This window comes from uncultured Sanguibacteroides sp. (assembly GCF_900543425.1).
GTDB lineage: Bacteria > Bacteroidota > Bacteroidia > Bacteroidales > Marinifilaceae > Gabonibacter.
Genome location: NZ_UQRQ01000020.1, coordinates 1 through 57,671 on the forward strand (window position 1 = coordinate 1; position 57,671 = coordinate 57,671).

Annotated in this window: 43 protein-coding genes (1 of these 43 running past the window's edge); 18 read left to right on the forward strand and 25 right to left on the reverse strand. The window is 42.6% G+C overall.

The window, feature by feature from the left end; translation table 11 throughout:
* Nucleotides 1–166: 166 nt before the first annotated feature.
* Nucleotides 167–1,627, reverse strand: coding sequence for an NADPH-dependent glutamate synthase (gltA, locus tag QZR76_RS10795; protein ID WP_294142826.1), 1,461 nt, complete (start codon nt 1,625–1,627; stop codon nt 167–169).
* A gap of 4 nt (nt 1,628–1,631) precedes the next feature.
* Complete coding sequence (locus QZR76_RS10800) at nt 1,632–2,450, reverse strand: sulfide/dihydroorotate dehydrogenase-like FAD/NAD-binding protein (RefSeq protein WP_294142827.1); 819 nt, start codon at nt 2,448–2,450, stop codon at nt 1,632–1,634.
* Between the two features lie 154 nt (nt 2,451–2,604).
* Between QZR76_RS10800 and QZR76_RS10805 the strand changes: the two genes are divergently transcribed.
* Entirely contained in the window at nt 2,605–2,934 is a 330-nt protein-coding gene (locus QZR76_RS10805; RefSeq protein WP_294142828.1) for a translation initiation factor, read from the forward strand.
* Between the two features lie 36 nt (nt 2,935–2,970).
* Here QZR76_RS10805 and glgP read toward each other — a convergent pair whose 3' ends face one another.
* The 5 genes from glgP to QZR76_RS10830 form a co-directional block, all read right to left on the reverse strand.
* The gene (glgP, locus tag QZR76_RS10810; RefSeq protein ID WP_294142829.1) at nt 2,971–7,215 is read right to left on the reverse strand and encodes an alpha-glucan family phosphorylase; all 4,245 of its coding nucleotides are present in this window, start codon (nt 7,213–7,215) and stop codon (nt 2,971–2,973) included.
* A gap of 79 nt (nt 7,216–7,294) precedes the next feature.
* The gene (locus tag QZR76_RS10815) at nt 7,295–8,698 is read right to left on the reverse strand and encodes a glycoside hydrolase family 57 protein (protein WP_294142830.1); all 1,404 of its coding nucleotides are present in this window, start codon (nt 8,696–8,698) and stop codon (nt 7,295–7,297) included.
* 58 nt (nt 8,699–8,756) lie between these two features.
* Nucleotides 8,757–10,061 (reverse strand): glycosyltransferase family 4 protein, encoded by a 1,305-nt coding sequence (locus QZR76_RS10820; protein ID WP_363664976.1) that lies wholly within the window; start codon nt 10,059–10,061, stop codon nt 8,757–8,759.
* 50 nt (nt 10,062–10,111) lie between these two features.
* Nucleotides 10,112–12,067: an amylo-alpha-1,6-glucosidase gene (locus QZR76_RS10825; protein ID WP_294142831.1), complete on the reverse strand. Its 1,956-nt coding sequence runs from the start codon at nt 12,065–12,067 to the stop codon at nt 10,112–10,114.
* A 47-nt stretch (nt 12,068–12,114) separates the two neighbouring features.
* On the reverse strand, nt 12,115–14,097 hold the full coding sequence (locus tag QZR76_RS10830) for an alpha amylase C-terminal domain-containing protein (protein WP_294142832.1): 1,983 nt from the start codon (nt 14,095–14,097) through the stop codon (nt 12,115–12,117).
* A gap of 393 nt (nt 14,098–14,490) precedes the next feature.
* Between QZR76_RS10830 and QZR76_RS10835 the strand changes: the two genes are divergently transcribed.
* Entirely contained in the window at nt 14,491–15,108 is a 618-nt protein-coding gene (locus QZR76_RS10835) for a WbqC family protein (protein WP_294142833.1), read from the forward strand.
* Between the two features lie 63 nt (nt 15,109–15,171).
* Here the strand turns inward: QZR76_RS10835 and rlmD are convergent, their stop codons facing one another.
* Nucleotides 15,172–16,575, reverse strand: a complete 1,404-nt coding sequence (gene rlmD / locus QZR76_RS10840) for a 23S rRNA (uracil(1939)-C(5))-methyltransferase RlmD (protein WP_294142834.1) — start codon at nt 16,573–16,575, stop codon at nt 15,172–15,174.
* Between the two features lie 117 nt (nt 16,576–16,692).
* Nucleotides 16,693–17,370, reverse strand: coding sequence for an NAD-dependent deacylase (locus QZR76_RS10845; protein WP_294142835.1), 678 nt, complete (start codon nt 17,368–17,370; stop codon nt 16,693–16,695).
* Between the two features lie 143 nt (nt 17,371–17,513).
* On the opposite strand from QZR76_RS10845, the gene QZR76_RS10850 reads away from it, so the two are divergent.
* Nucleotides 17,514–18,302, forward strand: a complete 789-nt coding sequence (locus tag QZR76_RS10850) for a C40 family peptidase (RefSeq protein ID WP_294142836.1) — start codon at nt 17,514–17,516, stop codon at nt 18,300–18,302.
* Nucleotides 18,303–18,416: 114 nt separating this feature from the next.
* Here the strand turns inward: QZR76_RS10850 and QZR76_RS10855 are convergent, their stop codons facing one another.
* The 4 genes from QZR76_RS10855 to QZR76_RS10870 all read right to left on the reverse strand — a co-directional run bounded on the left by QZR76_RS10855 (nt 18,417) and on the right by QZR76_RS10870 (nt 22,441).
* Nucleotides 18,417–19,982: a lytic transglycosylase domain-containing protein gene (locus QZR76_RS10855; protein WP_294142837.1), complete on the reverse strand. Its 1,566-nt coding sequence runs from the start codon at nt 19,980–19,982 to the stop codon at nt 18,417–18,419.
* Nucleotides 19,983–19,986: 4 nt separating this feature from the next.
* On the reverse strand, nt 19,987–20,700 hold the full coding sequence (locus QZR76_RS10860) for a DUF5683 domain-containing protein (RefSeq protein ID WP_294142838.1): 714 nt from the start codon (nt 20,698–20,700) through the stop codon (nt 19,987–19,989).
* Nucleotides 20,701–20,709: 9 nt separating this feature from the next.
* Nucleotides 20,710–21,606, reverse strand: a complete 897-nt coding sequence (locus QZR76_RS10865; protein WP_294142839.1) for a ParB/RepB/Spo0J family partition protein — start codon at nt 21,604–21,606, stop codon at nt 20,710–20,712.
* Between the two features lie 64 nt (nt 21,607–21,670).
* Nucleotides 21,671–22,441, reverse strand: coding sequence for an AAA family ATPase (locus tag QZR76_RS10870; protein ID WP_294142840.1), 771 nt, complete (start codon nt 22,439–22,441; stop codon nt 21,671–21,673).
* Between the two features lie 142 nt (nt 22,442–22,583).
* Here QZR76_RS10870 and QZR76_RS10875 point away from each other — a divergent pair, with 142 nt between their 5' ends.
* The 4 genes from QZR76_RS10875 (at nt 22,584) to QZR76_RS10890 (ending at nt 27,293) form a co-directional block, all read left to right on the forward strand.
* A complete protein-coding gene (locus tag QZR76_RS10875; protein WP_294142841.1) occupies nt 22,584–23,297 on the forward strand; it encodes a DNA alkylation repair protein in 714 nt (237 codons plus the stop codon).
* A gap of 52 nt (nt 23,298–23,349) precedes the next feature.
* Nucleotides 23,350–25,221, forward strand: a complete 1,872-nt coding sequence (locus QZR76_RS10880) for an ABC-F family ATP-binding cassette domain-containing protein (RefSeq protein ID WP_294142842.1) — start codon at nt 23,350–23,352, stop codon at nt 25,219–25,221.
* A 232-nt stretch (nt 25,222–25,453) separates the two neighbouring features.
* Nucleotides 25,454–26,581 carry a mechanosensitive ion channel domain-containing protein gene (locus QZR76_RS10885; RefSeq protein ID WP_294142843.1) on the forward strand — a complete coding sequence of 376 codons (1,128 nt, stop codon included), beginning with the start codon at nt 25,454–25,456 and terminating at the stop codon, nt 26,579–26,581.
* 247 nt (nt 26,582–26,828) lie between these two features.
* Nucleotides 26,829–27,293, forward strand: coding sequence for a hypothetical protein (locus QZR76_RS10890; protein WP_294142844.1), 465 nt, complete (start codon nt 26,829–26,831; stop codon nt 27,291–27,293).
* 221 nt (nt 27,294–27,514) lie between these two features.
* Here QZR76_RS10890 and QZR76_RS10895 read toward each other — a convergent pair whose 3' ends face one another.
* From QZR76_RS10895 to QZR76_RS10905, 3 genes are read right to left on the reverse strand one after another with little or no spacing between them, the layout of a single operon-like run.
* Entirely contained in the window at nt 27,515–28,843 is a 1,329-nt protein-coding gene (locus tag QZR76_RS10895; protein ID WP_294142845.1) for an ATP-binding protein, read from the reverse strand.
* Nucleotides 28,844–28,847: 4 nt separating this feature from the next.
* Nucleotides 28,848–30,212 (reverse strand): sigma-54 dependent transcriptional regulator, encoded by a 1,365-nt coding sequence (locus tag QZR76_RS10900; protein WP_294142846.1) that lies wholly within the window; start codon nt 30,210–30,212, stop codon nt 28,848–28,850.
* Between the two features lie 21 nt (nt 30,213–30,233).
* A complete protein-coding gene (locus tag QZR76_RS10905; RefSeq protein ID WP_294142847.1) occupies nt 30,234–30,929 on the reverse strand; it encodes an ABC transporter ATP-binding protein in 696 nt (231 codons plus the stop codon).
* A gap of 244 nt (nt 30,930–31,173) precedes the next feature.
* Between QZR76_RS10905 and QZR76_RS10910 the strand changes: the two genes are divergently transcribed.
* From QZR76_RS10910 to QZR76_RS10930, 5 genes are read left to right on the forward strand one after another with little or no spacing between them, the layout of a single operon-like run.
* A complete protein-coding gene (locus tag QZR76_RS10910) occupies nt 31,174–32,556 on the forward strand; it encodes a TolC family protein (RefSeq protein ID WP_294142848.1) in 1,383 nt (460 codons plus the stop codon).
* A 17-nt stretch (nt 32,557–32,573) separates the two neighbouring features.
* The gene (locus QZR76_RS10915; RefSeq protein ID WP_294142849.1) at nt 32,574–33,824 is read left to right on the forward strand and encodes an efflux RND transporter periplasmic adaptor subunit; all 1,251 of its coding nucleotides are present in this window, start codon (nt 32,574–32,576) and stop codon (nt 33,822–33,824) included.
* 51 nt (nt 33,825–33,875) lie between these two features.
* Nucleotides 33,876–36,251, forward strand: coding sequence for an ABC transporter permease (locus QZR76_RS10920; protein ID WP_294142850.1), 2,376 nt, complete (start codon nt 33,876–33,878; stop codon nt 36,249–36,251).
* 4 nt (nt 36,252–36,255) lie between these two features.
* Nucleotides 36,256–38,637: an ABC transporter permease gene (locus tag QZR76_RS10925; protein ID WP_294142851.1), complete on the forward strand. Its 2,382-nt coding sequence runs from the start codon at nt 36,256–36,258 to the stop codon at nt 38,635–38,637.
* A 16-nt stretch (nt 38,638–38,653) separates the two neighbouring features.
* Nucleotides 38,654–40,996 (forward strand): ABC transporter permease, encoded by a 2,343-nt coding sequence (locus QZR76_RS10930; RefSeq protein WP_294142852.1) that lies wholly within the window; start codon nt 38,654–38,656, stop codon nt 40,994–40,996.
* 100 nt (nt 40,997–41,096) lie between these two features.
* On the opposite strand, the gene QZR76_RS10935 is transcribed toward QZR76_RS10930, so the two are convergent.
* Complete coding sequence (locus QZR76_RS10935; protein WP_294142853.1) at nt 41,097–43,229, reverse strand: Tex family protein; 2,133 nt, start codon at nt 43,227–43,229, stop codon at nt 41,097–41,099.
* 81 nt (nt 43,230–43,310) lie between these two features.
* On the opposite strand from QZR76_RS10935, the gene QZR76_RS10940 reads away from it, so the two are divergent.
* The 4 genes from QZR76_RS10940 (at nt 43,311) to QZR76_RS10955 (ending at nt 45,859) form a co-directional block, all read left to right on the forward strand.
* On the forward strand, nt 43,311–43,967 hold the full coding sequence (locus QZR76_RS10940; RefSeq protein WP_294142854.1) for an ABC transporter ATP-binding protein: 657 nt from the start codon (nt 43,311–43,313) through the stop codon (nt 43,965–43,967).
* Nucleotides 43,968–44,086: 119 nt separating this feature from the next.
* Nucleotides 44,087–44,689: an FKBP-type peptidyl-prolyl cis-trans isomerase gene (locus QZR76_RS10945; protein WP_294142855.1), complete on the forward strand. Its 603-nt coding sequence runs from the start codon at nt 44,087–44,089 to the stop codon at nt 44,687–44,689.
* Between the two features lie 17 nt (nt 44,690–44,706).
* Nucleotides 44,707–45,411, forward strand: coding sequence for an FKBP-type peptidyl-prolyl cis-trans isomerase (locus QZR76_RS10950; protein ID WP_294142856.1), 705 nt, complete (start codon nt 44,707–44,709; stop codon nt 45,409–45,411).
* 70 nt (nt 45,412–45,481) lie between these two features.
* On the forward strand, nt 45,482–45,859 hold the full coding sequence (locus QZR76_RS10955; RefSeq protein WP_294142857.1) for a DUF3127 domain-containing protein: 378 nt from the start codon (nt 45,482–45,484) through the stop codon (nt 45,857–45,859).
* A gap of 484 nt (nt 45,860–46,343) precedes the next feature.
* On the opposite strand, the gene menA is transcribed toward QZR76_RS10955, so the two are convergent.
* From menA to mazG, 5 genes are all read right to left on the reverse strand, one after another.
* On the reverse strand, nt 46,344–47,243 hold the full coding sequence (gene menA, locus QZR76_RS10960) for a 1,4-dihydroxy-2-naphthoate octaprenyltransferase (protein WP_294142858.1): 900 nt from the start codon (nt 47,241–47,243) through the stop codon (nt 46,344–46,346).
* A 27-nt stretch (nt 47,244–47,270) separates the two neighbouring features.
* The gene (locus QZR76_RS10965) at nt 47,271–48,116 is read right to left on the reverse strand and encodes a S1-like domain-containing RNA-binding protein (RefSeq protein ID WP_294142859.1); all 846 of its coding nucleotides are present in this window, start codon (nt 48,114–48,116) and stop codon (nt 47,271–47,273) included.
* 276 nt (nt 48,117–48,392) lie between these two features.
* Nucleotides 48,393–51,623: an FAD-dependent oxidoreductase gene (locus tag QZR76_RS10970; protein WP_294142860.1), complete on the reverse strand. Its 3,231-nt coding sequence runs from the start codon at nt 51,621–51,623 to the stop codon at nt 48,393–48,395.
* A gap of 162 nt (nt 51,624–51,785) precedes the next feature.
* Nucleotides 51,786–52,136: a hypothetical protein gene (locus tag QZR76_RS10975; protein ID WP_294142861.1), complete on the reverse strand. Its 351-nt coding sequence runs from the start codon at nt 52,134–52,136 to the stop codon at nt 51,786–51,788.
* A gap of 22 nt (nt 52,137–52,158) precedes the next feature.
* Nucleotides 52,159–52,956, reverse strand: coding sequence for a nucleoside triphosphate pyrophosphohydrolase (gene mazG / locus QZR76_RS10980; RefSeq protein WP_294142862.1), 798 nt, complete (start codon nt 52,954–52,956; stop codon nt 52,159–52,161).
* A 161-nt stretch (nt 52,957–53,117) separates the two neighbouring features.
* On the opposite strand from mazG, the gene QZR76_RS10985 reads away from it, so the two are divergent.
* A complete protein-coding gene (locus QZR76_RS10985; RefSeq protein ID WP_294142863.1) occupies nt 53,118–54,062 on the forward strand; it encodes a PhoH family protein in 945 nt (314 codons plus the stop codon).
* A gap of 21 nt (nt 54,063–54,083) precedes the next feature.
* On the forward strand, nt 54,084–55,034 hold the full coding sequence (locus QZR76_RS10990) for a phosphoribosylaminoimidazolesuccinocarboxamide synthase (protein ID WP_294142864.1): 951 nt from the start codon (nt 54,084–54,086) through the stop codon (nt 55,032–55,034).
* Nucleotides 55,035–55,188: 154 nt separating this feature from the next.
* Here QZR76_RS10990 and QZR76_RS10995 read toward each other — a convergent pair whose 3' ends face one another.
* The 3 genes from QZR76_RS10995 to QZR76_RS11005 form a co-directional block, all read right to left on the reverse strand.
* Complete coding sequence (locus QZR76_RS10995; protein WP_294142865.1) at nt 55,189–55,659, reverse strand: low molecular weight protein-tyrosine-phosphatase; 471 nt, start codon at nt 55,657–55,659, stop codon at nt 55,189–55,191.
* 128 nt (nt 55,660–55,787) lie between these two features.
* Entirely contained in the window at nt 55,788–56,738 is a 951-nt protein-coding gene (ftsY, locus tag QZR76_RS11000; RefSeq protein ID WP_294142866.1) for a signal recognition particle-docking protein FtsY, read from the reverse strand.
* Nucleotides 56,739–56,801: 63 nt separating this feature from the next.
* Nucleotides 56,802–57,671: the 3' portion of a glycosyltransferase family 2 protein gene (locus tag QZR76_RS11005; RefSeq protein ID WP_294142867.1), read on the reverse strand. The gene runs 42 nt beyond the window's last position; only the last 870 of its 912 coding nucleotides appear in the window; its start codon lies beyond the right edge, outside the window; its stop codon occupies nt 56,802–56,804.

Here is a 57,671-nt window from a genome sequence, read left to right on the forward strand (position 1 = left end):
AGCGTCTGCACGACCGACGGGAACGTCAAAGCCCCGGAGGGTTAGCCCGTAACGACTGACAATTGACGATTAAAAGATTAGGTGATTCCAGATTTCTGATTGACGATTTTAAGAGAGCGGAATCGGAACCCCAATCATAAATCATAAATCGTCAATCAAAAATTATTCAGACCTTAAGACTATTTATCATATGCTCTGCAGCCCTGCGACCGTCACCCATGGCCAAAATAACCGTAGCTCCTCCGCGTACGATATCACCGCCCGCAAAGAGTCCGGGTATATTGGACTCCATGGTCTTTTCATCCACGACAATCGTACCCTTGGAAGAGACATTTAGACCTTCCACGGAACGAGGAATTATCGGATTAGGAGAAACTCCCACGGCCACCACGACCACGTCGGCATCTATCAAATATTCGGAACCGGGAACAGGCACAGGACTACGACGTCCGCTGGCATCCGGCTCTCCCAAAACCATTTTCTGTACTTTCCCCTGTTTTCCCCGCCGATTCTCATCGGCAATATATTCAATCGGATTCGTCAAAGTTATAAACTCACATCCCTCCTCTTTGGCATGCTTCACCTCTTCGATCCGGGCAGGCATCTCTTCTTCGCTCCTCCGATAAACAATCATAGCCCATTCGGCCCCCAGACGTTTTGCCGTACGCACAGAATCCATCGCGGTATTTCCTCCACCGACTACGACTACTCGTTTCCCGTGATACACAGGGGTATCCGACTCTTCACTATCAGCACCCATTAAATTCACCCGGGTCAAGTATTCGTTGGAAGAGAGTATACCGTTATAGTTTTCTCCCGGTATATTCATAAAACGGGGCAACCCCGCTCCCGAAGCAATATAAAATCCTTTAAAACCTTCAGCCTTTAAATCTTCAATCGAATCCGTCATACCCACGATAAAATTGGTAACAAATTTTACCCCCATCTTTTTCAGACTGTCAATTTCCACATCCACCACCCGGTTAGGCAAACGGAATTCGGGGATTCCATATTTCAATACTCCCCCGATCTCGTGCAATGCCTCAAAAACGGTCACATCATACCCTTTTTTGGCCAAATCTCCGGCACAAGAGAGTCCGGAAGGCCCGGAACCAATCACCGCCATTTTTATACCGTTAGCCGCAGCTACCTCCGGAACGGATACATGACCGGATTCTCGTTCGTAATCCGCCGCAAAACGCTCCAGATAACCGATAGCAACCGGTTTCCTATTTAATTTCTGTATATAAAAACATTTGGATTCACATTGTTTCTCCTGAGGACACACCCGGCCGCAAACAGCCGGTAAAGCACTCGTATTCTTCAAAATCACGGCCGCTTGCAAAAATTCTCCCCTTTCGATGTTCTTCACAAAACCGGGAATATCAATCTCCACCGGGCAACCTTCCATACAAGTGGGATTTACACAATCCATACAACGTTTCGCCTCTTGAATAGCCATTTCCGGTGTTAATCCCTTGTTCACCTCTATCCTCTGGCTCTTAATCCTCTCCGCTGGATCTACTTCCGGCATGTTAACCCGTTCTATAGAGGTCCGTTCCTTACCCGGCACGTTTTGGCGTAACTGTTGCCTCCAGGCTACATTTCGATCACTTATCCCACTCATATTTTTATTTTTCAAATTCATGTAATTTTTCACTCTCGGTATCTTTATATCCGTTTAAACGGGATAACATCTCATCAAAGTCAATCTGATGAGCATCAAACTCCGGCCCGTCGACACAGGTGAAACGAGTTTTCCCTCCTACCGTAACCCGGCAAGCCCCGCACATTCCAGTACCGTCCACCATGATAGCATTTAAACTGGCTATCGTGGGAATATCGTATTTTCGAGTCAATTTCTCACAAAACTTCATCATAATTGCCGGACCGATGGTCACGGCCAAATCGATCTTTTCCCGTTTTATGATCTCTTCCATCCCCTCCGTAATCAACCCCTTCTTCCCGTAGGAACCGTCATCCGTCATAATAATCACTTCGTCCGACGAAGCCCGTATCTCATCTTCCAAAATAACCAAATCCTTCGTCCTTCCGGCAATTACCGATACGACCCGATTACCGGCCTCCTTAAAACCTTTGACAATAGGCAACAAGGGAGCAACACCGACACCACCCCCACAAGCCAACACCGTTCCGACCTTTTCTATATGAGTCGGTTTTCCCAACGGCCCCACCAGATCCGTAATATAATCCCCCTCGTCTAACGCACATAATTTCCGGGAAGAAACACCCATAACTTGTACCACTAACGTGATACTTCCCCGCTTTAAATCAGCATCCGCTATCGTTAAAGGCATCCGTTCTCCCTTCTCTCCCACTCTCACAATGACGAAATTACCAGGTTTTCTTGCCTTGGCTATCAAAGGAGCCTCAACCTCTAATTTCACTACCCGTTCCGAAAAATAGGTTTTATTCAATATCTTATTCATATTCGTTACTCTCCTATATCACACGTTTAAAGGGTGTGAAGATAATAAAAAATATCAACAAAAAAATACCTGCAATCCCCTTCTCTCCATTTCACATATGACATTTTTACATCAAAATGTTATATTTGCAATAAATATAAATCGATTATCCGTTATGAGCAACAAGAAGGAAAAAATAAACGTGGTATATTCTACCAATCCCGATTTTCAATACGAGTATAACGAAAATACAGAAGCAGAAACGCTTGCTCCGGAGAAACAGAATCTCAGGGTATCCCTCGACTCCAAACAACGCAAAGGTAAAGTCGTTACGCTCGTTCAAGGTTTCATCGGTACGGAAGACGATCTAAAAGAATTAGCTAAATTACTCAAAAACAAATGCGGAGTCGGTGGTTCCGCAAAAGACGGCGAAATCATCATTCAGGGTGAACTCAAAGAAAAAATCCTGACCATACTAAAAGACAACGGGTACCGGGCCAAATAAAAAAGCAGCTTATCAAAGCTGCTTTTTTATTCTGCGTCATAACCATTTTACCAAAGCAAAATCCTGCCTGTGCGGCAATAACGGATTCTTCGGATAAATACGTAATCCTAACGTAAACAGACCCGGATCATCCGGAGTAATCTCTACCGAATAGAGAGCTTTGCCGTTATCAAAAGAAACCGGAGCGAAATCATAAGTAGAACGAACCACCATTTTCCCGTTTACCTGTTCCGTAACAATCAGCTCGACTCCCACATCGTCTATCGTGAGGTCTCCTATATCCAAGAGGACTTTTCCCACATACGACTTACCCAAAGAGATAATCTGTTTCGATTTATCCGGAAGGATCAACGAATCAACCGTTACATTCTCCCATTCGCGTCCGACTTTCTTCTTCCATTCCGCAATTTCTATGGCTAAAGCATCGTGGTCGGCTATCAATTTATGATACCGACGGGACATCGGCAAATAAAATTTCTCCTCGTAATCCGTCAACATGCGATTCGAAGTGAAGTTGGAAGCGACCTTCGCTATCGTATTTTTAATATACTCTACCCAGGCGGACGATATGCCGTTTTCCTCTTTCGCGTAGAAAGCAGGGGCTATCTCGGACTCAATGATATTATAGATTAACTCGGCATCCAATTGGTTCTGGAATTCTTGATTCTCATAGGTACGTTCCATGGGTAAAGCCCATCCCGCTCCTTTCTGATAACCTTCCACCCACCAACCGTCCAAGACACTAAAATGCATAACACCGTTCATAGCCGCCTTTTCGCCACTCGTACCGGAAGCTTCCTGCGGACGGGTAGGAGTGTTCATCCAGACATCTACCCCCTGAACCATTCGGCGAGCCAAATCCATATCATAATTCGGCAAGAAAATAATCTTCCCTAAAAATTGCGGATATTTGGAAACCTCCACGATTCGCTTGATCAAATCCTGCCCCGCCTGATCCGCCGGATGGGCTTTCCCGGCAAATATAAATTGCACCGGACGTTCCGGATTATTGACAATCTCATTCAAACGATCCAGATTACTAAATAAAAGATGGGCCCGTTTGTAAGTAGCAAAACGCCGGGCAAAACCGATCGTCAAAATATCATCCCGCAACTTATCTTTAATCTCTACCAACTCTTTCGGAGTAAAATAGGCCGTATCTCCTCCATCGGCTAAACGACGTTTGATATGACGTATCAATCGGCTTCTCAATACTCCCCGTACCCCCATGATTCGCTCGTTACTTACCTGATAAATTCCTTCAAAACAAGAACGATCGTAATGATGGGTTTTAAACTTCTCCCCGAAAACCTCCTGATGAATCGCTTTCCATTCGGGAGCCGTCCAGGTAGGGTAATGCACCCCGTTGGTCACGTAACTGATATGCAACTCTTCAGGCATATATCCCGGCCACAAGCCTTTAAATATTTCCCGGGTTACCTTCCCGTGCAACCAACTAACCCCATTCACTTCCTGTGACAAATTGGCCGCCAAGAAGCTCATGGAAAATTTTTCATTCGGATCTCCCGCGTTGATTCTACCCAAAGCCAACAACTGTTCCCAGGTAATCTTCAACCGATCGGGAAAATAAGAGAGATACCCCCTCAACAAATTCTCCGTGAATGCATCATGTCCCGCGGGCACGGGCGTATGTGTCGTAAACAGAGACGAAGCGCGAACAACCTCCATCGCCTCGGAAAAAGCAAGATTCTCGTTCTCCACGTATTCCCTTAACCGCTCCAGACCCGTAAAAGCAGCATGTCCCTCGTTGCAATGGTATACATCCGCTGAAATATTCAGTTTACGTAAAGCCTGAATACCTCCTAAGCCCAGCAACAACTCCTGTTTCAAACGGTTCTCCCAATCTCCGCCGTACAAGTAATGTGTAATACAACGATCTCCTTCCTGGTTATCCTCGAAGTCGGTATCCAACAAATAAAGCTCCACTCTCCCCACGTCGACCCGCCAAATCCGGGCAGAAACATTACGTCCGGGAAAAGCCAGGCTAACCGTCAACCAATTACCCTCCTTATCCCGTACCGGATTGACCGGAATCTTCATAAAATCTTGTGCCTCATATTCCGCTTCCTGATTCCCTGCTGCCGAGAATTTTTGTGTAAAATAACCGTACCGGTATAACAAACCGACACCGGTAATCCGGGTTTGTTTATCACTTGCCTCCTTTAAATAGTCTCCTGCCAATACCCCGAGTCCACCGGAATAGATCTTCAAAGAAGCATGCAAACCGTATTCCATGCTAAAATAAGCGATAGAGGGATCGTTCATCTTCTTTTTCCCCTCCATATAATCCTTAAATTTAGCATAAACACTCTCCAAACGCTGCACGAACTCTCCGTCCTTTTCCAGCTCTTTGTAACGATTCAAAGAGATCTTATCCAAAAGGGCGATCGGGTTATGGCGTGTCAGCATCCACTGTAACGGATCTACACTCTTAAACAGATCCACGGCCTCCTCATTCCAACACCACCATAAGTTATTGGCCAACTGTTCCAAAGCACACAAGCGCTCCGGAATAGACCTATGAATAATCACGCTCACCCAAGTCGGCGTAGTATTGATCATCTGTTTGTCGATAAACGCTACCTCTTCCGCCTCGTTCACCGGCATATCTTCGATTCTCAAAGCTACCTTCTGTAAAGCAATTTCGTAGGCTTTATGGTAATAAGTAATCAGATGCTCCCATAAAGCAATCCGGGATACTTCTTTTGCATTCTCTTGGTACTTAAGGTATTTATCCGGAGCCAACGCGGCTATATATTTTATTTTATCTGCAATCTCATGCACCACGGCCTCGTTGTTTCGATCATCCCGAGAAATAACATCTATTCCGGGATGCTCTTTGGAATAATGAGTTTCCACCCATAACCCGAAGCCGGCTAAAGTGGTAGTAATCGAAGGAACCTTAAACGCCAGACTCTCTAAAGGAGTATACCCCCAAGGCTCGTAATAGGATGGAAACACCGTCAAATCCATACCCACCAACAAATCATAATAAGGCACGTCAAAGACCCCATCGCTCCCGTTCAAATAACTGGGACTGAAAAACACCTTTACCCGATTCTCTTCCCGGTTCAACAGTTGTTCCTCGGCAAACTTCAACAATATCGGATCATGCTCCGGGTCCGTCAATATATGGGTTACATAAGGATGTACAACCTCTACAGCCTGATAAGGCTTCTCCAGATTATTTATTAACTCCGTATTCACCCCTTGATGTCCGGCCGGTACTAAAATAAAAGCTATAATCTCTTTCGTATTCTCCCGATCCCGATTCAATTGTCCCAGAGCCTCGATAAATACATCGATACCTTTATTTTTAAATTCGTAACGCCCGCTAATTCCAACGATAAAAGCATCCTCAGAAATGGCCCTTCCGGCTAATGCCTGTGCTACCTTCAATAACTTCTTTCTTCCGGCTTCTCTCTTCTCTAAGTAAATGTCATCCGGAGGAGTAAAACTATTCTCAAATCCGTTCGGGGTAATCATATCCACCTTTTTCCCGAGGAAATGGGCACACTCGACAGCCGTGATCTCACTCACCGTTGTAAAACAATCCGCAAATTCGGCAGCCTTACTCTCCATAGACTGTTTTGCTTCTACCTGAAAACGATGAGCAACCTCAGCCGGATTATACTGTTGTATGTGATCGTATAGAGGCAAACCGTTTCCTGCAATACTCCGTCCTAACACGGTAGCATGAGTAGTAAAAACGCATCCTACCTGCGGGAGAACATCTTTCAGATAAAGAAGACCGCTACCCGTCATCCACTCGTGAAATTGAGCAATGACATGTTGACGGGAGGAGGCATTGTATCGAACAAAACTTTCAATGACTTTTCCTGCCGTGTAACCGAACAAAACAGGTTCGATGTAATCCCATTGCCCGGTTAACGAATCCAATCGGAACTTCTCCCAAAAAGAGGTCAATATCTGATCTTTCTGGGCTATGAACGTGGTAAAATCGACTAATATCACCACCGGGTTTCCCGCGATATTCCAATGTCCGACTTTTATTCGTAATCCCTCGCGGGATACTTTAGCCCTCCACGATTTAAATAGATGCGGGTCTTCCGTAAACTCCGGATTCGGTTCATTGTACCTCCATACATCCGGCCCTATCAGAATATGATTATTTTTGAACTCTCGGGCCATACTCAAGGCTTTCGTGGAAATAACTGTGTGTATACCACCGACTTTATTACACACTTCCCAACTTACCTCAAACAAATAGGCGGGATTTTTCAATTTTATATTACTCATGTTTTAATTTTAAATTATAAATATAGGTTTGCATTACTACACCTCGAACCCATACATCGTAGCTTTTGGTTATTTAAGATTATTTTTTCTTTTTAGTTACCGTATTCTTCGTTTTCTTCTCTACTTTTTTCCCCTTATCTTCTATCTCCTTTTCCGCTTTTACCTCCTTTCCAACTTTTTCCGCAGAAACGATATACGTTTTTTCTTTAGGCTTGGTAGATCTTGCAACTTTCTTCTCAGGAGGTATTTTACCCTCCTGCATTACCTCTCTCTTCGATACAATATTACTCTTTTTTTCCAAATCATCAACCCTTATGATAAAATCACTCAATACATTCATATAATTGACAAAGGCCTCATAAGGTGATTCGTAAGGCGAAACATGACGCCGGAAATCTCCATCGGAAAAAAGTTTGGTTCCCATGTAATAAAAATGATCGCTTGCCTGCAAGCGTTTATAATCCTCATTTAATACAGGATCATTGATACGCTTCACTTTCTTTTGAATCTTATATAACTCTTCAAAAGCCTCCGCCTGTAACTCGTTTCCCAACCATCCGGTAATATCCCGTTCTTCATCTGCCCAGGATATCGGGTAAGGCACATGTAAAGGAGCTATCGGCTGATGTTTCTTAACAACCTCTTTAGGAGTCAAAAATTCAAAATCAGTTAAGGTAAAGACCGCTTCCGGCAAGTGACGCATAAAATCAAAAATACCGCTCTCCCGAGACTGATACTCTCCAAAAGTTTCATAATTCATAAACAAATTGACGACCTCACTCTCCCGGACACTCTCTTTCAACCAACCGGCATACTTTTCTGCGGTCAAAGGCCATTCGCTCCAGCTCCGGTCCGAGAATCGCATTGTAATATCATCACTCAACCTGGAATTTTTCAATAACAACCTTAATTTGGGATTGATCGAATTGGTATATACAAAATTCGGACTCTTCCATCCCAATACGTGCTTTGCCCCATCCGTCAACATGGCTTCATAGCCCATTGCCGCCACACGTTCGCCAATCTGATCCGAATAGATCAGAGAGGAATTACGCAAGGTAACCGGACGTTGTCCGAACAACTCTTTTATCTTACGGGCATGATGCTTTACCTGGGCCTCAAACTCGTCAGTAGAGGACAAAGAGGCCAAGGAATGAGCATACGTTTCCGCCAGAAACTCAACGCATCCGGTTGCTGCTAATTGCTTAAAACTTTCGATCACCTCCGGAGCATGTAATTCAAATTGCTCAATAGCAGAACCGGAAATAGAAAAGCTTATTTTAAAATTACCCCCGTAACGTTGAATTAACTCTAACATCAACGCATTCATCGGTAAATAACAATTCTCCGAAACCCGGCGTATTGTGGAACGATTGATATAATTATCAAAATAATCACTCCGTTTCCCTATATCAAAGAAACGGTATTTTCTTAGCCGAACCGGCTGATGTATCTGGAAATAGAAACATAATGTCTTTCTCATATCCTTATATTTTATTCATTTTTATTTACTTACAAGCTCTTTTACTCCATTTCCGCTCTTAGCGTCTTGCATTAAATTCATTGACAAGTTCTTCATAAATGAATTTAATTTTTAAAGCCGCATTTCTCCATTTCAATTGATTTACTTCATCCAACCCCTCACGGCCTGCCACCACGGACAAAGCCGGATAAACCAACAACCCGTATATAGCGTCCGCCATAGCATCCACGTCCCAATAATCCACCTTTATCGAGTGTTTCAACACCTCAGCCACACCCGATTGTTTGGATATAATGGTCGGCACTCCGGAACGCATCGCCTCCAATGGCGTAATACCAAAAGGTTCCGAAACAGAAGGCATCACGTACACATCACTATAAGCAAACATTTTCGGAACCTCCTCTCCATACAGGAAGCCGGTAAAATGGAAATGGGTAGCGATCTTCAATTGCGCCACCCGGCGAATAGAACGATTCAACATATCCCCGCTCCCGGCCATAACGAAACGTACGTCCGGGTAACGCTGCAAAACTTTATAGGCCGCCTCGATAAAATATTCCGGACCTTTCTGGTAGGTTATCCGGCCTAAAAAAGTTACAATCTTCTCTTTCAAACTACGTTCTACCTCGACCTCTTCGCGAGACTGAAAATCTACCGCATTATGAACGGTTACCACCTTCTCCGGATTTATTCCGTATCGATTAATAACGATATTGCGGGTTAAATTACTCACGGTAATCACCCGGTCGGCCTCCTCCATTCCCTTACGTTCAATATCGAACACCTGTTGATTCACGTGTTCACCGCTACGGTCAAATTCCGTGGCATGTACATGAATGACCAAAGGCTTGCCGGATATTTTCTTAGCCACGATACCGGCGGTATAGGTCAACCAATCATGAGCATGGATTACATCAAACTGCTCTTTGGCAGCGACGGTCCCGGCAACCATAGCGTAACGGGCCACCTCTTCCATCAAATTAGCTCCATACTTACCGGAAAACTGAAATTTATTTCGAAAAGAGATCTTCTCCTCTTTTTCCCCGACCTTTAACGTTTGGTGGACACTTCTTTCGAATGTTTCCGGATCAAGATAAGGAACCAGGTTAGAATCAATCTCCATAAAATGAATATTCTTCCAATATTCTTCCAGATCGGAACATGTATTTACCACCTCTACATCGCTCGCATTAATAATTCTCACGGCACTTTGATCCTCATCACCACCGGCTTTCGGCATCACAAACATTATTTCGACCCCGTATTCGGCCAATCCTTTCGTCAAACCGAAAGAAGCAGTCCCCAATCCCCCTGAAATATGAGGAGGGAACTCCCAACCAAACATCAATACTCTTGTACTCATATCATAATTCGATTTCAAAATTTGAGAACTTAAACATAAAACGTCCGTTTTTATTTCCGTTTTTTCTCAAATTTTTTAATTAACGCTAAACTTCTTAATACCTCACCGACACTCCATGCTTGAGATATACATCCTCCGGGTCTGTGAATAGGATCCCCGTCATACACTTCCGCGATAGAGCAAACCCCGTAAGTAGTCATATCCTCCTCAAATCCGGCCAATAACTCTTTCACCGTAGGCAAAACCTGCTTTCCCCGCAGTTTCAAACTGGCCTCGATATAAGAACCGATTAACCAGGGCCAAACCGTTCCCTGGTGGTAAGCCGAATCCCGTTCATTCTGATCCCCCTCGTAACGCCCCTTGTATTGAGCGCTTTTAGGTGACAGCGTACGTAATCCTTTCGGGGTTAACAGTTCGCGACGTACCACATGTAATACCCTCTCTTTCATATCATCTGTAATCGGAGAGTACTCTAAGGAACAGGCTATAACCTGATTCGGACGCACCAAGGTATTCTGACCGGTATGATCTACATAATCGGCAAGGTATTTTCCTTCCTCATACCAGAATAACTTCTTAAAACTCTCCCGAATCTTTTCCGGCATCTCCCTCCATTCCTTTACAAAACGGCTGTCGCCAGCTTCCTCTGCCAATTGTAAGCAATAACACACGGCATTATACCATAAGGCATTGATCTCTACGGCATAGCCGGCCCGGGGAGTGACCGGAATTCCTTTCACGATAGCATCCATCCAAGTCAGAGCCTTACCGGGTTGTTCCGCCCAGATTAAGCCGTTCTCCTCCATTTTCACCCAAGGATTTATACCATCACGGAAAGCTTTCAATACGGCTTTCATTTTACTCCCGTAATTTTTCCAGATAAATCCCTTCGTTTTCACCGCCTCGCCTAATTGCTGAAGAGCCCAGAAAAACCACATCGGGGCATCTACCGAATTGTAGGCTGCATCTTGTCGTTTTCCGATATTCGGAAACAATCCGTTATGCAATTGACGTACCATCGTATCGATTACATCCTTACAACTTTTTACATCCTGTTCGGCAGCCAACGTTATTCCGGGTAAAGCGATAAAAGTATCTCGTCCCCAACGTCCGAACCACGGATAACCCGCTACAACCTCCGTATCCTTTCCGTCATGAACAATAAATTGAGAAGCTGAATACTTCAGGCAATTCTCAAAATTATCCCTCGGCATACGCGAATCCACCAACTGTTGAAATTTACGCCTTAATCCGTTCGGATTCACCTCCTCCACAGAGGCCGAAAACACGATACTTTCCCCTTTTTTGATCGGGACCTCAAAATACCCCGGGACAAACAGATCCTCCCGATAGTCATATCCCCTTGCCTTCTCTTCCAGATACTCGATATTATAATACCAATCCGGTACGGCCACAAACTCATTCGATTTACTCAATTGCATATTCAGAGAGGGAAAGCCTACATATAACCTTGATCTTATTCCGTTAGGAACCGACTCATATTTTGTATTGGCCATCATATTGGCTTTACTCAAATCGTGCACATTCCGATAAGCTAAAAAAGGTTTTAAACGTAATATGGTATCCGAATGAGCATCCACCAATGTATAACGAATCATTACTTGAGCCTCGTTATGTACCATTATCACCTCCTTCTTCAGTACGACCCCTCCTACCCGGTAGACCAACGTCCAAACAGGCTCATACTCACAATCGACAATATATTTATGTCCCCGGGGTTCATACACTCCGGGATATTTATGAATACCTAAATTAAACGATTGACCATGCTGTACGATAGTCTCATCCAGCGAAGAGAGCAACACATGGTTTATCCCTCCGAATTCCTCGATCGGAAGTATCAATAAACCATGATACTTTCTCGTGTTACAACAAACAATAGTTGTTGACGCGTAACCACCAGCCCGATTGGTCGCCAGAACCTCCCGGTGCAGAGCATACTCTAAGTTGACTAACTCCTCTTTATTGAATTTTAAATATCCCATAAATATATGCCATTTAATTTATCAAAATCAATTACTACTTTTTCCTATCACGAACGGTGCATAACAAACGCACTACGGGCAGGAAGATACAAACTCAGCTGGCTTCGACCGGGAGCAATATAAGATGTAAAATGCTCCACGGTCTCGTCAACCCTTCCGAAACCGTCAAACAACTCGCTATCCGTGTTCAGAGCCGTCACATACTTTCCCGGAGGTGCATCAAACCGATAGTCCATAAAAGAAACTTCAGGATTGAAATTAAACACGAACAAAAAATCTCCCCGAATAAAAATCAAAATCTGTCTCTCGTTATCTCTCACCAAAGGAGAAGGATATCCCGCAAAAATTTGATTATCTTCAACGAAATGAATCATAGCCCGATCAAAAGCATTCAAAAAACGAAAGCGCAACTGCTCATCATCGACCAAACTCCATAACCTCCGGGCATGATCGTAACTCCAACTATTACCCTCTCTCGGAAAATCAATCCACTCCGGATGTCCCCATTCATTCCCCATAAAAGAAAGATAACCGTCTCCCGCCGTTCCAATCGTCACCAAACGAATCATCTTATGCAAAGCAATACCCCGGTCTATGAGGATGTTTTTATCAAAAACACTCATCGAAGAGTATATAGCCTTATCTACCAACCGAAAAAAAATCGTTTTATCTCCGACCAAAGCCTGATCGTGACTTTCGGCATAGCTAATCGTATGTTCCTCTTTCCGTTTATTGGTCAGTTCATAAAAAAGATCCCCCACATGCCACTCTTCATCTTTTCTATCCTTCAACAACTTTATCCAGTAATCCGGCACACCCATACTCATACGAAAATCAAATCCCATACCTCCTTCCTCTATCGGGAAAGCGACGCCCGGCATTCCACTCATATCCTCCGCTATCGTTATAGCCTCGGGATTTACCTGATGAATCACCCGGTTTGCCAAACTCAAATAAACTATAGCATTTTCATCCTGATCACCGTCATAATACATCCGGTAATCCGTAAAATCCCGATTGATTCCATGATCCCAATAGATCATACTCGTAATCCCGTCGAAACGAAAACCGTCAAAATGGAATTCATCCAACCAATATTTACAATTGGATAACAAGAAATTAATCACCTGGTGTTTACCGTAATTAAAACAACGGGAGTTCCATAAAGGATGATACCCTCGTTCTCCAGAGTAAAAAAATTGATCGTACGAACCGTCAAAACAACTCAATCCTTCTGCTTCATTGTTAACGGCATGAGAATGGACAATATCCATAATAACCCGTACACCCATTCCATGAGCGGCATCAATCAAAGCTTTTAACTCTTCCGGAGTCCCGAACCTGGAACTGACGGCAAAAAAATTAGATACCTGATACCCGAAAGAACCATAGTAAGGGTGTTCCTGAATCCCCATCAATTGTATGGTATTATACCCCAAATCCACGATACGGGGAAGCACAAACAAACGAAACTCCGTAAACGTCGAAACCCTTTTATGTTCGGTAGACATTCCCACATGCGCCTCGTATATCAAAGGATGAATGGTACGATGAGGAGATTTATACTTCATGCGATAGGGATTCTTCGGGTCCCACACCTGAGCACTAAATATCTTGGTATACTCGTCCTGAACCGCCCTTCTGACATGGGTAGGGATACGCTCGCCCGCTCCGCCGTCCCACTCGACCAATAAACGATACAGCATTTCATGAGACAAAACGCTCTCCGGCAATACAATCTCCCAATCCTCATTATTTATTTTTTTCAAGGCGTAATCCGGATGCTTCCGCCAATCGTTAAATACTCCTATTAAATAAATAGCCGTAGCATGAGGCGCCCATTCCCTGAACACCCATCCCCGAGCCGTTTTGTGAAGGCCGTAATATAAATAAGAATTACACAAATCAGCCAACCGGGTTGCCCTACTCGTGAATTCCTTCTCCAAAGCGAGCATCCGTTCATGCCTTTCTTGAATTACCTTCGCGAAAGGCTCTAATAATTTATCTTGATTCACGAGTTCCGGTTTCATATAATTGATCTAATTTAATTTTTTTGAATAATCACTTCCCTGTTTCAAATATACCATTCTTGTATTACATTGGGATGTACCTTCCGTTACATTTTTATTACTAAATTACGAAGAATTGAGTCATTTAGTTATAATATAAACCTTTTTTATTTTGCGGGAATTTTAATTTTACTCCTTTCTTTATTCCCATAAGGACTTTTTTTTCCGAAATCATTTAAATTGCTTACAAGGTAACAATATTTAAGCCAATATGAGTAGATTTCACCACTTTTAACATATTATATTTTAAGAAAAGATTAATATATCCATTCACATATATTTACAATCATTTTTTTTCATCAAATTCCAACCTAAAATCTTTATTTTCCTATTTTTGTCTCAAAATAGCACGGAATGAAAAGAATCTTATTAAATACGGCCTATTTCCCTCCAATACAATATTTTTCTAAAGTAAAAGATTACGAAGAAATTGTTATCGAACAATACGAACATTACGGAAAACAAAGTTATAGAAATCGTTGTGATATTATGACGGCCAATGGCACAATGACATTATCTGTTCCGGTAATAAAAGCAACGAATAAAAAGATATTGACCAAAGAAACCTGCATAGATTACTCCACTCCGTGGCAAAAACTTCATTTTAAAGGTATCGAGTCCGCTTATAAAAATTCGCCTTATTATGATTATTACATGGATTATTTCACCTCTTTTTTTATAAAAAAAGAGAAATACCTGCTTGATCTGAACATGAAGATAATACGCGAAATTTTTGATATCCTATCCTTAAAAAACACCGTAACTTTATCGGAAGACTACGTCAACGAACCCTATCAATGTGACGATTTCAGGGACGTCATTCACCCCAAACCGTCCCGGCGTAGATTCAACGATCCCTTTGTTGCCAAACCCTACCACCAAACTTTTGCCGAGCGTTTTCCTTTTGTCCCGAATCTTAGCATCCTGGATCTTCTTTTCAACGAAGGCCCCGATACCGCCCTCTATTTATAACGGAAAGATTATGCTAAAACAATCTGTACGCCCGAAAAGGAAGAAAGCGAATCAAAAATTCTTCTACCGGCGCTGCAATAAAACGATATTTTCCACATGATGTGTATGTGGAAACATGTCTACCGGTTGGACTGCCATCACTTTATAATCGGAATCCATTAAATGAAGATCACGCGCCTGAGTTGCCGAGTTACAGCTAACATAGACGATACGTTCCGGTGAGGCATTTAAAATAGTATTTACAACATCAGGATGCATACCCGCACGCGGAGGATCGGTAATAATTACGTCCGGTTTGCCGTGACGGATAATAAAGGCCTCGTTTAAGACATCTTTCATGTCGCCTGCATAAAAAAGCGTGTTCGTGATACCATTGATGGAAGAATTTATCCTGGCATCCTCAATGGCTTCCGGGACATATTCGATTCCGATCACTTTACGGGCATGACGAGCAATAAAATTAGCTATCGTTCCCGTTCCCGTGTAGAGATCGTAAACGGTTTCATTACCTGTTAATCCGGCCAACTGCCGGGTTTGGGCGTATAAACTATAGGCCTGTTCCGAATTAGTTTGGTAGAACGATTTAGGGCCGATCTTGAACTTCAGCTCTTCCATTTGTTCGTATATATGATCTTTGCCATAAAAGCAGATCACTTCTTGATCCGTGATTGTATCATTTAGTTTTTCGTTAATCACGTACATAAGAGAAGTGATTTCCGGAAAAGCCTCTGACAGGCGTTGAAGTAAACACTCTCTTGCCTTTTGTTCTTCACGACCGAAGGTGACGATAACCATGATCTCGCCCGTGGAAGAAGTGCGAATAATTAAGGTTCGTAAAAAACCCTCTTGTTCCCGTATATTATAAAAGTTTAATCCTTGCGCAACGGCATAATCCCGTATAAAGTTTCGAATGGCATTGGATGGCTCCTGCTGCAAATGACAGGTTTCAATGTCTACCACCTTATCAAAAAGTCCCGGAACATGGAAACCCACCGCAGGAGAGCGTTCGATATCCCGATCGCTACCGATCTCTTCGCGAGTCAGGAAACGTTTGTCCGAGAAGGTGAATTCCAACTTATTCCGATAATTCCGGGTTCTGCGGGAACCCATAATCGGGCGTATGTTTTGAAGCTCGACCTTTCCGATACGTTGCAGATTGTCGATAATCTCCTGTTGTTTGAAACTCAATTGCTGTTCGTAAGGCAGATTCTGCCACTTGCAACCGCCGCATATTCCGAAATGGGAACAGAAAGGCTGAGTCCGGATATCGGCATATTTCTTAACATTCACCACGAAACCTTCCAAAAAACTTTTCCGCTTTCTGGTTACCTGAACATCGACAATATCACCGGGAACAGTATTAGGAACAAATAAAACTTTTTCATCCACGTAAGCGATGGATTTACCCTCTGCTGCAATTTTTTGGATCTCGATATCTTCCAGTAACGGTTTCTTTCCTCTACCCATAAATTTTAAACACTCCAAACTTCAGATTAATACATTCAAAATTTCGAAGGGCAAATATACGAAATTTAAAATGGAATAGAAGACCGGATGGAGTAAAATAGCCCGGTCTTATTATGGTTACAGTTTTTCTTTTAGTATTCGAACCCCTTCGGATGCTCCTTTCTCGATAAATTCGATCCTGCTGTTCTTCACGCTTTCCGGAATCTTAGGATCGATTAGCAAAATACGACATCCGGCCGGAGCGTAATGCAACAAGCTTGCCGCAGGATAAACGGCAAGAGAAGTCCCGATAATAACCAAGATATCAGCCCGGGAAACCAATTCTATGGCCGGCTCGATGTTCGGCACGGCCTCTCCGAACCAAACGATGTGCGGACGCAGTACGGAACCGTCCTCCCCTTTTGTCCCTAACTTCAACTCCCAACCTTCCAGATCATAAATAAGATCCGGATTCTTGCTGCTTCTGACTTTTTTTAATTCACCGTGAAGATGTAATACTTTCGAACTTCCGGCCCGCTCGTGCAGATCGTCTATATTCTGGGTAATAATTTGAACATCATATTCCTTTTCCAAATCCGCTAACCCGTAATGCCCGGCATTGGGTTTAGCCTCATAAAGTTGTTTCCTGCGTTCGTTATAAAAACGGTTGACTAATTCGGGATCACGTTCCCAGGCTTCCGGGGTACACACATCCATAACATTATACTCCTCCCACAAACCGTCGCTATCCCTGAAGGTACGAATACCGCTCTCCGCACTCATTCCAGCTCCTGTTAAAACTACTAACTTCTTCATGGTCAAATCAATTTTACTATTTACAATGCCATGCAAGTTAACTAAAAAAATCATTTCATTATCTCGAAACTTTCTCTATTTTTGTGATAATTAAAAACGAACAGGAATAAAAGTTCATTTTTCAGATTCTCAATTTTATTGCAATGGAGTTTGGTATAGCTGATTTGAGTATAGTGCCCATGAGGCGGGAGAAATCGGAACGAAGCGAAATGATTTCTCAGGTTTTGTTTGGAGAGATCTACGAAGTACTGGAAGAAGAGGATAACTGGCTGTATATACGTTTATTACATGACGATTGGCAAGGTTGGATAGACCGGAAAATGCACAAGGAGGTAAGTGTATCCTATGTTGAATCTTATCGTTCGTCCGATCAGTTGATCATGGGAGAAGTATTCAATCTGGTATTGAAAGAAGGAGATTGGGGCAATAAATTAATCGTGGCGGGTAGCGTATTGCCTTTTTACGACGCTTACTCTAAGAAAATGAAATTGGAAGAAGACGAATACGCGTTGATCGGCACGCTGAAAGAGATAGGCATTGACAATTTACGGGATTTACTCATCCAATACGCGTTAATGTACTACAATACACCCTATCTCTGGGGAGGACGTACTCCGTATGGAATCGATTGTGCCGGACTTTCACAGATCGTATACCGTATGGTAGGTATGAACTTGCCCCGAAAGGCGGAGCAACAAGTACTGAAAGGACAAACCCTTTCTTTCATTGAAGAGTCCCTACCGGGAGATCTGGCCTTTTTCGGAGACGAAGCAGGGGCTATTACCCACGTGGGAATCCTATGGGAACCGGGTCGTATCATCCACGCTTCCGGTCGGGTTCGGGTCGACAAAATCGATCATCACGGCATCTTCAATGAAGAAACCAAACGCTATACCCACGCGTTAAAACTAATCAAACGCTATATTAATTGACAATTGCAGATTAAAAGAACTAAAGGATTCCGAGATTTTGTGATTGAGTGATTGAGTGATTGGGTGATTGGGTAAATTTACAATCGTCAATCTAAAATCAAAAATCTAAAATTATCAAATCTTTATCTTTAGTTTATGGCCGGGTTTTAAATTCTTCACGGTTTTATCGGTAAGACCATTCCACCTCATGATATCCTTATTCGAAATTCCCGGATATTTCTTGGCTATATTCCACAGGTTATCGCCTTTCTTCATCACGTAGATTTCGTATTCGCCTTCAATCAACGGTTCTGTCTCCACCTCTGCATTGGAAGCCATACCCGCGTATTTTGCATCCACCTTGTTCTGGTATGTCTTTACCTTATCCTTAGGTACATAAATGACCAATTTCTGACCTACCCGGATCAAGTTCCGGCTCATATTGTTCCAATACTTCAAATCCGCCAAACGTACATGAAATGTATTGGCAATTCCTCCCAACACATCTCCGCTCTTCACGACATAAATCAATTTTGCTTTATTGCTGGGAGGTGCATAAGCATAGTGCTTAATCCGATCTCTCGGGTTGGCCGTCCGGTCACTATCATCGAAATAATAAGAACGGTTATAAGCAAATATCGTATCCTGTTTATCGATGAACTCCCCGACATAGTTATAAGGCATTCTCAAAGCATAAGACTTTCCGAATCCGGCCGGGATAACATCCCGGCGATACTGGGGATTCAAATCCCGCAATTGCTCGATCGAAATATCCAAGAGTTTGGAAATCTGTTCAAAATGCAATCCCTCGTTTATCATGATACTGTCGCACATCACAGGTAACTCGTTGGCAACAGGATAAATCTGATGCTCTTTATGATAGTTAAACACGTACATCGCCGCAATGAATGCCGGCACGTATCCCCTGGTTTCCCGAGGTAAGCGATAGTAAATATCCCAATAATTTTTCTTGGCACCGGAACGACGAATAGCCTTATTTACGTTTCCGGGACCACAATTATAGGCCGCAATAACTAAAACCCAATCTTTATAAACACTATACAAATCTTTCAGGAAACTGACTGCCGCTTCCGTCGATTTTACCGGATCCCTCCGTTCGTCCACGAAAGAGTTTATCTCCAGTCGATACATCTTTCCCGTCCCATGCATGAACTGCCATAATCCACAAGCTCCGGCACGAGAGAACGCCCTGGGGTTCAGAGCACTTTCAATGACCGGAAGGTATTTCAGTTCGAGCGGTAAACCTTCCCTGTCCAGAATCTCTTCAAAAATCGGAAAATAATATTCACTTAATCCTAACATCGCACCTACCTGAGCCCGACGTTTTAGCGTGTATAACTCGATATAGTTCTTTACAATTTCATTAAACGAAACTCGTATAGCCGAATTCATAGAATCTAATCGGCCGAGGTAAATGGAGTCGGGCAAAGAAGAAAAAGCCTCTTTTTGCTCCAACATGTTCAAAGTATCTCCCAATTCCGGTTTACTCACATACCACTTCTGGTATAATTCATCCAATCTCCGAACAAAAGTACCCGGGATGGAATCCGTAAGTAAAACCAAAGGAGGATTCACTATTTCAGGAGCCTCCGCCTGAATTTTCACGGAATCCCTATCGTGTCCCTTCACGGTAAGAACACTGCACAATATAATACATAACCACAAAAACATCCACCGCATGCTTTTAAAAATTAAATGTTAATGATATTCCGACGTTTCCTCCCGTCACAGGAGAGAATCCAGTAGTAGGACGAATCGACATAGACAAATCGTCATTGATTTCATAATCATAGAAATGAGCAAAAACCGTCGCATCGATAATCTGAATGATATAGATAGCTCCCGAAACGATGTACAGCAAATCTCTATTTCGTTTATAGTAATCTTTTTTATTTTTCAACTGATCTTTTAATCGTTGTTGTTGAGAAGGGGTAAAATCCGCCGCCGAATTCCCGGCAATCATCAATTTATCCCAGGTATTATCCGTCGGGTAAGGCATTTCGGGGTCCTCGCTTTTTTTATCTAAATAATTCGTGTAATCCAAAAAAGCCGTCTTATACTTTCGAAAATATTTTGAATTCCATGAGAGTCCGTAAACCGTCGCCCCGATACCTCCGTACAAAATAGGTACCTTCCACCATTGTCCGTTGTAAATTTGAGCCGATCCCGGCAGAACCATCGCCATAATCGTCGCCTTGTGCGGGGAATGAGGTTTTAAATTTTTCACTTTCTTATTATAGACAAATGCCTCCTCACCTCCTATCCGCACGGAATCCTCGCTTATAATAGTATCGGTTACCTGCGTCGACAGATACACCCTCTCTCCCCGGGCGTTCATACCCGAGAGAAATAAGATTCCACATGCGATTAAAAATATTTTTTGTAAAACAGTCTTCACGATATAAACTTATTTCACACTCAGTTTATCCAATAAACCGACAATGCGTTCCAACTCACCATCCGACTTAAAAGATATGACAATCTTTCCTTTTCCTTTCTCGTTTCTTTTCAAATCAACCTTTGTCTCGAAATAACGAGAAAGATGATTTTGTAGTTCGTTATAATCATCGATTGTTTTTATCCCCGACTCTTTTTTAGCGACCTCCTCTTCTTTCTTGGGATTCATCAACTCGCGAACAATTTCTTCGACCTTTCTAACAGAAAAATCATATTTTATAATCTGTTCGAAAACCATATATTGGGTATCGGGGTCCTCTATATTCACAATAGCCCGGGCATGTCCCATACTGATTTTTCTCTCTTTGATCGCCAATTGTATAGGAGCAGGCAATTTCAACAGACGCAAATAATTGGATATGGTCGTTCTCTTCTTACCGACCCGCTCACTTAAAGCATCTTGTGTTAAACTACACTCCTCCAGCAAACGTTGATAACTGATTGCTATTTCGATGGCATTCAAATCTTCCCGTTGAATATTCTCAATTAAAGCCAGCTCCAATACCGTATCCTCCTCCGCTTTCCGGATATAGGCCGGTATTGTTTCTAAACCGGCAATTTTAGAGGCCCGGTAACGACGTTCTCCGGCAATGATCTCGTATTTTCCGTCGCCGATTTCTCGCACGGTAATCGGTTGAACTATCCCGATAGATTTTATCGAAGCCGCTAATTCATTTAATGCTTCCTCATCAAAAGAGGTCCTCGGTTGATGCGGATTAGGACGGATATCACTTAACTTTAACTCCTCTTGCATAGACGACCCGCTTCCACCTCTCGGCTTGATCTCTTCTGCCGCATCCTGAAGCAAGGCCCCTAATCCTTTTCCTAATGCATTTTTTTTTGCCATCAGCTTATTATTTATGATTACACGTCCGAATAATTCTAATACTTCACATAAAACTCCTTCCCGTCTAAGCCCCCTTATTCTTCTCCAGCAACTCGTTTGCCAAACTCAAGTAATTCACCGTTCCCCGGCATTCGGCATCGTATAAAACGACCGGCTGTCCGTAACTGGGAGCCTCCGCTAACTTTGTGTTTCGCTGGATCATCGTATCGAAAACCATATCTTCGAAATGCTTTTTTACCTCGGCAGCCACCTGATTAGACAGCCTCAAACGGGCATCGTACATCGTTAATACAAATCCCTCTATTTCCAGGGCCGTATTCAGACGTTTCTGAATAATCTTTATCGTGTTCAACAACTTACCCAATCCTTCCAAGGCCAAATACTCACATTGCACGGGAATAATCACCGAATCTGCAGCTGCCAACGAGTTTACGGTCAGTAATCCCAGCGAAGGCGAACAATCGATCAATACATAATCGTATTTTTCCCGAACGCCAGCCAATACTCTTCCCATAACACTCTCTTTATCCTGAAAATTCAACATTTCCAGTTCGGCTCCGACCAGATCTATATTAGAAGGTAATATATATAAATTCTCAATTTCCGTATTCAGAATCGCTTTTTCCGGTTCAATTCCCTCTACCAAACACTCGTAAATAGTGGCTTTCAACTCCTTTAAATCATACCCCACGGCCGTTGTTGCATTCCCCTGCGGATCAGCGTCTACTAATAAAACCTTTTGCTCCAGAACAGCTAAACTTGCCGCTAAATTCACAGAAGTCGTTGTCTTTCCTACCCCCCCTTTTTGATTCGCTATAGCTATTATTTTTGACATAAGACTATAATTTTCGATTGTGTGGTAAAAATACAATTAAAATAAATACACTACCGATTTTTAACGGATTTTTTAATAACAACCCGAACTTTTTTATTAACAATCATTACCTTTACAACCCGTTAAAAAAATTCGCTCTATCATGAAGGATTCCCTAAAAGAGATAACAGAAGCACTTAACAGACAAAAAAATACACAAAAATCCCGGGACCTTGCCCGTTTTTTCAAAACCGGCCAAGGAGAATACGGGGAAGGAGACCTGTTTATAGGCATTCCTATCCCGCAAATCAGAGATATCGTAAAAATACACCAGGGCGCACCATTGTCCGTATTACACGAATTGTTGCTCTCCCCCTTTCACGAATACAGAATGACAGCCGTTTTAATACTGGTCCATCGTTTTGAAAAAGAGAAAGAACAACAAAAAAGAAAAGAGTATATCGATTTTTACATTCAACATGTCGATCGCCTGAACAACTGGGATTTGGTAGATTTAAGCTGCTACAAATTATTGGGACGTTGGCTCGAAGATAAAGAAAAAACATTGCTCTACGAATGGGCCCGAACCGATCACCTGTGGAAACAGCGGATCGCGATCGTCTCTTGTATGTATTTCGTAAAAAGAGGAGAATTTAAAGAGTGTCTGGAAATTGCGGACATTCTGCAGTCTCATCCCCATGACCTGATTCACAAGGCAGTAGGCTGGCTTTTACGGGAGGTAGGGAAAAAGGACCGGCAAATTCTTACCGATTACCTTATGCCCAGGTACCGGCAAATGCCGAGAACCATGCTGCGTTACGCGATCGAACACTATCCGGAAGAGAGGCGGAAAGCTTTTTTAAAACGGGAAAATTAAAACTCATTCGAATCTTATATAACTCGTTAATCATTTTAATCCGAATTTACCCATGATTAGTTTTTTACAAGTTGACAATTTAAGTAAACGTTTTGGTGAACAACTTCTATTTGAAAATCTTTCTTTTGGTATAGGCAAAAATCAAAAGGTCGCTTTAATCGCTAAAAACGGCATGGGTAAATCCACGATGCTAAAAATCATCGCCGGAAAAGAGACTGCAGACACCGGCACGGTCATCTTCCGCAACGATATTTCCGTCGGTTACCTGAAACAAGATCCTCAACTGGAACCCGAAAACAACGTATTTGAAGAGGTTTTCAATTCGGATTCGCCTTTATTGACGGTAATAAAAAATTACGAGGAAGCTGTAACGAACAACGATGCCGAAGCCCTGGAGGAACTTATCCCGCAAATGGATGCGTTGGCGGCGTGGGATTACGAAACCCAGGTAAAACAAATACTTTCCGAACTTAAAGTAGACAAATACGACCAACGCATCAAAGAACTTTCCGGCGGACAGAAAAAACGGGTCGGGTTAGCGAAGGTACTGATAAGTAACCCCGATTTCCTAATCCTGGACGAGCCGACCAACCACCTGGACGTGGAGATGACGGAATGGTTGGAGACTTACCTGGAAAAATCAAAAGTAACCCTGTTAATGGTCACCCACGATCGTTATTTTCTGGATCGAATATGCGACCTGATCATAGAAATCGACGATTTCGGTCTTTACTCGTATAACGGAAACTACTCTTATTACCTTGAAAAAAGAGAAGAACGTATCGATGCCCGAAATGCCTCCATCGATAAAGCTAAAAACTTACTCCGAACGGAACAGGAGTGGATGCGCAGGATGCCACAAGCCCGAAGCCATAAAGCACAATATCGGATAGATAATTTCTACAAATTAAAAGAGGTAGCCGATCAACATACCGAACAACAGCAACTGGAACTCGACATCCAGGGAAAACGGCTGGGTAAAAAAATCCTGGAACTGGAACACGTCGACAAAAGCTACGGAGACCTCCGTATCCTGAAAGATTTCTCTTACAAATTCGTACGAGGAGAAAAAATTGGAATTATCGGAAAAAACGGTATCGGCAAATCGACATTTTTAAATATCATCACACAAGCGACAGAACCGGACTCCGGACAGATAGAAATCGGAGAAACCGTCGTGTATGGCTATTACAAACAATCCGGGATTACTTTCAAAGAAAATGATCGTCCGATTGATATCGTCAAAAACATCTCTGAAAAAATAGATCTGGGCAATGGTCGAATTATGTCGGCTTCCCAGTTTTTGGAATATTTTCTATTCTCCGACAAACTACAATACTCTCCGGTCTACAAATTAAGCGGAGGAGAAAAACGTCGTCTCTACCTGCTAACCGTATTGATGGGAAATCCGAATTTCCTCATTCTCGACGAACCGACAAACGATTTGGATATCGTAACTTTAAACGTACTGGAGGAGTACCTAAAAGCTTTTCAAGGATGCCTGATCATCGTTTCGCACGATCGTTTCTTCACCGACAAGGTTGTCGACCGGGTATTCGCATTCGAGGGCAACGGTGTGGTAAAAGATTTTCCCGGTAATTACACCCAATACAAAAATAAAAAAGAGGAAGAAGAGCTACTCCGGAAACAGGAAGTAAAAAAGACCGCTCCTACCGTAAAACCAGCGGAACGGGAAAAAGAAAAGAAACGCAAACTCACGTTTGGCGAGAGAAAAGAGATGGAGCAATTGGAAACCACAATAGCCCAACTGAATGATGAAAAATCAGAACTGGAGACAGCACTGAATTCCGGCAAGTTAACCACGGACGAACTAATCAAGTCTTCTCAACGCATTTCGGAGATCATAAATCTACTGGACGAAAAAGAGATGCGCTGGTTAGAACTTAGCGAAATACCCGATTAGTACGGCTCCTCTCCTCAAAAGGATTCCGACATGGCTTATAGCTCAAAAGAGTAGTTTTACAAAAATTTCATTTTAATATTTTTAGAAAAAAAATATTATATTTGTCCGTTGTGCAAAAAACTCACATAAATTGAAACAAGCCATGGAATACATCCCAATAATCTTACAACATTTCGGCATCTACTCGGAAAGCGTCACGAAGTTAATACAATTTCTTATCCAAGCCTTTATTATGGGAATAATTGGATGGATCGTCTACATTATTTCAAAAAAATGGTTGGCTAAAATCATCCTGAAAATTGTACACCGTACGGCAACTCAATGGGATGACCTGCTACTGGATCAACATTTTTTCAATCGCCTGGCTTTATTAATCGTTCCGGTCGTCATTCAGTTAATTTCCACTCAAATCGGATGGGAATACGTCGATATTGTAAACCGCCTGATAAACGTGTGGATTGTCATCTCCATTCTATTGGTATTATCCTCTATCATGGACGGGATCAATCGTATATACGAAAGCTATCCCATGGCTCGAAATCGTCCGATTAAAGTCTTTATTCAGGTCATCAAAATATTTTTCTATTGTATGGCCATCATCATTATTATCAGCATCTTATTAAACAAATCGCCGCAAGCTCTACTCGTGGGATTAAGTGCCTTTGCAGCCGTGTTGATGTTGATTTTCAAAGATTCCATCCTCGGATTCGTGGCCGGCGTTCAATTAATTGCCAACCGGATGGTTCGCATCGGAGACTGGATTGTCATGCCCAGCCACAATACGGACGGCGAGGTACTGGAAATCAACCTAACCACGGTAAAAGTGCAAAACTGGGACAAAACCATATCCACCATTCCGACCTATAAATTAGTTTCAGAATCTTTTACGAATTGGAGAGGCATGGAAGAATCCAAAGGAAGAAGGATCAAACGTTCCGTGAACATCGATATTTACTCCATTCATTATTTGAGCAAAGAAGAGTTGGACTCCCTGAAACAATCCCTGTTACTGAAAGCCTACATAGAGAAAAAGGAGGCCGAACTCGCCGTTCATAACGCTAACCGACATAATCTTCTGGACGAAAGACGCCTGACCAATATCGGTACATTCCGGGAATACATGGAGTCATGGATCAATGCCAATCCGGACATCAACATAGAGATGACGCATATGGTACGCCAACTTCAACCGGGTCCGACGGGAGTCCCCCTCGAAATCTACTGCTTCTCCGCCAAACAGAGTTGGGTGGAATACGAACGGGTACAATCGGATCTTTTCGACCATCTGTTTGCCATACTTCCACTATTCAACCTGAAAGTATTCCAATATCCGGGCAAAATAGATTATCCGACAAATTGATCAAACTCCGGAATATCCCTTGCCAAAAGGATTACAAGAGCTTATTTATCAAAAACACTCACTTCAAAGATGTCAATATGTTTTATTGATATCTTTATTTTTTTAACTATAATCTTGTCACACTATTTCACGATTTTAGTGTTATATATAAAATTATTATCTATTAATTGTGAATAATAATTACAAAAATACAGTCCCTGAAACGAGATAAAACAACATATACTACTAACTATTTAAAATTATATCTATGAAAAAGAACAACATCATCAGAAAATGCTTCTTTACGGCATTAGTTATGTGCTTTAGCATGACATTATGGGCATTTCAGGAAACGACACATCGATTTGATTTCTGGATTGTCGACGAAGAAGAAAACAGTATCCAAGATGCTGAAATTATAGCAATATCGGACAACGATGACATTGCCGAAATCCTGATCGGCCATGTCTACACCAACCACGGAGGCAATGCCAGTATCATGTTGAAAACCAAACAACCGGGAATTGTTTCCATAACAGTTATCATTAACAAGAACGGATACTACGTGATCGTACCCATAACCATTACGGTATATGAAAACGGAGGGTGTCGTGTCGACCCGTCTTATGCCATAAAAGTCACACTCCCACAGGGGGTTGTCGATTACAAATACCCTATTTACAACAATTTTTACTCCCGTTGTTTTTTAAATCAACTCTTTACGAAAGAGTAAACTATTTTATAAGAGAGAATTAGCCCTTAATTAAAGTGTTTGTTTTATCTCGTTTCTAACAAAAGAGGTTCATTTTCAATACAGACTTCCCCAAGGCATATAGAACTGATTTTACATGGCAACGTCTTGTGACCGATGCCATCAAACGGATAAAGAAAGATAAAAACGGATTCTCTTTTATCGCATCCGGACAATCCCGATCAAGAAAGACAAAAGGGGGTCTAAAGCGTAAGGGTAAAGGTCGTTTCTCGACCGTATATGGAATTTACCTTTATATTTCCACCGTGAACCCTCATGATCTGCCGGGCAACACTCAAGCCGATACCGGAACCCTCTGCTTTAGTCGTGAAAAAGGGAACAAAAATTTCATTCATGACTTCCGGTTCTATTCCCGGTCCGTTATCCTTTACCTTAATCCACGTACTCCCGTCTTCTCCCCGTTCTGCCGACACGAGAATATATCCGTCAGGATGTTCCCTCAAAGCATAAAAGGCATTCTTCATTAAGTTTAACATCACCTGTCCCAACAGGTTCGGGTCCGCGTATACTTTCAAGTCTTCAGGTTGAATAGTAACCTCCAACCTTACTGCTGAAAAATTAATTTCCATACTACACAAAATGACCATGCGATGAATAAATTCATTCAGATCGATCAACTCCTTTTCCGGTTTGGGAATCCGCGTAAATTTACGATAGGACTCCACGAAAGAGATTAATCCTTTCCCCGTCTCACCGATCACTTGCAGACCATTCATGGTATTACGCTTTAACTCTTCGTCCGGCATCTCCCCTTCCCGATACAAAGACAACAAGGTATCGCTCAAGGAGGTCACCGGGGCTATGGAGTTCATGATTTCATGAGAAAGTACCCGGATCAACCGAATCCAGGAATCGATTTCCTTCTCATCCAGCTCATTCTCTATATCATTTATTACCAAGAGTACGATCGGTTTATCACGCAATAATATCCGACTTGCACGAACCAATAACTGCACCCTTCCCCGTTCCGTGGTATACGTTACCCGCCGACTCTCTCCCGGTTGGATATTCCGAAAGAGTTCCTGCAAGTCCGGAGAGACTTTATTTAATTGTCCCACATGGGTAAATACCTCCAAACCAATTAATTTTAACGCCACATGATTGCAATCGGTAATAAATCCCTCCTTATCCATCACCACGATTCCTGAACTTACGCTATTAATAATCAACTCATAAAACTTTTCACGTTGTTGTACCTCCAACCGGGTATTTTGCAAAATATCCTTCATCCGGTTCAACATGACATTCAAAACTCGTTCCGAAGGCAAGCCCTCCTTCTCCGGGAAATGAATGGTAAAATCATCATTCTCCAAAGAGCTGAAAAAATAAGTCAGCTTACGGTTAACATGGTTTATAGAATTAAATATCGAAACGACACATAATGCCACCAATCCGACCAGAAATCCTCCCCCGACATAACTCTTTTCCGATATCAAAATATAAGCCCCTACACTGGAAATCAATGCAATCAGCAAATAAAAGAGCAAACGAAAAGAGTAATACCGGGACATACTGTTATAAATTAAATTTCTTTATTTTATTATACAATGTTTGCCGGGTAATCCCCAATTGAACAGCCACGGTCGATAAATTACCGTCGTTACGTTCGATTGCCCGACGGATCATTTCTCTCTCCATCTCCTCCAGGGTAGAAACCGTATTCTCAAGCTGATCCGTCGTAGGTTTAAATAAAAAATCTCCCGGATGCAACCCCTCCTCGTCACTCATAATTACCGCTTTTTCGATAGCGTGCTGTAACTCTCTCACGTTTCCGGGCCAACTATAATTTAACAAACATTTTTTGGTCTCTTCCATCAAATACAATCCCCGCTTACCGTATTTGGCTCCATACTTCCGTAAAAAGAAATCAGACAATAAAAGGATATCCTCTCCCCGCTCTCGCAAAGGAGGGATCTCGATATGAATCGTGTTGATCCGGTATAGAAGATCTTCCCGAAACAACCCTTTTTCCACCATCTCCTGCAAATTACTGTTCGTGGCGCAAATCAACCGGATATCTACCTCTATCGGTTTATTGGAACCTACCCGGGTAATCTTTCTTCCCTGAATAGCTGCCAATAATTTCGATTGCAAGGCATAGGACAGATTACCGATTTCATCTAAAAACAAGGTTCCGTGATGAGCTGCCTCGAACTTTCCGGAACGATCCTCACGGGCATCCGTGAAAGCACCCTTTACGTGACCGAACAATTCGCTTTCAAACAAGGTCTCCGTAATGGCTCCCATATCCACGGATATCATTACCTCCTCTTTTCGATTGGATAAAGCATGTAGCTCCTTGGCTACCATCTCCTTTCCCGTTCCGTTTTCTCCGGTAATCAACACATTGGCATCCGTGACCGCAACTTTCAGGATCAAATCATGCACCCGCCGCATTGCCGGAGAGTCTCCCCATATTCTCTCTTGATCTCCGTCCAACTGACGCTTCAATACCCCTTCCTTCTCCCGGAGCTGTTTCACCTCCTGCCGGGTTTGGTTCAATCGATAGGCTGCCAACAATGTAGCTACCAACTTGGCGTTATCCCAAGGCTTAACGACAAAATCAGTAGCACCCTCTTTTACCGCTTTCACCGCCAATTCTATATCCGCATACGCGGTAAACAAAACCACCGGCAAATCCGGAAGACGCTTTTTGATCTCCGTCAACCAATACAACCCCTCGTTTCCGCTATTTATACCGGCAGCAAAATTCATATCCAATAAAACGACATCCACATTTTCACTCTCTAATATGGAAGGAATCCGGTTGGGGTTACCGATAGGAATTACTTTTCGAAATACTCCCGCCAACAACATCTCTATTGCCGTCAAAACTCCTTTATTATCATCTACAACTAATATCGTTCCTTGTTTGGCCATATTTCATCATTTTACATCACACTACACTTCCGTATTCTCCATTCTGTTTGTCGTTTCGGTAACGACCTGACCATCGAAAAGATTTACGACCCGATGAGCGTAAGAAGCATCATGCTGGGAGTGAGTCACCATTATAATAGTCGTTCCCTCCCGGTTCAGTTCGGTTAACAGATTCATCACCTCCGCCCCGTTCTTGGAGTCCAGATTACCGGTAGGTTCATCGGCCAGAATCAACTTCGGACCGGCAACTACCGCACGGGCAATAGCCACCCGCTGTTGTTGTCCTCCCGATAACTGCTGGGGAAAATGCTTCGACCGATGACTGATATTCATTCGTTTCAAAATAGTCGTTACCAACTCTTTTTTCTCCGAACTTTTCTTTTTCAGGTAGATTAAAGGCAACTCTACATTTTCATAAACATTCAATTCATCGATCAGGTTAAAACTTTGAAACACAAAACCGATATTTCCTTTACGTACCTTGGTTCTATCCTTCTCTTTAAAATGTCCCACCTCCTGGCCGTTAAAATAATAATTTCCCTCCGTGGGATTATCCAACAAACCGATAATATTCAATAACGTAGATTTGCCACATCCGGATGGCCCCATAATAGCAACAAATTCTCCCTCCTTTACATGGAGAGAAACCTTATTTAAAGCCGTCGTCTCTACCTCTTCGGTACGAAAAACCTTACTTAAATTTTCAATCTTTATCATAAACATCTACTTACGAGTAAAACATACCCGAGAGATTACCATAAGTATGCCAAAATAAACATACATCTTATTATCAACACATTAACTTATATATACCCATCCTGCATGTAAAAAAAATAGACAATACTGTCCTATTTTTTTACAAGAAGAAGTTTCCCTTATAAATATATTTCTCTGATTATAAACACGTTATATCTATGGCATAAGTTTGGCATCAGGGAGGACAAAATAAAACAAAAAAAAGATGATTTTGAAATTATACCTCTTATTATTCCTTTGTTTCCTGCTAAAAACTTACAGGATCGAAGCCCAAACTTCAGGATGGACGCTTCAAGAATGTATCGATTACGGCGTTGAACACAGCCTGAGCATGCAACAAAAAAGATTACAAAACGACAACAATCGTCTGGAAGTAAGGGATGCGGTTTTAAACCTTCTCCCCTCCGTAAGTGGCATATCTCCGGGATTAAGTTATAGCTTCGGAAGGGGTATAGATCCCGAAACCAATACCTACGTGAATACCCGTTACATGTCGTTCGGTGGTTTCGGATTCGGAACCGGAATAACGGTTTTTGCAGGATTCAGCGGCATAAACCGGATCAAAATGGCTAAAATAGGTCGTTTGATGGGATTAAAAGAGACGGAGAACCAAGCCAATCAAATTGCGATACAAATCATGCACTCCTTTTTCAACTACCTCTATATGCAGGAAGAAGTACATATCACGGAAGAACAAGTTGAAAACTACCGAATGCGATTGAAAAAAATAGAACGGGAATGCGATTTGGGTAAAAAACCGAGAAGCGATCTGTTCGAAATGCAGGCACAACAAGCTTCCATGGAGTTCTTACTGGAATCTTCCCTGAATAATCTTCAAAATGCTCTGGTTAACCTGAAATACCTGATGAATTATGAAGAAGAGGAGGAGTTTATGGTAGATACCCTTTCATTTGAAAATTTTTCCCTTAAACAACACCATTTCGAAATCGATGACATTTATCGCAAAGCCATGGAAGAACTTCCGGAAATCTCTATGGCCAAATACTCTGTCCGTACGGCTCAATTAAATCTGATGACGGCACGGGCCAGTCTTTATCCCTCCATAAGCATGGGAGGAAGTATCTCTTTCGGAAGTTATTCGGATCATGTTAGTGAATCTTTCTGGAATCAGATCTTCGACCGAAACAGAATCGGAAAAGGTTTTAGCATCAGTATGAGCATTCCGTTCTATTCCGGCTTAAGCAAACGTTCCGGACTAAGAAGAGCGAAGAATTCATTAACGGCCACAGAACTTCAGTTTCTCCAAACCCAAAAAGAACTATACAATGAAATCCAAAAAGCATTACAGGAATTAAGTTCTTGTGCCAGTCGTTATCAGATATCCCTCCAACGGGAAAAGTTCTCAACCCTTTCACAAAGTGCCGCCCAAAAACGATACGAACAAGGTCTGATCACGATCATAGACCTCAATAACACCTCCAATAACCAATTAGAAGCCAGATCGGAAGTACAGAAAAGCAAATTCAATTATATCATGCAAAAAAAGATGATCGATTTCTACCGGGGAATTCCATTACAAACAAAAGTGACTTCTCCCGATAATTTTAATTTTCGCAATTACAAATAATATTAAACAAATACGTCATGGACAAACCCATTGAACAAAAAAAAGGTTTAAAGAAAAAACATATTCCCTACTTAGCCGGAACCGTTTTTATCCTGTTATTTATCGGCTGGGCCATATTCGGCAATCACCAATCCAGCCTGAGAGTGGATAAAGACAAAGTCACCGTCGAGGAGGTTACGCGAGGTGTTTTCAACGACTATATCCGCATCATGGGAAACGTGGAACCCCTTAACTTTTCACAACTCACGGCTATTGAAGGAGGAAGAGTGAAAGAGCAGTTTAAAGAAGCCGGAGAGATGGTAAAAGCCGGAGAGATCATTCTCCGTTTAGAGAATCAAAGTCTCGAAACCGAAATAATAAATAATGAGGCCGGATTCGTGGAAGAGCAAAACAATACCCAAAACGCCCTTCTGGATTTGGAAAAAGAGACCCTCAACCTACAACAGGAACGACTGAACACGGAATTGGATACCGAACGGAAGAAGAGAAAATATTTACAAAACGAACAACTTTACAAAGAAGACCTGATTGCCAAAGAAGAATACCTCATCGCCAAAGAGGATTATGAATTTGCTATCAAAAGTCAGCGGTTGATTTCGGAAAAACAAGCCAAAGACTCCATCCGACGGCATAGACAAGCCATTATCATGAAAGATAAACTGGAAAACAAAAAACGTAATCTGATATTAACCCGGGAACGATATGCCCAGTTGGAAGTTTGTGCTCCTATCGACGGGCAACTCGGAGAACTGAACATCGAGATCGGACAATACATCAGTTCCGGTACGCAAATCGGAAAAATCAACGTTTTAGGTAAATATAAAGTAAGTACTCTGATCGATGAACACTATATCGATCGGGTACGCAAAGATTTGGAAGCCACCCTGGAACGACAGGGAAAAGATTTCAACATGAAAGTAATAAAAGTATACCCCGATGTAAAAGAAGGTCAATTTAAAACCGATCTGGAATTCACGGAAGAAGTCCCGGATAATATCCGGACGGGACAGACGTATCATATCAACTTGCAACTGGGAGCTTCCGACGAATCGATATTAATTCCCCGGGGAAGCTTTTACCAAAGCACGGGCGGACAATGGATATACGTACTCACACCCGACGGTAAAGAGGCTTATCGACGGAAAATCAAAATCGGAAAACAAAATCCCAGGTATTATCAGGTGCTGGAAGGTATTCAACCCGGAGAGAAAGTCATTACGTCCGGTTACGAGATGTACGGGGATAACGAAAGACTGATTCTTAAATAAAAAAAGACAGACTTTTTATACATTGCATTAAAATAAACCGTAAAGAGAAACATGTATCAACTCAAATTCATATTCAGAAATTTATCCCGTCACCGCCTCTATACCGTTATCAATATAACCGGATTATTCATTGCCTTTACCGCAGCCTTACTCATGTACGGATACGTGGTAAAAGAGTGGAAAACTGACCGCTTTCATGAGAACAAAGAGGATATCTATCGCGTTACCTTCCAGAAGGCGGGAAATGAATTCTGGGAGAGTGAATTTTGCAGCCCCATGGCAGAACAGGCCCGGCAAGAGATTCCCGGCGTCAAAAACTTTGTCCGGGTAACAGCTCCTCAAACTCTTTTGGTAAAACCGGAAAACAGTCGGGAATATACTCCGGAGAATCAGTGTAGATATGCTGATTTTCAACTATTCCAAGTCTTCTCGTTTCCCCTCGTTCAGGGAGACACCCAAATACCCCGGAAATATTGGATCGTTATTTCGGAAAAAATGGCCCGAAAATATTTCGGCAAAGAAAATCCGTTGGGAAAAGAGATCACGATAAAAAAAACAAATGACGATTTGGGTATTCCTTACCACATTGCCGGTATCATGAAAAATATTCCGGACAGATCGTCTATTCAGGCGGACTTTATACTTGACTTCTCTGTTATCGAATGGACCTATCGGTATGCTCAGGGTAATTCATGCAATACTTTTTTACAAATCGATAAAAACGTATCCGTCTCTGACATAGAAAAAGCCATTCCGGATCTGGAACTCAGACTCTCCGGCGATCCGGAATATTACTCGAATCGGATCACCAGGCTCCAACCCTTGAAAAAACTGCATCTGCATTCCGGCCATATCCGGGAATTCGAACCGGCTTTCATACTCGGATCACCCCAATTCAACCTGACCCTGAGTGGGGTCACCTTACTCATCCTCTTCTTGGCGGCATGTAATTATCTGATGATTAAATTAGCCCAAATTCACAGGCAGGCCAACACCTTTACACTACAAAAATGCCTGGGAGCCGAAAATCGCCATATTTTACTGAGAATCATGCAGGAAACCGGAATACATCTCTGTATTGCATCACTCTTTACCCTGATCGGAGTCTATCTCCTTCATCCCCATTTTGTCCGGATCATCTCCCCAATTCACGTGTATACCTTTCATTTATCGATAGTCGAATCTGTCGGGTTCCTAATCATACTCTTTTTGTTTACCATCTGTGTCGGAGGTATTCTTTACCTCCATTATGCCAGAGAGATCCGGGAACAAAAAATAAAGAAAGAAAACTCTTCTTCCATCGATTTGAAAAAAATGCTCATGTTTATTCAAATCTGTATATTCGGGGCTCTCCTGTTTTGTTCCGTCGTACTCTTTCGGCAAATGGCTTTTATACGGAACAAACCGATGGGATTCGATTCTCAAAATGTATTGTGTATCGAATGGGAAGGTTATAAAGAGACAAGCAGTATCAAAGAAGAGCTTTTACGTCATCCGGACATACTGTCGGTAAGCAACGGCCGGCCGCTTCCGATCGGAAATTGGTCTTCATTTAAAACATTTGCCGCAGAACGTCCCGAAACGATTATCGACGCGTATGTACTATTAGGAGACCTCGATTATATCGATACATACCGGATCGAGTTGGTCGAAGGACGGAAGTTCCTTTCCAACTTAAAGACGGAAGAAAGATTCCGGAACAGTCCGGTTCAGGAGGCAGAAGTAGTTGTCAACCAAAAGCTCGTTAAACAGCTCGACCTGAAACAACCGATCGGGTCCATCCTGGATTACGGTTTTTCCACGTTAAAAATTGTCGGGATCGTAAATGACTTTCATTACGAATCCCTCTATCAACCGATCAAACCGGTCATTATCGGATGCGATCTTTTAGGCTTCGACTGGAATCTAAGCATACGTTACCGGGAAGGGAAACGTAACGAAGTCGTTGATTACATCCATAAACTTTACCGGGAACGTTTTCCGATTGCTCTGTTTCACTACTCGGAATACCCTTACTCCCAATTATACGAAAAGGATATCGCTTTCGTCCGGTTGATCTATATTTTTACCGGCCTCGCCTTATTTATCGGAGGAATGGGTATCTTCGCCTTCTCCGTGTTTATGGCGGAAAATAAAAGAAAGGAGATTGCCTTACGAAAAGTAAACGGAGCCTCGGAAAGAGAGGTCGTAAGATTATTAAATTCCATTTTCCTGCGACAAATTATCGGGGCTTGCCTTATTAGTCTCCCTATTGCCTATTTCGGTTGTAAAAAATGGCTGGAAGGATTTGCCTATAAAACCGACATGACGATCGGGCTATACATAGGAGTAGTCGTTACGACCATTCTCATTGTCATGCTGACGACTAATTGGCAAATCGTTAGGGCAGCCCGTGCCAACCCCGTAGAAACGCTTAAAAAAGAATAAAACTATGTTCCGGCAAGAGATCAAATTTATATTTCGGAAACTACTTCGTAACAAAAGCTACACCTTGATCAATCTCACGGGACTGACCATAGCTCTTACAGCCTCTCTGCTGATATTTAAACATATCAACAGAGAATGGGAAAGCGACCGTTTCCATCCCAACACGAAAAAGATTTATCGTGTAACCCATAGTGATCAAAATTCTCCCCGATGGTCGGGCCTGACCTACGGTATCATCGGTCCGTATGCTCAAAAGGAGATTCCGGGGATAGAAAACTATGCGCGATGTTTTCTACCCCAATCCCTCGGTATTCAACTGGAAGAGAATACGGAGCTTTTCCTCGAATCAGCTTGCATGTATGCCGATCTCTCGTTTTTCGATCTATTTCATTTTCCGATTCTAACAGGAAATATCCATACCTCCGATATCTCAAACTGGGTTATACTCTCCTCCCGGAAAGCGGAGCAACTTTTCGGAACACAAAATCCCATCGGAAAAGCCATTCGAGCAAAATACATCTCCCGGGAAGATTCGGGTAAAGAGTTTCAGGTCATTGCCGTAATGGACAATTTCCCTCCCACCTCCTCTGTTCAGGCTGACATTATCCTCTCTCCGGTATACGAGAAAGACATATTTGAAAGGTGGGGAGTCATCGGGACCTATCTCTTTTTGCAACTAAACGATCAGGCGAATCCCGCGGAGATCGAAAAAGCAATTCCCCTCTTGACAACCAAATACTTTCCCATAGGGACTATTGTCAACGAAACGTTCAGACTTCAACCGTTCCGGGATATCTATTTCCATTCCGACCACATCACTCCCGACAATATGCTCCGGGGTTCCTGGCTTTTCACACTCCTGCTTTGTAGCATCACCCTACTGATTTTATTTTTAGCTGCCTCTAACTATATCATGATCAAAACAGCACAATTCCAACAAAAAGAGATCACCGGATTTGCTTTACAGAAATGCTTCGGGGCCGACTCCGGCTCTTTTAAGCTTCAACTGTTTGCGGAAATCGGACTACAAATCCTTGTTGCTCTCGGAATCGCCATCGTAGCCGGCTATCTGCTTCATCCTGTTATTAACCGTATATTATCGCCCCATCATCCCTATGCATTTACTTTCGGTGGAAAAGAAATGCTCCTGTTTCTTCTCATAATCACGATTACTGCCGGGATGATCGGGTCATTTTTATACTTTTACATCAGGAAAAGACTGGGAAGGAACGGACTTTACCGTTCCCTCCGGTCCGCTCCACCCCGTTCGAATTTAAAACAAGTACTGACCATAAGCCAAATAGCCATCTTTTGCGCCCTGTTGTTCTCCTCTATCATTATTTACCGGCAAATGAACTACATTAAAAATAAAAATTTAGGGTATAACACTCAAAATACACTCCATTTTGTGATACCCGATCGCTCCGGACTATGCAAGGAAGAACTTTTGCGGAATCCAGACATCGTAGCCGTCAGCAACGGTAGCTCTCTACCTGTAGCTCCTTCGTTTTACATAGATCTTTACTCGGAGGATAAACCCGATCATCAAATAAAGATACAAACCCTTATCGGTGACAACGACTATCTTTCTACTTACCGGATCACATTAAGCGAAGGACGAATGCCCCGGAAACTCTCCGCCGAATACGATCCCGATAACCAAAATTCTTATTACGGGGAAGTCATCGTGAATAAAGCGCTGGTAGAGGCATTAAACCTGAAATCCCCGCTGGATGCCATTATAAACCTGTACGATACGCGGGTCAAGATAGTCGGGGTAACGGAGAACTTTCACTTTAATCCCTTATACCAACCTATCCAACCCGTTGTTATATATGACGGTTTGTATATGCAAAGTACAAACCTGATTGTCCGTTATCAACCCGGGAAACACAAGGAAGTCATCAACTACATTCAACAAGTATACGCCCGAATCTATCCCGGCAGTTTTTTCGATTACCATGAATACGCGGATTCCGATTTTTACGACAAAGACATAGCAACCGTGAAAATCATAACCATTTTCACGATTATCGCTATCTTAATCGGAGGCATGGGTATTTTTTCCTTCTCGACATTTATCGCCCAAACGAAAAGAAAAGAGATCGCCCTAAGAAAGATAAACGGGGCTTCGGAGTTCCGCATCATCAGACAATTAAACCGGAATTTTATAGGAAAAACATTGATAGCCTGCACTCTAAGCATACCGACGGCCTATATCCTATCCTACAAGTGGTTGGAGGGATTTGCCTACAAAACGGAAATGGCCGGCTGGATCTTTATCTTTGTCCCGGGAATGGCCGCCCTGATCGTGCTCGGAGTAACCACCTGGCAAATCAGGAAAGCCGCCCGAACCAATCCGGTTGAGGTATTGAAAAACGAATAACCTTAAATTTACTGCCATGCAAAAAACGAGCATCAAAATTATATTCAGAGGGTGGAAACAAAACAAGATATACACGTTCATATCTATTGTCAGCCTTATCGTCGGATTGACGGCAAGCATGCTACTGGTAGGATTCGTCATGCATGAATACCGGACTGCTCAGGCGATTCCGGCAAGTGAAAAATGTTTCCTCATCCAGACAAAGGAACAAATATCTCACAACATTCTTTTTTCGGGAGAAATCGCTCGTTACTTGCAAAAGAGTTACCCGGAGATCAAATCCCATGCTGTTTTTCGAAATGAATCTGTCAACCTTTTTCCGGGAAAAACAGAAATTCCCTACGAGCAGGCTTACTCCGTGATACCGGAGACGGCTGATTTTTTCCATTTTAAGATATTGTCCGGAGATCTGAAATCCACCCTCGCCCATGAAAATGAGATAGCCGTGACCCGCTCTTTCGCCCGAAAATACATCGGAAAAGAAAACCCCATCGGGGAAACGTTACGCCTTACCCGCTATGTGATTAAAAACATAGAGGGCAGAGCGACCTATGCTCCGGTAGAGGAGGAGTTCCGTATTACTACGGTCATCGACGACCGCCAAAAAACATTCCTCTCTTTCGGGATATTATGGGGTACTGCCGAAAACAAAATCAACGAAGCCCAGGGGATAAGCCAATTCTATGCTTTCGTCAAATTAAACGAGTCTACCAATCCGCAAACTTTTCAACAAAAAATAGATCGGGATACCCTGATTCAAAATTTAAATGCCAGGAATAAAATCGTATTAAAACCGAGTCACCAACTCTACTTCTCGGAAAAACCTTACCTTTACTACAAGGAACTGATCGATAAACGAGACCCGGCATTTATCTACACGAGCCTGAGTGTCGCCCTTCTTATCCTGATCATCTCCTGTTTCAACTACATCAACATCTACATGACCCGCACGTTCAAACAACTGCAAAACACCAGTATTCAACTGATACTCGGAGAATCGAAAGGCGGTATTTACAAACAATTGATCGGAGAATCGGCCGTACTTATCCTTCTCTCTTCCGGCATCGCCCTGATGCTCATTTACAGGTTACTTCCCGTCTTCAACAGTTTTGTCCAAAGCGATATGCAAATGCCGGATTTCGTATCCGGGCAAACCCCGCTGGTATTGCTCTCTCTATTAATGGTAATCCTATTCATTCCGGTTATTTATATCGGAGCGAAACTAAAAAACACGTTGTTAAGTCCCATTTTAAAACGAGAATTTTCACAACGAAATCAACTGACACGAAACATCGTTATCGTGCAGTTCTCCCTCTCGATTATCCTGTTTATCCTCATGTTTAATATCCGGAATCAAATGAATTATATCGTTCATAGCCGTCCCCATTCGGAAGAGATTATAACGATACACGGAGGAATTTTCTTGCTGGAAAAAAGGGAATTCCGGGTCTTCAAAGAGCAACTCCATACGATTCCCGAAATTCTGAATAGTACAAGTTCATCCATGCTACAGAATTTCACCTATTCACGAAAAGATACCGTCATCAATATTACTGATGCAGACAATTCATTTTTTGAATTTTACGATATTCCACTTGCGGAAGGAAAAGGTTTCTCTCCGGAACCTAAGGCCTACCACGAGGCCATCGTGAACGAATCTTTCGTTCGGAAAATGGGATGGCTGACTCCCATAGGAAAAACATTCGTCTATGACTACAATGAAAGATACACGATTATCGGGGTTATTGCCGACTATGCCACGGATAAATTCACCAAGGGCATCGAACCCATGCTGATCCGCTATTCACCCGACGGCTCCGGTCGTCTTACCATCCGGATAAGAAAAGATCTTCGGGAAGAAACCGAAGCCAAACTTCGGGAGTTATGGCAAAGAAGCTACCCGACACTCCCTCCCCTTCTCACCCAAAGCATGAAAGAGATGTATTTGGAATTTCATCAAGAAGAAGTACGGATTATGGAAACCCTCACGGTTTTCTCATGGTTGAGTATCCTGTTAAGTGCCCTCGGACTTTTCGGACTGGCTTGGTACTCCGTGGAAAGTCGGCAAAAAGAGATCGGATTAAGAAAGATCAACGGAGCCACCGAAAACCAGATCGTCATACTACTCTGCCGGAAATTCATAAAATGGATTTCGATTGCCTACGGAATCGCCATCCCCATCGGATACTATTTCTCCGAACAATGGCTGGCTCAGTTTATCTATAAATCCTCTATCTCGACAGGAGCCTTTATCATCGCCGGAATCTTCGCCCTGACAATCGGCCTGTTAACGGTAATCTGGCAAACCGTCAACGCCGCCCGGGAAAACCCGGTAAACATATTAAAAGGAAAAGAATAAAAGTAATCCGCCATGAAAACTTCTTACTCCAACGGCCGGATATGCAATCAGATAACACACCCCCGATTCGGAATTGTTTTTTTATCAGAGTATAAATAACTTACGCTTGTTTTATAGAAAGCCCGATCCGTTTTCTGGCTTTATCTACCTGAATTACTTTAACGGTCACATGTTGATGCAAAGAGAGTATTTCGGTCGGGTTCGTGATAAATCGATCGGCAATTTCCGAAATATGAACTAAACCGTCCTGCTTCACGCCGATATCCACGAAAGCCCCGAAATTGGTCAAGTTGGTCACGATCCCCGGAACCACCATTCCCTCCTGCAAATCGTCGATGGAGTGAATACGCTCGTCAAAACTAAACACCTTGGCCACCGAGCGGGGATCCCGTCCCGGTTTTTTCAACTCCTCGACTATATCTTTTAGAGTCGGCAAACCGATCCGTTCGTCTACATAACGATTCAAATCGATCTTACCGCATACCTCTTCATTTCCGATCAAAGACTTCAAGGGAAGTCCCAAATCTTTTGCCATACGTTCCACCACGGCATAAGATTCCGGATGAACGGAGGAATTATCCAACGGATATTCCGCATCGGCAATACGCAGGAATCCGGCACATTGTTCAAATGCCTTCTCTCCCATCCGTTTCACCTTCTTCAACTCTTTCCGGCTCTTAAAAGGCCCGTTCTCCCTGATATACTCTACCACGTTTTCGGCTAAGGCAGGTCCTAAACCGGAGACATGAGTTAAAAGATACTTGCTGGCCGTATTCACGTTTACCCCGACCCGATTCACACAAGACTCCACTACCCGGTCCAGACTCTCTTTTAACTTCGTCTGATCGACATCGTGTTGGTATTGTCCCACCCCTATCGACTTCGGATCGATCTTTACCAATTCAGCCAACGGGTCCATCAATCTCCGCCCGATCGAAACGGCACCGCGTACGGTTACGTCATATTGCGGGAACTCGTCCCGGGCAATCTTGGAAGCCGAATAAACGGATGCCCCGCTTTCGCTCACCACAAACACCTGAATTTTGCGATCGTAACGCAAATTCTGTATAAAACGCTCCGTCTCCCTCCCTGCAGTCCCGTTCCCGATAGCGACAGCCTCTATTTTATAGGCACTCACCAATTGAGTAATCTTATTAGCCGCCTGTCGCACCTCGTTTTGAGGCGGATGCGGGTATATGGTTTCATTATGCACGAGGTTTCCTGTCTCATCCAGACAAACCACCTTACAACCGGTACGAAATCCCGGATCGATGCCCAATACCCGCTTGTTACCCAACGGGGAAGCCAACAACAATTGGCGCAAATTCTCGGCAAAAACTTTGATGGCCTCTTCATCGGCCTTTTGTTTTCCCGCCATCAAATATTCCGATTCGATGGAAGAAACGAGTAATCGTTTATAACCGTCCCGTACGGCCTCTCCCACCTGCTCCGCACTCTCGTTATTGGCTCTCACGAATTGCCTCTCCAATGCCTCCACGGCTTCGTCGTCGGGAATACCTATACTTACCTTCAAAATACCTTCGTTCTCTCCCCTCCGGATAGCTAACATCCGATGAGACGGACAACGCCGCAAACTCTCCGTATAATCGAAATAATCCTTATATTTTTCTCCCTCCTCCTCTTTTCCTTTTACGACCTTGGAAGTGATCACCGCTTCCCGGTCAAAAAAGTGCCGGGTCGTATTCCGTGCCCGCTCGTTTTCACTCACCCACTCGGCTATAATATCCCTTGCTCCCTGCAATGCCTCTTCCTCATTCTCTACCTCTCCCTTTACAAACCGGGAAGCTTTCGTCCATACTTCTCCCCCGTCCTGCTTCATCAACAAGGCGGCTAAAGGCTCCAATCCCTTCGCTTTCGCTTTGGAAGCCCGGGTTTGTTTCTTAGGTTTATAAGGAAGATAAATATCTTCCAACTCTCGAAGTTCCCGGCAGGTCTCTATTGTCTTCTTTAGTTCGGACGTCAATTTTTCCTGTTGTTCGATGCTATCGAGCACCGTCTTTTTACGCTTCTCCAGTTCCTTAAACTGTTCGTAAATCTCTTGTACTTTCCCGACCTCCACCTCATCCATACTTCCGGTCATCTCTTTCCGGTAACGGGAAATAAAAGGAATAGTCGCTCCTTCCTCCAACAAGGTCAACAAATTTTTCACGTATCGACTACCGAAGCCACTCTTTTCCGTTACAAAAACAACAGGATCTATATAATATTCCATAAATTTACATTTTAGTCTGCTAATATACGGCTTCTCCACATTTATCACTATCTTTAAACCGAAAAAATAGCAAATCATTTTATGATTGAAATCAAAAATATAACCAAAAGCTACGGAGAGCTGAAAGTATTAAAAGGTATTGACCTGACGATTAAAGAAAAAGAAATTGTCACCATCATAGGAACCAGCGGAGCCGGAAAAAGTACGCTATTACATATTCTCGGTACGTTAGACACGCCGGACCAGGGAGAACTCTATTACGACGGCATTAACGTGGCGAAGCTCTCTCCCAACAAACTTTCCATCTTCCGTAACCAAAATATAGGTTTCGTATTCCAGTTTCATCACCTGCTACCGGAATTTACAGCCTTGGAAAACGTGTGTATTCCAGCCTGGATCAAGGGAGATGGGAAAAAAGAAACAGAAAAACAAGCGCTGGAACTCTTAACACTTTTAGGTCTGTCCGATAGAATTCATCATAAGCCCAACCAGCTTTCCGGAGGTGAGCAACAACGGGTTTCCGTGGCCAGGGCCCTGATCAACCGACCGAAAGTAGTATTGGCAGACGAACCTTCCGGTAATCTGGACACCCAAACCAAAAACGAGCTGCACCAACTCTTTTTCTCCTTACGGGAAAAATTAGGACAAACGTTTGTGATTGTTACCCATGATTCGGAATTGGCAGCCATGTCGGATCGACAAATAAAATTACGGGACGGCATGATTACTTTGGATTAAATCTTTCCCGTTTATTTCACGTACCATAAAAAATGGCTTAAACCTGTTTGTGATTTCACGCATTGTTTTTACATTTGTCAATTAGAAAATAAAATATTTATTCATTAATCAACCTTTAAATGAAGTATACTGAAGAGTTAGACAAAGTGAGTTATTGTTTGGGACTAAGTATCGCAAGTAACCTCCTTTCATCCGGTGTTAATCAAATCAATACAGAAGCATTCGTAGAGGCTTTACGTACTGTATACGCGGGCCAAATGCCTGAAATTTCTCCGGAAGAAGCCAATCAGATTTTACAAACCTATTTTGAAAAATTACAAAACCAAAGAGGACATGCGGCAAAAGAAGCCGGAGACGCCTTCTTAAAAGAAAATAAAACGAAAGAGGGTGTGATTACCCTGAATAGCGGTCTGCAATATAAAGTGATCTCTGCCGGAAACGGTGTAACACCCAAAATCGGAGATACGGTCAGATGCCATTATGAAGGACGTTTAATCAACGGTGCGGTATTTGATTCCTCTTACCGCCGCAAAGAACCGGCCGAATTTCCGGTAAACGGGGTTATCCCAGGTTGGGTAGAAGCTTTACAATTGATGCCCGTGGGTTCCAAATGGCAACTATTTATCCCGTCGGAACTGGCTTACGGAGCACAAGGTGCAGGACAAGCCATCGGTCCCAATGAGACTTTGATTTTTGATATAGAATTACTGGATATCGTATAATTTTAATTAATAAAACTATGAATGCTAAGAATTTAATCTTAACGTTGTCAGTTGCTGCACTTGGTTTTACCAGTTGCTGTAACAATGCAACAAAAACTACCGCCACATTAAAAACAGAAGCCGACACGGCAAGTTATTATATCGGTTATATGAACGGTACCATGTTAGCCAGAAACGGATTGGATAAACCTAACGTAGAGGCTATTATTGCCGGAATGAATACCGCTTTACAGAAGAAAAAAGCTCCGGCAGATTTAATGGAAATGCAACAATTCCTTGGTAACTACATTCAAAAAGTTATGACTGCCAAAGCTGAAGAGACCTTGAAAAAAGGAGAAGCTTTCTTGGCCGAAAACGCTAAAAAAGAGGGTGTGAAAACAACCGAAAGCGGCCTGCAGTACAAAATTGAAAAAGAGGGTACGGGAGCGATTCCGTCCGACACGAGCATCGTGAAAGTTCACTATAAAGGAACCTTTATCAACGGAGAAGAGTTCGATTCTTCTTACAAACACAACCAACCCGCGGAGTTCCCGGTAAACGGAGTTATTCGCGGATGGACAGAAGCCTTGAAAATGATGCCCGTAGGTTCCAAGTGGACACTTTACCTCCCTTCCAAATTGGCTTATGGCCCAAGAGGAACGAACGGTGGTCCTATCGGCCCGAACGAAGCATTGGTTTTCGAGGTTGAATTACTTGAAATCGTTTCTCCGGCTGCGAAGTAAATAATTTATCACACGGATATAAAAACAAGTAACAAGCCCAATTCATTTGGGCTTGTTTTAATTAAAAGATATGAATTACGAAGTTATTGGAAAATTAATTTACAAAGAAGATACTCAAAAGATTAGCGATCGTTTCCAAAAACGGGAATTTGTCATTGAGGTGGAAAACGAGAAAAACTCCCAATGGAACGATTTCGTGAAAATCCAATTGATACAGGATAGATGTGATCTGCTTGAAAACATCCACCTAAACGAAGATATCAAGGTCTATTTCAACCTAAGGGGAAGAAAATGGGAAAACAACGGACAAACCTCCTATTTCACCAACCTCGAAGGATGGAGAATCGAAAAAGTCCAGGCCGAACCGCAGATGGTTGGCACCCCTGCCCCCCAATACAGAGTGGAAGACATTCCTCCCATGCCGGAGGCCGACGATCTACCGTTTTAATTGTGATTGACAATTGTAAATTATAAATAAACTGACGGGTTTCCCGCCGGTTTATTTTTTTTAATCACAAAATTTCTAAATCGTCAATCATAAAATCCTTGTTTCTTTAAATCGTCAATCTAAAATCCGAAATCATAATCTCCTAATCACTTAATCTACAATTGTCAATCGTTACGGGCTAACCCTCCGGGGCTTTGACGTTCCCGTCGGTCGTGCAGACGCTTTTCGTTCACTGTCCTCCGGGACTCGCTTCGCTCGGACAGTCCGTCGTCCGTCCGTTCCGAAAACCGAACACGACGCTCGCCGTTCCCTGTTTATGCCCCTTCGTTTTATCCCATTCTCTTCAATTAGTTGTAAATTTTAAATTGTAGATTTAAAATTGGTTTATGATTAACTTCTGATTCCGCCCTCTTGAAATCATAAATCTAAAATCCGAAATCATAAATCTCCTAATCACTTAATCACAGAATCCTTTAATCTACAATCACCTTATCTGTCCTATTACAACCAGTAACGTCAAAAGCAACGTACTCAAAGAAAGGAATTTTAATTGAGGATCGAGATTCTTCCCTTTTCCCTGATACACTTTTACCAAATGCATTCCAAACAGGGGAAAGGTTAATATAAAGAGATAACCGATCCGGCCGTTCGGGTGAAAAACGGTATACAAGACCATACAGGCAAGAGCCGTTACGATTAGTATAAAATGGTATGTTTTTGCCCCTCTTATTCCCAGCATGACGGGAATCGTTCGTTTTCCGCAAGCCGCATCATTTTCCATATCCCGGATATTATTCATATTCAATACTCCGGTAGAGAGAAGCCCGATCGAAACAGCCGGGAAAAGAGTGATCCATGGCAAATGACCCGCCATGGCAAAATAACTACCCAAAACACTCACTAACCCGAAAAAAATAAAAACGAATAAATCGCCCAATCCCCGATATCCGTACGCATGATCTCCCACCGTATATTTTACAGCAGCCACGATAGAGGCTCCGCCGACAAGCAGCAGAATAATACTTTTCAAATCCAGCAGATCCCCAAAAGCATCATATACCAATAAGCTTCCGGTAACGATCGCCATACCGCCAAAAAATAACATAGCCCGGATCATCTCCCTTTTACTCAACGCTCCGCTCTGCACACTCCGGATAGGTCCCAACCGCTTTTCATTATCGGTTCCTTTCTCCAGGTCTCCCACCTCGTTAGCCAAATTAGAAAGTATCTGTAACGCCATTGTCGTCACGATCGCCCATGCAAAAGCCCACGGCTTAAAATTACCGTCGCTCGCGGCCAACAGGGTACCCAACAAAACACCGGATACGGACAAAGGCAATGTTCTTAATCGAAAACTTGTAATATAGGCTTTACTCTTCGACATCTTCCCATCAACATTCAAAAAACGGACTTATCGTTGAATTAACTTCAATTCATGTTCTCCGATCTCCACCCGACGTTGCTTAAACAATCCGCCTACCGCCTTTTTGTAGTTTTTCTTACTGCAACCGAACAAACGATAAATCTCCTCCGGCGCACTCTTATCGGAGACGGCCAAAACACCGTTATTCTCTTCCAACTTGGTCAAGATTAATTGGGACAACCGATCCACCTGTAGATGACCGTCGTTCTTTTGCAGGATACAATCGATTTTTCCGTCTTCCCGCAAATTCTTTATATATCCCGTAACCCGCTCTCCCACGGTTAAGGATTGAAAAATTTCATTCTGGTAAATTACAGCCTCGTGTTTCCCGTCCACGATTACATTATATCCCAAATCGGTCCGCCGGGCAATTAAGAGTTCCACCTCCTGTCCTTCCTCGTAATCCACCGGCTCTTGATTTAAAAATTTATGCCATTTCGAAGAGGCCACGATGCGATCGGTCACCTGATCCACGTAAACATAAACCAAGTACTCCTTCCCTACAACCATATCTTCTCGTTGTTCCCGGAACGGTACCAATAAATCCTTACGTAATCCCCAATCCAGAAAAGCACCGACCTTACTCGTTCCTACCACCTTCAACAAGGCGAAATCTCCCACGACGGCTTTGGGCCTATTCATGGTCGCTATAATCCGGTCCTCCGAATCGAAATAGATAAAAACTTCCAACTCGTCCCCCTCCTTGGCCTCTTTAGGAGCATTCTCTCCCCACGGCAACAAAATCTCTCCCCAATACTCGCCTCCATCCAGATAAACACCGAAATCCACCGTCTTAACGACCTTCAATATATTGTATTTTCCTAACTTTATCATCTCTTGTTATTTATTTAGGCACAAAGATAGGAATTAATTACATATCGTAAATCTTTTAATCTACAATTAATAGCACGTTACACCCGTCCCCCTGGGTTATCCCTTAATCTCAGAATCCTTTAATCTAAAATCGTCAATCTAAAATCTACAATTAATAGCACCTTGCACCCGTCCCTAAATAACTATCAGTTTATCATCCAAGTACCCACACGATCAAAAATTAAATGCCGGGAATCCCGGCATTTAATTTATAATCTACAATCGTCAATCACCTAATCACTTAAACGCTTTTTCCGATAATCCCGGTCCGTTCAATTTCAATTTATCGAAATACTCTGGAACAGGGCGTCCCATCAATTTATCCACGTACATTTTGGCAAGGTATTGCGATAGCATAAATCCGTGTCCGCGCATACCGACAAACAGGCCCAATTCGGGATCGACGATATAACGGGGTTCCGTGTAATAACCAGACCAGGTAGCCTGAATACCGACACCAGCCAAATCGGGAATCCAATCTACAAAGAACTCTCCGATAATCTCCAAAAACTCTTTGGTATTTAGTACCAGATCCTTATCTGTTCGTAGAGCATCCACCCGGGGAGAAGCACAACCGATAATCTGTCCCGTATAGGCAATTTGTTGTCCGTAAACGGCCGAAAAACCTTTGTATTCTTGTCTATCTATCAACATATCCAAACTATTCCCGTTTTTCCCCAACATAGGTAATCGACGGGTAATAAAGGCTTGATGACGAACCGGGTAAAGTCCGGCTTGGATACCCAAACTCTCGCAAATCTTTCCGGCTCCGGCTCCTAAAGCATTCACAAAATTCTCGGTTCGGAATTCCACGTATTTTTTATCATGAGTCAATACCAGAATAGAATAGGTAGACCCCTCACGGGCAACCTCGATCACCTTGCAATCCTCTATAACCCGCCCTCCGGCAGCAATTCCTATATTGCGTATCAATTCAACCACTTTTCCCGGGGTAGCTTGCCAGCAATCGTTCGTAATCAAAGCTCCCAGATAACGTTTGGACTTCGTGCTAAATGCCGGAGAAATTTCCTTTTTAAAATCTTTAGGATCGACCATATAAGCATCGGACCAGGCCTTACTGGCTTCCAATGCGTTATAGGTAGCTTCATCGTGGGCAAAATTCACGTAACAGGTAGCTTTATAATCGATATTGGATATTTTTTGCAAATCTCTAAACAATTGATGATTACGTTCTGCTATCTCTGCCAATTCCGGTAAAGAGAAAGCCGTACGCCCCCCTCCGATGTTTCGCCAAGAAGATCCCCGGTCTGCATTTACCAAAACAGGATTCATTCCCGCTTCCGCCATATAACGGAACAAAGCACTTCCGGCAATACCTCCGCCTGCAATCAAAGCTCCGACCTCTACTTTTTTAAACCCTTCTCGATTGGCCACCAAATAAACATCCCCGGCCTTAGAGGGGTAGATTTCACCTAAAGTCAACGGATTGGACAACGGTGCCCGAGGAGTGGCATCGCCTACAATTTCAATTCCCTTTGCCCTTAAGGCCGTCCGCAAACGAGGAATACAACGTTTTCCCCGGCAGGGCCCCATTGCCAAATGGGTGGTATGCTTTATCTCGTCGATAGAGATAAAAGTCCGATCGCCGACAATCTGTAAAACATCGTCCAAAGTCACGTCATCACAATGACAAATAAAGGTAGCTTCCTTCTTATCCTTCAACAAAGGCTCCATCTCCAAACATTCCGGGTAACGATCCTTTACCACGAATCCCCGAACCTTTACCAACTCTTCCCCATGAATATCCAACGATCTTACCCTGGCGATATTGGTCTTGTTCGGCTTATGCAACACTTTTTCAATAACTCCCGATCCCAACTTCTCCCCATAATTATTGACTAAATATACTTCCTCCTTTTCCGCTACCTCGTACTCGATAGGTAAGAAAAGGGTATCCTTACGCATATCATACCCGAATATGGCTAATCCGGGACATTGGTACACACATTCCATACAACCGATACATTTATCATAATCGACATAGGGAACAGTAAAAGTAGCATCTTTTGTTATCGCCCCGTGAGGACAAGCAAAAGAACAAGGATTACAGGCAAAACCGTACAAACAATCCATCTGCACGAACCCTCTTTGCTTCATTCTGGTAGAATCCGGCAAACGAGGTTCCTCCAATACCCGTACCGGATGTTGCTGCGAATCGATATACTCTTTGGACAACACCAGATAATCATCGTAATTGATCCGGACGCCCAAATCGATCATAATTTCCACCGCTGCCTGTTTACCGCGAAGTACGGCACTCGTCCCCTCTCCGATCCTCACCGCATCACCGGCGGCATAGCAATTAGCCCCAAATACAGCCTTACCCTTGGTCAACAATTGATTATCGGGAATTAACCCGGTACAGATATTAATAACATCTATCCCGTCCAATATCTTTTCCGTGCCCGGCACAGGTTTAAAGTTTTCACATTCGGCAATGACAGCACCCGTGATACCGGTATGATCCGCATTGGGAATAGCTTTTAATAACATGTGAGAAGTCATGATCGGAATGGCCAGCCGACGAACCCGGTTCGCTTGCACCGGAAATCCTCCCTCCTTCGGCATCGCCTCTATGATAGCTTTCACATGGGCACCTGCCTGCATCAATTGATAGGAGGTAAGGTAACCGATATTCCCGGCTCCCACGGTCAACACATTTTTACCCAATAAAGTAAATTCATTGTTCATCATCTTCTGAACCACGGCAGCCGTATAGACTCCCGGTAGATCATCATTCTCAAAAGCAGGCATAAAGGGAACAGCCCCCGTGGCTACAACTAAATAATCCGCATCGACAAAGAAAACCGTATCAGTCTCTAAATTTTTCACGGCCACCCGTTTCCCTTCCAATATATCCCATACGGTTGAATTCAAATAAATGCCATCCATATTCTCTCCGGCCAGGGTCTTCGCGATATCGAATCCCCGCATACCTCCAAACCGTTTCTCCTTCTCAAAAAAGAAAAACTGATGCGTTTGCATATTAAACTGACCGCCGATCTTGTCGTTATTATCAATAACGATATTATCAATACCCCATTTTTCAAACTCCTCTCGAACAGCCAATCCGGCAGGTCCGGCACCAACAATTATTACTGTCGTACGCAATATTTTCCGGGATACACCGGAAACCGTTTCTTTTACTTTAGCCATCTCTCCGGAAGCAATCTCCTGCACCTCTTTCACGCCATCCACCTTCGTTACACAAATCCGCTTCACTTTCCCGTCTACCAGCATCTCACAAGCACCGCACTTCCCGATACCGCAAGCCAACGAACGTTTACGCCCATCCAGACTATGGCTGTGTACCGGATAACCGGCTTGATGAAGGGCCGCCGCAATCGTTCCGCCACACTCTCCTTCTATTTTTTTTCCATTAAAAGTAAAAATCACTTTATCACGCTTGGGAACATCCAGAATCGGATGATGATTAATTTTTGACATAGGATATAGGTTTTAGTAGATTATTTTTCATTATTTCCTTTGCAATGTATTCTATTACAAACAAAAAAAAGCTGACTTTCGTCAACTTTTAAAAATACGCACTAAATTTCTTCAACTTATTTCATAAAAAATACTCCATCATCACCTAAAACGACGGGTATCTTAGATAATTTTTTCAAAACTAAAATTTCCTTCCACACCCTGCGTATCGACACTTACTCCCATAATGGTGACATCATCTACCAAAACTCCGAACCAACTATCCAGCTCGTAATAAATTTCATGTTCGGAATGAATGATATCTACCTCTATCGCATCCAACTTCACCTTATGTTCTTCGATACTCCCTTTTAAAAACTCTTGTAACATATAAGGCTCTTCCTCCTTTGGTTTATCCGTAAAAATAATCCGGCCGGAGAGTTCATTTCCTTCCTGTTTCAAAAACAATTCCCCTTCCGTAATGCCGTAGCCGTAATTTTCTTTATACTTCCATTTACCCGTTAAATCTATCATGACAATATGATCTGGAATATTTTTATTTATCTGTTCTCTCCCGTTTCTTAGCTTCATCCCAATAGCCATCCATCTCCTCCAATGACATATCGGAAAGTTTTACTCCTGCCTCATTTGCCTTATCTTCGATGTAAGAAAAACGACGAATAAACTTTCGATTCGTCTTCTCCAATGCATCTTCCGGGTTAATACCGTACAAACGGGCTGCATTGATAAGAGCAAACATAAAGTCACCAAATTCCTCCTCCATTTTTTCCGTATCTTCCCGTTGCATTTCCGTTTGCAACTCATCCAATTCTTCCCTTACCTTGCTCCACACATCCTGCTTTTGCTTCCAATCGAATCCGACACCCCTTACCTTATCCTGCACCCGGAAAGCTTTAATCATTGCCGGAAGAGCTTCCGGAACACCCTCCAACACCTTATTATGCCGCCCCTTTTCCTTCAGTTTCAACTGTTCCCAATTCCGCAATACATCATTTTCATCCTCCACTTTTACCTCCCCGTATATATGAGGATGACGATAACGCAGCTTCTCGCAAATCTCTACCAATACATCCTCAATATCAAACTGCTGTTGTTCTTCGCCGATATGAGCGTAAAAAACGATATGCATAATCAGATCCCCTAACTCCTTCTTTATCTCCTGCATATCCTTTTTCAGGATCGCATCCCCCAATTCATACACCTCTTCTACCGTCAAATTCCGTAAACTCTCCAACGTCTGCTTTTTATCCCAAGGGCATTTCACCCGTAACGTGGCGATGATGTCCAGCAATTCGGCAAAAGCCTCTTTTCTCTTTTCAATATCTTGACTCATTACAACTTAAAATTATGAAAGGCAACGTCGGTCAACAGCCTCAAAATCTCCCCGGACAAAGCTACGAATCCTTTATTTATAAACCCTGTTTTTATTTTCAATTCTCGATTGTTTTAACTACTTTGCACCTGCAAAAATAAGTTATTTATTTTAATTTCACGATGGAGAGAAGAATAAGTATCGGAAACATTGATCCCATTGACTTTTACGGCATTAATAACGCAAAATTCATTACACTCAAGGAGTTTTTCCCCAAATTAAAAATTACAGCCAGAGGAGACGAAATTATCGTTCAAGGAGAAGAAAAAGATGTCGAAATCTTAATCGCCAAAGTAAACGCCTTACTGGAACATTATAACAAATACAATATGCTGACGGTCGCCAACCTGAAACGAATCATTCTGGAAGACGATGTTGTTGAAGATCCGGAAGATCCGGCATCTATAATTGTATTTGGAAACGGGGGAAAAATAATCCGGGCAAGAACCTCCAATCAACGTAAATTAGTCGATCTCTCCAAAACCAACGATCTGCTTTTTGCTACCGGTCCCGCGGGGTCAGGAAAAACATATACAGCTATAGCATTAGCGGTAAAGGCATTACGCAACAAAGAAGTAAAACGGATTATACTCAGTCGACCGGCTGTTGAAGCAGGAGAAAGTTTGGGATTTCTGCCGGGAGATATGAAAGAAAAAGTAGATCCCTACCTTCAACCCTTATACGATGCTTTATCCGATATGATTCCGGCACGGAAGTTAACTGAATATTTAGAAACCGAAGTCATTCAAATCGCCCCGTTAGCCTATATGCGCGGACGCACTTTAAATGACGCCTTTGTCATTTTGGATGAAGCCCAGAATACAACTCGTAATCAATTAAAAATGTTCCTTACGCGAATGGGAATCAGTGCCAAATTTGTCATCACGGGAGACATGAGCCAAATCGATCTTCCGAAACAAAACGATTCGGGCCTGATTCATGCCTTCAAAATACTAAAAGATATTAAGGGTATCGCATTTGTAGAATTTGATACCAGCGATATCGTTCGCCATCGTCTCGTGAAAGAGATTGTGAAAGCGTACAATAATGAAAAAAAATCTATATAACAGATCATAAAAGCGAATAACATGGAAGCGATTGTAAAAACAAATTTCAAATTTCCGAAACAAAAAAATTTATATGTCGGAAAAGTTAGGGATGTGTACAACATTAATGACGAATACCTGGTCATGCTCGTATCCGACAGAATTTCTGCTTTTGATGTGGTCCTTCCCAAAGGGATTCCTTGCAAAGGACAAGTATTAAACCAGATTGCGGCTAAATTTCTTGATGCCACCTCTGACATTGTTCCCAACTGGAAGATTGCCACTCCGGACCCGATGGTAACAATCGGCCATATGTGTGAACCGTTTAAAGTGGAGATGGTTATCCGCAGTTACCTGGCGGGTAGCGCCTGGAGAGAATATAAAGCCGGCAATAGAGTGCTTTGCGGAATAAAACTCCCCGACGGAATGGTCGAGAATCAAAAATTCCCTTCTCCCATTATTACGCCGACAACCAAGGCCATGGAAGGTCATGATGAAAACATATCCAAAGAAGAGATCATCGCCAGCGGTTTAGTCAGCAAAGAAGACTACGAAATTATTGAAAAATATACTTATGCTCTCTTCCAAAGAGGTTCGGAAATGGCAGCTAAAATGGGACTTATCCTCGTGGATACGAAATACGAGTTCGGAAAGAAAAACGGACAAATCTACTTAATCGATGAAATCCACACTCCGGACTCTTCCCGTTATTTCTACGCTGACGGATATGAAGAAAGATTAGCAAAAGGAGAAAAACAACGCCAACTTTCGAAAGAATTTGTTCGCGAATGGTTGATGGAAAATGGTTTCCAAGGAAAAGAGGGACAACAAGTACCGGAAATGACTCCTGAAGTGGTAAAAAATATTACCGATCGCTACATCGAACTTTACGAGAATATCACGGGAACCAAATTCAACAAGGCTGAAAACACAAACATACTGGAACGTATCGAGAAAAACGTAAACGAATGTCTTAATAAGCTATTGAAATAAATTCAAATCAATAAAGACATCCGGAATAAAATCCGGATGTTTTTTTATATGGTTACAAAACCGCCAGTCCATAAGGTCCGGATTTAATTTATGATTTATGATTTACGATTAAAATTCGGATATTGCCGTCTTTAAATCTACAATCGTAAATCACTTAATCTCTAAATTTTTCTAATAACCCTTCGACTCCGTCTTCCAAAAGGTCCAACACCAACTCAAAACCGGCATCTCCACCATAATAAGGGTCCGGTACCGCCGTTCGATAGGAAAAACGTCGGCAGAAATCAGTCATCTTATATATCTTCCCCAACTCCTCCTCCGTCTCAGCCAAAGCCCGTAAATCCCGGACATTTTGATCATCCATCCCGATAATCATATCAAATTCTTTAAAATCGGCCGAAGGATAAAACTTACGGGAACGACTTGTCAATTCGTAACCTCTACGCTTAGCGTGGTGTTGCATTCGTTCGTCCGCCGGTTCCCCGGAATGCCATCCGCTCAACCCGGCCGAATCGATAAAAAATCGATCCTCCCATCCTTTCTCTTTCACGTAATGCTTCATTACCGCCTCCGCACTCGGCGAACGACAGATATTACCCAAACAAACAAAAAGAAGCTTTTTCAATTACAAATTACAGATTTTAGTTTGACAATTACAGATTAAAAATTCAGAGATTTAGCAATGACCAGATGAAGTGAGTTGTATTCAATCTCTAAATCACTGAATCATTGAATCACTAAATCTTATTCGTTTTAGCTAAACAGAGAATCGACAAACTCCTCCCGGTTAAACACTTGAAGGTCATCCATTTTTTCTCCGATACCAATATATTTCACCGGAATTTTAAATTGATCCGAAATACCGATCACAACACCCCCTTTGGCCGTTCCGTCCAATTTGGTAATGGCTAATGCATTCACCTCCGTGGCCAACGTGAACTGCTTTGCCTGCTCATAGGCATTCTGTCCGGTAGAACCATCCAATACTAATAAAATCTCATGAGGAGCGTTTGGTATTACCTTCTGCATCACCTTTTTAATCTTTGTCAACTCGTTCATCAAATTGACCTTATTATGTAAACGTCCCGCCGTATCGATAATGACCACATCCGCATGATCGGCTTTTGCCTTGCTCAATGTATCATAAGCAACTGACGCCGGGTCCGATCCCATAGCCTGCTTCACAATGGGAACCCCGACCCGCTCGGCCCAGACCACCAACTGATCAACGGCTGCGGCTCTAAAGGTATCGGCAGCTCCCAACACTACGGATTTACCGGCTTCCTTGAATTTATTAGCGAGTTTGCCTATAGTCGTTGTCTTTCCTACTCCATTTACCCCAACAACCATTATCACGTACGGTTCGCCTCCTTGTGGCAAATCGAATGAATTATAATCCGATACGTTATTCTCCTTTAACAGATCCACGATCTCTTCTTTCAATATCCGATTCAACTCTTCTATCCCGACATATTTATCTCGCTCCACCCGCTCTTCAATCCTACGAATGATACGGACAGTCGTCTCTACCCCTACGTCCGAAGTAATCAAAACCTCTTCCAGGTTATCGAGAACTTCATCATCTACCTTCGATTTTCCGACTATTGCTCGAGAGAGTTTTTTAAAAACACTCTCTTTTGTCTTCTCTAAACCTTTATCAAGGCTCTCTTTTTTCTTTTTATTAAATAAACCGAATAATGCCATTTCTTAAATATTGTTTCAGACCACGAATATATAAAATTAAAAACTATTCTCTACGCTCAGCACTTATTTCTTCAATATCTGCTCAAAAAAGGTCTGATCTTTGTAAGCCAGAGCATCTAAAATCAAACCACAAGTATAAGTCAAGGTCGCAATAACAAATAAAGACCCCGCCAATATAGCCGAAGGGACCTTATAGATATACTGGTAATCTATATACTCCATAATCACCGGAATACCGAAAATAAAAGACAGTATGATGCAGAATAAAGCGATGACCGTAAAAAAACGCAAAGGTTTATAATGCCTATACATATTGAAAATACATACAATAACCCGAAAACCGTCGGAAAAAGTATTTAATTTGGAAAAACTTCCTTCCGGTCTCTCTGAAAAGTCTATCGGTATTTCTACTATCCTGAAGTATTTACTCAAGGCAAATATGGTCATTTCCGTTTCCAATTGAAAACCTTCGCTAATCACGGGAAAAGTCTTCACAAAATTCCGGCTGAAAACCCGGTATCCAGTCATAATATCCTTCAGATCCGTATGGAAGAAGTAATTAATAAAAAACTTAACCAGATTATTCCCAAAACCATGAAAAGACCTCTTATTTTCTTTAAAATAAGTACCGTTGCTCAGACGATCGCCAATCACGATATCTGCCTCTCCTTTTTCGATCGGTTCCAACAACGATTTAACCGCCTTAGCCGGATAAGTATCGTCCCCATCCACCATAATATAGATATCGGCATCGATATCCCGAAACATACTTCTCACTACATTTCCTTTCCCCTGTCGACACTCTTTACGCACGATAGCCCCGGCCGATAAAGCCTCCTCTATGGTATTATCCGTCGAATTGTTATCATATACGTACACCTCTATATCAGGTAATTCTCTTTTAAAATCATCCACTACTTTACGAATCGTTAA

What these genes read in the sequence shown, in the direction of transcription:
- gltA (WP_294142826.1), bottom strand. Translation starts at nt 1,627, where the DNA reads ATGAGTGGGATAAGTGATCGAAATGTAGCCTGGAGGCAACAGTTACGC.
- QZR76_RS10800 (WP_294142827.1), bottom strand. Translation starts at nt 2,450, where the DNA reads ATGAATAAGATATTGAATAAAACCTATTTTTCGGAACGGGTAGTGAAA.
- QZR76_RS10805 (WP_294142828.1), top strand. Translation starts at nt 2,605, where the DNA reads ATGAGCAACAAGAAGGAAAAAATAAACGTGGTATATTCTACCAATCCC.
- glgP (WP_294142829.1), bottom strand. Translation starts at nt 7,215, where the DNA reads ATGAGTAATATAAAATTGAAAAATCCCGCCTATTTGTTTGAGGTAAGT.
- QZR76_RS10815 (WP_294142830.1), bottom strand. Translation starts at nt 8,698, where the DNA reads ATGAGAAAGACATTATGTTTCTATTTCCAGATACATCAGCCGGTTCGG.
- QZR76_RS10820 (WP_363664976.1), bottom strand. Translation starts at nt 10,061, where the DNA reads ATGAGTACAAGAGTATTGATGTTTGGTTGGGAGTTCCCTCCTCATATT.
- QZR76_RS10825 (WP_294142831.1), bottom strand. Translation starts at nt 12,067, where the DNA reads ATGGGATATTTAAAATTCAATAAAGAGGAGTTAGTCAACTTAGAGTAT.
- QZR76_RS10830 (WP_294142832.1), bottom strand. Translation starts at nt 14,097, where the DNA reads ATGAAACCGGAACTCGTGAATCAAGATAAATTATTAGAGCCTTTCGCG.
- QZR76_RS10835 (WP_294142833.1), top strand. Translation starts at nt 14,491, where the DNA reads ATGAAAAGAATCTTATTAAATACGGCCTATTTCCCTCCAATACAATAT.
- rlmD (WP_294142834.1), bottom strand. Translation starts at nt 16,575, where the DNA reads ATGGGTAGAGGAAAGAAACCGTTACTGGAAGATATCGAGATCCAAAAA.
- QZR76_RS10845 (WP_294142835.1), bottom strand. Translation starts at nt 17,370, where the DNA reads ATGAAGAAGTTAGTAGTTTTAACAGGAGCTGGAATGAGTGCGGAGAGC.
- QZR76_RS10850 (WP_294142836.1), top strand. Translation starts at nt 17,514, where the DNA reads ATGGAGTTTGGTATAGCTGATTTGAGTATAGTGCCCATGAGGCGGGAG.
- QZR76_RS10855 (WP_294142837.1), bottom strand. Translation starts at nt 19,982, where the DNA reads ATGCGGTGGATGTTTTTGTGGTTATGTATTATATTGTGCAGTGTTCTT.
- QZR76_RS10865 (WP_294142839.1), bottom strand. Translation starts at nt 21,606, where the DNA reads ATGGCAAAAAAAAATGCATTAGGAAAAGGATTAGGGGCCTTGCTTCAG.
- QZR76_RS10870 (WP_294142840.1), bottom strand. Translation starts at nt 22,441, where the DNA reads ATGTCAAAAATAATAGCTATAGCGAATCAAAAAGGGGGGGTAGGAAAG.
- QZR76_RS10875 (WP_294142841.1), top strand. Translation starts at nt 22,584, where the DNA reads ATGAAGGATTCCCTAAAAGAGATAACAGAAGCACTTAACAGACAAAAA.
- QZR76_RS10880 (WP_294142842.1), top strand. Translation starts at nt 23,350, where the DNA reads ATGATTAGTTTTTTACAAGTTGACAATTTAAGTAAACGTTTTGGTGAA.
- QZR76_RS10885 (WP_294142843.1), top strand. Translation starts at nt 25,454, where the DNA reads ATGGGAATAATTGGATGGATCGTCTACATTATTTCAAAAAAATGGTTG.
- QZR76_RS10890 (WP_294142844.1), top strand. Translation starts at nt 26,829, where the DNA reads ATGAAAAAGAACAACATCATCAGAAAATGCTTCTTTACGGCATTAGTT.
- QZR76_RS10895 (WP_294142845.1), bottom strand. Translation starts at nt 28,843, where the DNA reads ATGTCCCGGTATTACTCTTTTCGTTTGCTCTTTTATTTGCTGATTGCA.
- QZR76_RS10900 (WP_294142846.1), bottom strand. Translation starts at nt 30,212, where the DNA reads ATGGCCAAACAAGGAACGATATTAGTTGTAGATGATAATAAAGGAGTT.
- QZR76_RS10905 (WP_294142847.1), bottom strand. Translation starts at nt 30,929, where the DNA reads ATGATAAAGATTGAAAATTTAAGTAAGGTTTTTCGTACCGAAGAGGTA.
- QZR76_RS10910 (WP_294142848.1), top strand. Translation starts at nt 31,174, where the DNA reads ATGATTTTGAAATTATACCTCTTATTATTCCTTTGTTTCCTGCTAAAA.
- QZR76_RS10915 (WP_294142849.1), top strand. Translation starts at nt 32,574, where the DNA reads ATGGACAAACCCATTGAACAAAAAAAAGGTTTAAAGAAAAAACATATT.
- QZR76_RS10920 (WP_294142850.1), top strand. Translation starts at nt 33,876, where the DNA reads ATGTATCAACTCAAATTCATATTCAGAAATTTATCCCGTCACCGCCTC.
- QZR76_RS10925 (WP_294142851.1), top strand. Translation starts at nt 36,256, where the DNA reads ATGTTCCGGCAAGAGATCAAATTTATATTTCGGAAACTACTTCGTAAC.
- QZR76_RS10930 (WP_294142852.1), top strand. Translation starts at nt 38,654, where the DNA reads ATGCAAAAAACGAGCATCAAAATTATATTCAGAGGGTGGAAACAAAAC.
- QZR76_RS10935 (WP_294142853.1), bottom strand. Translation starts at nt 43,229, where the DNA reads ATGGAATATTATATAGATCCTGTTGTTTTTGTAACGGAAAAGAGTGGC.
- QZR76_RS10940 (WP_294142854.1), top strand. Translation starts at nt 43,311, where the DNA reads ATGATTGAAATCAAAAATATAACCAAAAGCTACGGAGAGCTGAAAGTA.
- QZR76_RS10945 (WP_294142855.1), top strand. Translation starts at nt 44,087, where the DNA reads ATGAAGTATACTGAAGAGTTAGACAAAGTGAGTTATTGTTTGGGACTA.
- QZR76_RS10950 (WP_294142856.1), top strand. Translation starts at nt 44,707, where the DNA reads ATGAATGCTAAGAATTTAATCTTAACGTTGTCAGTTGCTGCACTTGGT.
- QZR76_RS10955 (WP_294142857.1), top strand. Translation starts at nt 45,482, where the DNA reads ATGAATTACGAAGTTATTGGAAAATTAATTTACAAAGAAGATACTCAA.
- menA (WP_294142858.1), bottom strand. Translation starts at nt 47,243, where the DNA reads ATGTCGAAGAGTAAAGCCTATATTACAAGTTTTCGATTAAGAACATTG.
- QZR76_RS10965 (WP_294142859.1), bottom strand. Translation starts at nt 48,116, where the DNA reads ATGATAAAGTTAGGAAAATACAATATATTGAAGGTCGTTAAGACGGTG.
- QZR76_RS10970 (WP_294142860.1), bottom strand. Translation starts at nt 51,623, where the DNA reads ATGTCAAAAATTAATCATCATCCGATTCTGGATGTTCCCAAGCGTGAT.
- QZR76_RS10975 (WP_294142861.1), bottom strand. Translation starts at nt 52,136, where the DNA reads ATGATAGATTTAACGGGTAAATGGAAGTATAAAGAAAATTACGGCTAC.
- mazG (WP_294142862.1), bottom strand. Translation starts at nt 52,956, where the DNA reads ATGAGTCAAGATATTGAAAAGAGAAAAGAGGCTTTTGCCGAATTGCTG.
- QZR76_RS10985 (WP_294142863.1), top strand. Translation starts at nt 53,118, where the DNA reads ATGGAGAGAAGAATAAGTATCGGAAACATTGATCCCATTGACTTTTAC.
- QZR76_RS10990 (WP_294142864.1), top strand. Translation starts at nt 54,084, where the DNA reads ATGGAAGCGATTGTAAAAACAAATTTCAAATTTCCGAAACAAAAAAAT.
- ftsY (WP_294142866.1), bottom strand. Translation starts at nt 56,738, where the DNA reads ATGGCATTATTCGGTTTATTTAATAAAAAGAAAAAAGAGAGCCTTGAT.